This window comes from Paenibacillus spongiae (assembly GCF_024734895.1).
Lineage (GTDB): Bacteria > Bacillota > Bacilli > Paenibacillales > Paenibacillaceae > Paenibacillus_Z > Paenibacillus_Z spongiae.
Genome location: NZ_CP091430.1, coordinates 3,326,420 through 3,384,090, shown reverse-complemented (window position 1 = coordinate 3,384,090; position 57,671 = coordinate 3,326,420). Strand labels below are relative to the sequence as shown.

The following is a 57,671-nucleotide window of genomic DNA, read 5'->3' as shown; positions in this document are numbered from 1 at the left end:
ACGACATGATAATCGCCTGGATTAAACCCTGATGATGTAATCGAGGCTCTGAATGCCGAACCCGAAAGGCAGATTACATCCTCATAACTTATTGTTTCCCCAAGTTGATGAAGAGCGGATACGACACTCCAGCCATACTCGCTCTGCCTGGCGGGGTCAGACCAGTTGACTGGCTGCAGCCCAGGGATGACGGTGCGAATCGAGTTGTCTGCCATGAAGTAACCTCCTCGCTAATGTTCTTCTGATGAATGTGATAGAGCTCATATTTTACCATAATCGGTCAGGATTGCATCAATATAAAATAACGATCCCTCGATGGAGAAGGATCGTTATTCGTACCTCCAAGCATCTATTAGCATGTATGTGAGGGGGATGCGCCCCCTTTGCCACAATAAACCCTATCGAATGTCGGTTACAAGACCATTGTCTTACCGCATCGTTTCCACTATCTATGGTTCTATATCTCGAGTCAGTCGGAGCGATAAAACCAGATTTCTTGATGACAAATGTAATCGATTACGTGATCGGATAGGGTTATACTACTGCCATCTTTTAGTGATGTCAATAGCATCTTTTGTCGAATAAAGCTTACATTCACAGATATTAAATTGCTCTGTTATCGGGCACTCGAAGATAAGAATAAACACCGGAACGAGTGCTCCGGTGTCCGATGTTACAGCCGAACAAGTTCAAGAAGTTAAGCGATGGCTTCAATCACCAGCACCCAATCCTGGAATATCTTTAATCGTCCCGTCGACCAAGCCCCTTCTTCATTCGGAACAATTTGCCCCATGTCGTACTCATCTCCTGTTGCCGGATCATACGCATAAGCCCGGTATGGAATATCCTGTTCTAATTCTCTAACCGTCACACCGGAGAAGGCCAAATGCATAGGCGCGTAGATGACTCTGACTTCGCCTTCGATCCCCGCCGCGTATACTCTGGAATAGACGTCCGCACCCTCTGGAACAGGGTTCAGCCATTCCGGGCGCGGCTGAAATTCCCACCAGCGATATTTCTCCAGCAGCTTCTTCCCGAGTCCCACCTGTCTGGAACCCGCCAGCTGCGCCGCTTCCTTCCAGAACGTATGCCCCCATGCGATCCCGGTAGGCGAAGCCCCATACGGCTGCTTCTCGTCATTGACCTGCCATATTCCATTGGCCCCGTAGGTATGGCCGCATGCCCCATTCAGCATGCAGTTCCAGAACAGCATACGCTGTACCTCTTGGTAGCTCGTCCCTCCGATGCCTTCATAACAAACCTCGGAGTTGATGACCGGTATTCTCGGCTCCCGCGCAACCGATTCCCGGATTTTCTGTACCGTACTGCCGACGGTAATGATACCTGAATGTCCTGTCTGAAGCATATCCAGGTCGAGCACCGAAGCATCCTCTACCATGTCATGTCCATATTCGGTCGGATGAATCGTAAGCGCTCTCCGGAAAGGATCGATCTCACTAATGTAACCGGCGATATCCGTCCATTCCTTACGAAGACGTTCCACATAGGCTTTCTTGAGCTCAGCGTCGTTGAACGAATCCCATTGATAGAACGGCATCGTCGCTTCGCCGGCCATGCACCATACGACCGGATAGGCGCCATATCTCGCAATAAGATATTCCCAATGCTTCTTGATATTGTCCTTCCCGGCAAAATCCAAGTAATAGCCCCAACAGGCGACTATGCATGGCATAAGTCCTGACTCAACGAGCCAATCGATCTTCAGGTCAGCCGTATCGAAGAAGGCGGGATTGATTCGCGCGAAATCTGCTTCCCAAGCTTGTCCGCCTTCAGCCGCCCCCCGTTCGTCGAATGGCGCCATATCCGGATATAATCCGGCTACGAGTTGAATCGCGGTAAAGCCTTTTCCTGCACGGTCCCGGGTCAGCCACTGGAAATCCTCCGGCCATTGGAGCCGCTTGGTGAGCGACATCCACCATGTATCGGCAAGCCAGAAGAACGGCGTGCCGTCTTCATGCTTCAGATATGTGCGGCATTCCGACGCTCGCACGGCTCCATGTTTATAGAGGGGATTATCTCCTTCATAAGGTTCAATCTGTACTTTGCCGGTCTGCCCATGTAAGCCAGAATCATTGTTCTCCGAACATATTGTCCTGATTTGATGCATGCCGATCAGGGGGGATGAATAACGAAGCTTCCACTTCCCTCCACCCGCCCAGAAGCCGGGGAGCTTGCGCACCTGACCGTCAGGTCCCGTCACCAGCGCTTCGAATCTTACATCATGGAACGGATCATTGTAATCCTTCTCGGATTGAAACGTCCATTCAACAACGGCATTTTGTTTAACGTTATGAATCATTGGACTTTTTCCTCCTTCTCTTTCCTAATGCAAGTGATCTATCGGTTCTGAATGATCCGACCCTTATATGTTCGTCATCCGTACGCCTTAATCCCTCTTTTTGGAAAAAAAGGTTTTTTGAGAGAATTCATTATCGTGACCTGACTGACTTGCAGCTATGACAACCGTCGATTCAAATAATTAGATTTTACAGCTTTACGAATGATTGTTTTAGAACCACCATTTACGCTGTCTTAACAGCTTGATGTTTGACGTTACTTCTTTCTCCAACCATCGTTTCATTTGAGTCTTCATGACAAAAAACTCTGAAGCAGCATGCGATAACCCAATGAGCGACATCGGTGTCTCCTGAACATAGTCCATCATCACTCGATACCTTTGTCTGCCGTAATCATTATCGATGTGACAATGAATTTCTCCCGTAATATAGGCTTGAGCTCCCAGGCTCGCCGCATATTTCATATCGGACACGACGTCACCGCATCCGGCAATGATTGCAATTCTGCTGATCTCCTCATGCTCTTTACCCTCAAAATCCACATAAGGTATTTCAAACAACGCTAGCAGACGGGCAATAAGTTCCTTCGTACTTGTTGAACGAGTCTTACAGATTAACCCGGCATAGCCATTCCCATACTTGCAGAACTCATCTATGATCTGAGCTTCCAAGGCTTCTGCGATTGCATCGCTTGTGCCGACTTCGCGATTATAATCAAGCGGCGCGTGGCAGGTATAAACCGAGAGCTTCCTTTCGATTACTCTATCTATTAATTCGGTCGGTATGGGTACGAAGCCCCTGCCCCAATTCCCCCGCGGATCGCCGCATTCCATGGGGATGGGATGATGCATGAACAACAAGTCGCCTTCAGAGGCATCTTCAATAAACTGCCTAATGACTTCATCCGTCGGAAACACAGCCAAATATATGGTTTCGACTTCTTGACTGCCGCTTATCATCAGACCATTGAATCGATGATTAAAATCCGCTTCGAACTTGTCCTGCCATCGAAATTGAAGGGGGTCATACACCATGGGCAGAAATCGACTGAATGCCGGGTCTTTATCCAGTCTATTGATGCCAAAGAACGAATCCAGCTTTTCCTTCATGTGATCAAGCTGCATCGTATTCACCCCTCTCCGTCATATAAAATCATTCTCCCCCATCTGTTCAGCATCTGCGCGGCGGAATATGTGTATACGAATTAGAACAGCTCCGGCTGCGCGAGCCACTTATCTAACGATACCGATCCTTGAACGCCAAGCAGCCGGTAAAGATATCGGTATACCCTCCTGTGACTCGATAATTCCGGCAGGTCAAGAATCGTCGTGTAGCCGCTGACAAAAGATTTTGACGATTCGTGATCTAAAATGTACTCAAGTCCAACAAAATCCAATTCCCGAGGAGCCACTACATACGCTTCAATGTCCACGATAGCGGATAGCTTACCGTTATCGGCCAGAAATTGCGAAGGGTCCATATCCACTAAGATTGGGCTGAAGGATGGAGGAACAGGAAGTCCCCTTAATTCCTCCAGGATTGGCTCCAATCGATCTTTGATTGGGCTATCCTGCTGATAATCCCGCTGCACCAACAGCCTCATGGCTTGTGCTAATGCGTAATGAAACTCCCCCTTGCTCTCTGACCGGGTATTGGCAAGATTTCCATAGAAGCCGTATGTATTCGCGTGCACCTTAGCCAGCCATCTCCCGTAATGATACAGGAGCTCTGCAGGTTGGTTCGTGAAAGATTGAAGTACCGTTCCTTTCATCTTCTCTACGATGAGAAACTCCCTGTCCTCCAGGATATGATGGGCGATAATGTTAGGGACGGGGATGTCGGAGATCCTGTTCAGAAGCTTAGCATTCTCTTGAAAGTAGAGCTTTTGTCTCGGATCAATCCCAAATAAGAATTTACAGCCCCACCAAAATTCACGATTGGGCTCATCCCGCAGCCTTGACGAACGTACGATAACCTCTTGCGACGCCGTTTTCACCGACCATACGTCGCTGGCATGCCCGGAATAGCCAGGATCAAGTAATGTAATCTCTTCTATCATCTCATTGAACAAGGGTTGGAGAACGTTCAACGTCATACATCTACCACCTTCCACATACATAACTACCATTATTATACTGTTAAGAGCTAAGAGACGTAACAAAAAACATCTGCTCCTCCTATACTCTCGTAAGTTATCACAAACAACAACGAAAGGAAGAACAGATGCTCTCTTATTTAGCGGTTACATTCTGGTTTTTTTGAGAGAATATTGGATTATGGGAGGAAACCATGCCCCATCCATACGCAGTGGGTGTGATGTACAATAATCGGATTCAGTCTTATGTATCAAGGTTTTGTATTGGTCGTCGGAGGACTTAAAAAGGATCAGCCAAGGCGGATCCTTCTGTTCTTATTGAGCTATCGTTCCCATCAAATAGAATTAAGTTTCAATATTCTTAATTCTTTATTCTTTCTAAATATAATTCCATTGTTTTTTTACTGCCGCCACGTTGTGGTGATATAGGGGGGAATTCTTCGAGAGCAAAAATTTTCACTCGACCTTCCTCACTATCTCTTATACCTCCAGCGATTGCTTTTGCTTCAAAATAAAAATTAATCATTGGACCTGGGTAACTCATATTCTTCTTAAATTCCCATCCAAGGAAATGAGTAATCTCAACATTAAATCCTGTTTCCTCAAATGCTTCTCGAATAGCTGCCTCTTCTGGAGACTCGCCATATTCTCCATGGCCTCCTGGAAGAGCGGCAGGATATTCTTTTGGTGCATTTGGAGGTAAAATTGAAACAATACCATTTTCTGTAGTGATCAAGATTACTACTCCCATTGCGTTTGCAGGAAAGTGTACCCAGTTGCATGAGGGACAGCATACACGTTCAATATTATCATCGTTAATTACCTTTTTAATTAGTTCTGTACGGCACTTTGGACAATATTGATACCTGAGGCGAGGTAAGACGATTTCGGGATAGTTCATGTGAAATCCTCCTTTGTTCAGGGACAGTTTCAGTCCCTGTTGGTCATTATATGTCCCACATTTAGGTTCTAGTCTGCTTCGGCAAACGATATATGTTCTTGTCCTTGACCTTAGACACGTACAAATATCGTTAAGCGTTAAAGTAAAAAAAGCCGCCTTCATTGGCGGCTGCACTCAATTCGGGCCATAACTTCTGACCACTTCTCATTGTGATTGCTGCAAAGTGTTCCGGCAGCAGTTGTATCGATAGCCAGTAGTCAATTGCACTATCGTCTCCATCAAGCATAGTCCAGTGTTCAATAAATAAGATCTCTCTAGCTTGAATAACTGTCACTTAACTGTTCGAGGCTGGTTGGGACGTTGATCCCGTATTACAAGCGATGCTATGGAATACTAGATGGACTAAAGAGGCTCCAGCATATTTATTATATGCCACGTATAGCTCTTATTTCGAACTATACCGCGGGTATCGATCCTTATCCGCTTCCGTAATTTCACGAATGACCCGGCACGGATTCCCAGCTGCAATTACCCCTGATGGTATATCTTTAGTAACGACGCTACCGGCTCCGATAATCGTATTGTCTCCGATAGTAACCCCTGGTAATACAGACACTCCTCCCCCAATCCATACATTGTTTCCTACGGTAATGGGAAAAGCAATTTCTAATCCTTGATTGCGCTGTTCGACATCGAAGGCATGACCGGCGGTATAGAATCCGCAGTTTGGCGCGATAAACACATAATCTCCAAAGGTAATTTTGGCTGCATCCAGCATTACCGCATTATGATTACAATAAAAATTCTCGCCAATCTCAATGTTATATCCCTGATCGCATGCAAAAGGCTGTTCAATCAAAAAGTTTTCTCCCGTTTTTGCAAAAAGCTTCCTAATGACTTCTCCTCGCTCTGCTATCATACTTGGACGAAGGTGGTTATAGTCATAGCACAGCTCTTTAGCGTGAAGACGCTCCTCGACCAATTGTTTATCATTGTTATTGTCATATAAATAACCTTTTTTTGCTTTTTCTTTTTCAGTCATGTACATGTATAGTCCTGCTCCTTCAGTTTGGTCAAATTTTCAAAAAAACTTTGGATTGTCTTCGCCACCGGATGAGATTGGCGGACGATCAGATTAATCCGTTGACTGGTCTGGCCCAGCAGTGCAGTTTGCGCCGGCGGGATCCTTCGTCCAGTTGGGCGATCTGTCTTAATGGGCCACTCTTATTCCGACTTTCTGTTTATTACCTTGCTTAAGGCAGCCTCATAAAAATCGTAGTTATCTTGAATCCACGGTATCGTACGTGCCTGTTCCGGGTTGTGCAGCCCTCTGCTCCTGATCTCGTCATTACTCTCAATATCATCGAGCTGGCTAATTCTTGCCCAATAAAACACCATGCAGCTGTCCGGATAAGGATACTTATAGTTCAGAGGCCGTTCGCCAAGCAGTCTGATCCGTACATAACCTAGCAGCTCGACGGAATCTACAATGGCACCTGTCTCCTCATATAATTCCCTCCGGGCAGCTTCAGCCGGCGATTCCCCTTCTTCTACATGTCCGCCTGGAATGTCCCATCCTCGGCTATGCAGATCGGTTAATATCATTTCATCCCCTTGGAAGGCAAGAACAAAGGCACTCGTTATGGATTGTTGTTCCGGCATCCGATCCGACAGTACGAATTGCATCGTATTCGGCAGCGGCAGCCATGCAATATCCTGTTCTTCTCGAAGAATATTCAACACTTGATCTCCTCGGATAGTAAATTTGAGTAATCATGAACATCATGAGCATAAACCGGCTCAAATGATGGCTTGCACTTCGATTTCGACCAGTAATTCCGGGTCAATCAATGCCTTCACTTCTACCATCGTAGCGGCAGGCCGGATATCCTTAAACACTTCTCCATGCGCCTTTCCGATCTCTTCCCACTTGGAAATGTCCGTTACAAACATTCGGGTCCTGACGACATGTTCCATCTTTGCTCCGACCTGCTTAAGTGCATCCTCGATGGTTAAAAGGATCTGCTTGGTTTGCAGATAAGCGTCTCCATGACCGACTACTTGCCCATCCTTCATTGCGGTAGTCCCTGCAACTTCGACGATGTTACCGACCCTTACCGCTCTGCAATACCCCACGACGGGTTCCCATGGCGATCCGGTCGAGATTCTCATTCTTTCTGTCATAATAGCCTCCTGTTGTCAGGTTTCATGGATGAACTTCATATAAATCAGTTTCTCTGGGAAACATTCGAAACCGGCTTGTTCGTAAAAGCTCCTCGCCGCGGTGTTCATGACATTCGTATCCAGCTGGATGCGATTCGCACCCTGTAATTTTACCAAATGGATACAATGTTCTAATAATAGTGTACCGGCACCCTCTCTTCTACTCGACTGCAAAATAAAAAGATCCTGAATTCTTAGTATAGGCCAGCCTGTCGTTGTTGAAAATCCCCAATTAATCAATACAAATCCGATGCAGGCATCCGCATTCTTCACCAAATATAGTTCAGCCGAGTCGAATCCGATTAAGCGTTCCAAAGCCTGGTTGCATTTTTCGAACAAATCTTCGCTATAATGATCGCCCTCAATATGTAAGGCAAGGAGCATACTAGCTTCCGCTATCCAATCGCTTGTCATTCTTATGATTGCTAGCGGCTTTTGAACCGGATACTTGTATTCCATCAGCCCCCCCTACACTGTGATATGACCGAGCGATCATACAATTCCTTCATCAAAGTAGGTAATTTCCGTATTTTTCGTTACGAGTTCGCTTAATCCTTCTTGATAATAGGGCATTAACTTGTCAGCCTGTTCGATTTCGATCCACTGGATCTCGCCGATCTCCTCAGGTCTCGTGATCTCGGGGCTTCCGCCAACAATCTCACCGCGGAATGTAATGAATAGAGCATGCGCCTCGTATTTCCTCAGTTTTGCTTCGTTGAGAGCGACAATACCATAAACGCGTATATCATATCCCGTTTCTTCCTTGGCTTCTCTAATCGCCGCTTCCTCTAGCGTTTCCATCTCCTCAACGGCCCCTCCCGGAAGAGACCAACTATCGCGACCTACATTTTTAACCATAAGGACTTTCGATTTTGTCTCGTCGGTGATCAATGAATAAACAACATTTATTCGTCTCATGTCTGACCTTCTTTCGATCTATTATGATTTTTTCACTCCAGATTACCGAGCTGGGCTGCCTTACTTGATCAGATTTGTTGAATGGAAGAATATGGATCAGTCGTAATCATGTATATCATACTACAATGGACAGGCAATAACGCTGATGATACGGGTTTTGTTGTATTTTCTACAGTAATTATGCTTGCAGAGCGGCTAAACCATGATTCCAACTCCACATTAGGTAACATAAAATAAACCTGGGTAATGAAATGTGCCTACTTTTAATTTTTTTTAACTTGGTACATAATCAGGCTGTAAGATAAATAAAGCAACTAACAAAATTATAGGAGGTATCTTACAATGTCTCAATCTCATAAATTTTTTGACCGTGCTTCTATTGATAATGCAGCTATTTTGCTGATTGATCACCAAATTGGTCTTATTTCTACTCTCGGAGAATCCATGAATCGTGCTGCCGTGAAAAACAACACACTTGCGCTTGCCAAATTAGCTAAAGCCTACAATATTCCTGTTATTCTGACTACAAGCAATGCCGATGGACCCAATGGCCCTTTGATGCAGGATCTCGTTGATATGTTCCCTGATGTTCAAGTGATTGATCGTGTTCTGATCAATGCATGGGATGACGAAAACTTTGTTAATGCGGTAAAGAAAACTGGACGTACTACCCTGATTATGGCGGGGATCTCAACTGACGTCTGTCTTACTTTTCCAGCTATTGCCGCTACAGCTGACGGTTATGATGTTTACGGCGTTCTTGATGCTTCCGGTACTTGGAACGCTCTTATTGAACAGGCCGCTATGCTCAGAATGAGCCAAGCGGGTGTTAAACTCACGACTTGGGTTTCGCTTTCTGCCGAACTGCAGCGTGACTGGTCTTTACCTACTGGTCAAGCTCTTGCTCAAACCTATGCTGAACACTTCCATGAGTACAGTGTTCTCATGGACCTGCATAACTCCAAATAAGTTTTAATTTCAAGGACTTACCAACATAAACAAAAATCACCTTCAAGACAGGTTGACCATATCGTTGATATGGACATAATCTTGGAGGTGTTTTTGCAGTTATTACTGTATTGGGATGTATAAAGGTCAAAGCTCCATGACGATGAACCATCAAATGTTAAAGTGATAAAGATAACTCTTCGTAATGTGAAGTAAATAGTTGCCGATCACAACCCATCTGTCTTCTGCTGCGATGCTATTCAGGCAGCAACATCCGCCCTATCTTTTTGCAAAAATCAAGCTTGACCTGAGAACCAACCGTAACGATTACTTTCGCACTTGGATCCTATGGTTTCGATGCTTCTCCCCCCAATCGTGCATTTTTTCTAAAATTGGCTCCAATGTTCGTCCGTAATCAGTGATAAAGTATTCCACTTTCGGAGGTACGACTTCATACACCGTACGCCCGATAACACCCATTTCTTCAAGCTCGCGCAAATGAAGAGTAAGTATTCTCTTTGAAATATTTGGTATGAGCTTTTGTATTTCACCAAATCGTTTGGTTCCTAGCTTTAATAGATAGAATAAAATAACAGGTTTCCATTTTCCTACAATTGTTTCTACAGCCGTTAGAGCACTGCACCATTTTGTATAAGAATCAGGTAGATCGGAACTAACGTTATTCTGAATTAAGTATACTAAGTGGGACTCCCCCCAATTATGCATATCTTGAAGTATAGATTCTAATGTACGTCCATATTCGGTAATTGAATATTCCACCCTAGGTGGGACTTCCGCATAAATTGCCTTTTCTACAAGCTCTTGCTCTTCTAACTCATGAAGTTTTATAGACAGAGTGCGTTTATTAATATCAGGAATTAATTTTTGAAAGTTACTGAATCTTTGCGTTCCTTTTTGAATTAATTGATGTAAAATAATCGGTTTCCACTTACCAACTATTACGTCTAAGGCAATCATTGCTTCACAAAATTTTGTATCTACATCAGAAGTCATTATATACCTCTCAAGTTTACGGTAACATATCGTTTACCTGGATTATTAAATGTACCTACTTTTTATTTTGTCTTACTTGATTCATAATAAACGTCGTAAGATAAATAAAGCAACTAACAAAACTATAGGAGGTATCTTACAATGTCTCAATCTCATAAATTTTTTGACCGTGCTTATGGCGGGGATCTCAACTGACGTCTGTCTTACTTTTCCAGCTATTGCCGCTACGGCTGACGGTTATGATGTTTACGGCGTTCTTGATGCTTCCGGTACTTGGAACGCTCTTATTGAACAGGCCGCTATGCTCAGAATGAGCCAAGCGGGTGTAAAGCTCACGACTTGGGTTTCGCTTTCTGCCGAACTGCAGCGTGACTGGTCTTTGCCTACTGGTCAAGCTCTCGCTCAAACTTATGCTGAGCACTTCCCTGAGTACAGTGTTCTCATGGACCTGCACAACTATAAAATAAAGATATGAAATAAAGGTGCTCGTATATATAGATCATCAAAAAATCAATATATAGTATGGTATCAAATCAGAATGGGATGTGAACCTGTATGATACAAATTTTAAAATCTTCAAATACACCTATTATGGGCGGTGGTACGTTTAAGCTTCGTATGATTAGACCAGGTCAAATTCATCATAAGCCCCTCGATGATTCTGCTTTTGGATCCCTCAGCAGAATTGATCATGCCAATTTAGGGGTTGGGGCTTTGGTTTCTATGCACTTGCATCGTAATGATGAAATATTGAGCTATATGTGGAAAGGCGAAATGGTACACAGGGATTCAACGGGACAAGAAGTAGTAATTTCACCTAATCGTTTGATGATGATGAACGCGGGTAGCAGTTTTTATCACGAAGAAGCGGTTCCCGAAAAAAAAGTTGAAATGCTTCAGATATTCATTCGTCCTAGAGAAAAAGATCTTCCCCCACGCGTACAATTTTACGATCGACCTCTAGACTTTAGAAACAGTGAATGGAAATTGATTGGAGGGCCCGAAGAAAGTAACGCCCCTTTAACCATTTACCAACAAATTTATATATACGATGCTCATCCACAATCTGGTGACACTATTGAAGTGCCTTCATTGCAGGGCCTGACTCCTTGGGTTTATATTATGGAAGGAGCAGTTCAAGTAGGTGAGCATAGCCTTATCAAAGGTGATGCAATAACGGATTCGAATTCCCAGCTGCCTCCGTTTCAGGTGACTGAAACTGCAACTCTTGTTGCATTCTTAATCGACCAAAATGCCCCTTTCACGATGGCTGGACTTTTCAGTGGAGTTCGTTAATTTATCCGTACAAAAATCGGCTCAACCTTCAAAATCAGTGCTTGACGGGTTCAGGCTTGACCCCAACGGACCTAGAAGCCGCTATTTACAATGATTAAAGTCCAAACTGGATTCTAATGGACACAGAATCCGTTATAGAGGTGAAACGGACCCTACACCTGACAGTTGAAGCCAAATAAGGTCCTCCATGTCCGCAAGTACTGCAAAAAGCAGAGAATCGAAGCAAATAAGGTCTCTGGTGTCCGCATATTCTTCATGCGAGTATGCTTTCGCTTGTAGCTTCATTTTCCTTTTGTTTCGTCAAGCACTGATTTCGGTTTTGAGCCCAAAAACCAACTAAAAATTTAATCAAGAAGCGATCAATTCGACATTAAGTTGGTTGGTCGTTTCTTGATGATTTTGATGCCTGTGTAGCCGGGTTTTACTCTCCCTGCATAACAGAGCATTTCAATGTGGTGTTTATCCAAGACAATCATTTTTTGTATTCGACTGATACCCTCTTCAGACTCAGGCACGGGGAATATGGGCCAGACATGCATCATCTCTTCATATTCCCAGATTAAGGGGGCATGATCTTTGACATCCTCATTGCAGCTTCTTCCAATAAAACACTTCCTCGAAAGGAAGTGTAGTGTTCAATCAGCAAGTTGTTCTTCGACGTTTACATTTATGTTAGGCGATCATGTTGTGCGTATCATGACTTTCTACGAACGATGTCTTGCTTCTGATCGTTAACGACCAGTTGAAAGACGTCCGGACGGCTGTAATGGCCAACCGCATCAAAGTCAAATCGGCTCTGTACGACCTGGGCGAGATCGAGCGTCGCGATCAGAATGCCTTCTTCATTATAGAGCGGTTCAACGACATAGTCGCCAAGCGGACCTACAATGGCGCTACCGCCTCTGCTTAGAATATCGGCATCCTCCTTGATGTCGTCATAACAGGCCAAATCAGCAGGATAGGAGTCCTTGGTTGCATACTGATTGCAAGAAATCACATAGCAGCGCCCTTCGCAACCGATGTGACGGATCGTGGACTGCCACGTATCGCGGGCATCTGCAGTCGGAGCAATATAGATGTCAATGCCTTGCGCATACATGGCGGTTCGAGCCAGCGGCATATAATTCTCCCAACAGATCAAACCGCCGATCCTGCCCAGCGGCGTATCGATTACGGTAAGCGTGCTGCCGTCTCCTTGTCCCCATAAGAGGCGTTCCGAACCTGTAGGCACAAGCTTGCGGTGCTTGCCCAGCAGGTTCCCGTCCGGCCCGATGTACACCATCGAATTGAATAAAGTCCCCGTACTGAATTCCTGATCGCGCTCTACCACTCCGATAACGAGATAGATCCCGAGTTCTTTGGCCAGCTCGCCAAATATAACGGTTTCGTCGCCAGGTATGTTAATGGCGCTTTCCCAATAGCGTTCCCAATCCCTTCTACCGTCAGCCGTACGGCTTCCGACACGTGCGCCGAAGCTCAGCCCCCGCGGATATCCTGGCAGGAACACTTCAGGAAAAACAATCAACTCGGCCCCTTGTCCAGCCGCTTCCCGTGACATGCTGTCAATCTTGTCCATGGCGGATTGCTTATCGAACAGAATAGGTGCAGACTGTACGACAGCCACTTTCACTTCCCGCTTCTTCATTCCTCCACCCCCATAAACTTATTTGCTCGTTGACAATGATTACTCCGGCTATGCTCCGTACTTGTCATCGCGCTCACTTCCAAATATCAATTCCGACTTAATCACTATGATAAAAGAATGCATTCAAAAATAAACCATCCAAACCCGGTTGAATTCAACCATCCACTTACCATCCACTTGGCATTCGCTGCGTACCATCCATGTTCAATGAATGGATAAACATTTGTCACGGTTAGGATGAATAACGTGCGTCTATTTCTGAAAATCAGTGGTATGATAAAAATCACAGAATTGTTTTATTTGCATATCAAGGGAAGTGATAAGATGTGGATACCTGATCGTCAAAGCAAGAAGCCTCTCTATCAACAAATCGCCGACCACCTGGAGCAGCGAATATCGTACGGCGAATATCCGCCCGGCAGCCTGCTTCCATCCGAAAGGAAGTTAGCCGATCAATTGGGGGTAAACCGGAGCACCGTCATTTTGGCATTCGCAGAGCTACGTTCGATGGGCATTATTGAAAGCCGTACGGGCAGCGGAACCCGCGTAAGCAAAACCAAATGGGGAGCTACGCCCAAGCACACGCCGAACTGGAGCCGGTATGCCGAAGGCGGCAGCTTCCTGCCGAACCCGCCCTTTATGCGAAGAATTCGGGAAGCGCTGCATCAGCATCCTTCCTTAATTGATTTCGCAAGCGGAGAGCTGTCGGCCGACTTGGCTCCCAATGATGAGATCACCAAGCTAATGAGCGAGCATAAATATACGTCCTATTTGGGCTACGACAATCCGCAAGGCTACGTACCGCTTAGACAAGCGTTGGTCTCGTATCTTGAGCGGCATCGCGGCATCCATACGACCGAATCGTCGATTCTGATCACATCCGGTTCTCAGCAGTCATTATATTTGATCACCCAATGCTTATTGTCTCCGGGCGATGCCGTTGCGATTGAAGATCCTTCTTATTGCTATTCGCTGCCCATGTTTCAATCGGCCGGTCTCCGGTTGTTCCGGCTTCCGGTTGACAGCTCGGGGATCCGGCCGGAAGACATTCGCGCCTTATATAAGAAGCATCGCATTAAGATGGTGTTTATGAACCCGAATTTTCAGAATCCAACAGGTATGGTGTTCGATGCCGAGCGTCGCAAGCAGCTGCTCGACTTAGCCAGCGAATTGAGGCTGCCCATCGTGGAGGATGATCCATTCAGCCTGACCGCTTATGACGGGGTACCGCCCTCTCCGCTGAAATCGATGGACATGATCGGCTCCATCCTATATATCGGCTCTTTCTCCAAGATCGCCGCTTCCGGCATGCGGATCGGATGGATGGTCGCTCCGAATTCCATTGTGGAGAGACTTGCGGATGCCAGACAGCAGATGGACTTCGGACTTAGCGTTATTCCTCAGCAGGTGGCCGCGCAGTTCTTAAATTCGAATCACTTCGTTCCTCACCTGGAACGGCTGCGCATGCAGCTCCAATTCAAGCGGGACCTGCTGATCGAAGCGCTGCAGAAGGAGCTCCCGGATCTGGTCACGTTCTCCATCCCTCAAGGCGGATTGCATCTATGGTGCAAGCTAATCCCCGAGGTGCATGACGGCAAGCTGCTGGAGGAGGCCATTCGCAGAGGCGTTGTGTTCGTTCCCGGGAGCGTCTACGGCTCGGATTCCGGTTACATTCGATTTACCTATGCCCGGGCGAAAGCCGAGGAAATAGGTCCCGGAATCGCAAAATTTGCGGAAGCGCTGCGTGAGTTAATTGGTGAAAAGCCTGCTCTTTAGCAGCTTACCCACCGCCATCATGTAGCGCAGCATCGCGAACCGGGAGCTGCGCTCGGTACGAAGTTATATATATATGAGAACAACCGCGGAGTATCATACTCCGCGGTTGTTCTTTTTCCTATATACTTAGTGGGCCACCATGTTGTACATCATGATCCACATCGAACCGGCCACGATAACAAGCAGAATGATTAATCCAAAGATAAGAGATATCAGATTATATCGCGGCTTCTTCTCTTCGCGCAGATGCATGAAGAAGAGCAATTGCACGATAAACTGCAGGACGGCGGCGATCATCAGCGCAACTCCGCTTGCCGTTCCCTCCAGCCATTCGTTCTTGATGATCAGGATCGGAATAACGGTCAGCACGATTGAACACAAGAAGCCGATCGTATACGATTTGAGCGAGCCATGCGATTCTTCATGCGAATGCGTCGAATCCGTATGTGCCATCTAACTCACCCCCATTAAATAAACAATCGTGAAAACAAAGATCCAGACGACATCGAGGAAATGCCAGAACAAGCTTACAATGTTCACTTTACGTTTCGTGACCGGCGTAATTCCCCGCTTCGCTAATTGAATCATCAGCCCGATCATCCATACCAGTCCAATAAGCACGTGCAAGCCATGTGTACCGACCAGCGTAAAGAATGCCGACCAATATGCGCTTGTTCCAATATTGGCACCTTCGTGAATCAGATGAACAAACTCGTTGATTTCGAGTCCAATGAAGGTCGCTCCCAACAAGGCAGTCACTGCAAGCCAGCCGATGAGTGCCTTCAGTCTGCCTTTGTTCATCGCGAGCAGCGCCAAGCCGCATGTAAAGCTGCTGGTAAGCAATATGAAGGTTGAAACGATAATTCCATTGATATCAAACAGATCCGCAGGCAGCGGCCCGTCCGCCGTACTGCCCTGAAGAACAATAAACGTCGCAAAGAATGTGCCGAATATAATAACGTCGGTCATCAGGTAAATCCAAAAACCTAAGGTGCGCATTTCTTCCAGATCATGATGGTCATGCTGCTCCGAATGCAAATCGGCTTGATGTGCCGGTCCGGATGCTTTGGTATGTGCCATTAGCCCGTCACCCTGCCTTTCTTCGCTTCCGTACGTACGATTTCGTCAACCGGAATATAGTAATCAGTCTTATAGTTAAATGAATGCACCAGCATGCTAATTGCTACTCCTGCAAGTCCCGCGATAATAAACGGTGTCCAGTGGAACACGAATCCGAAGCCGGCGACAAACCAGCAGGCCGACATAATAATCGGGATGCCCGAATTTTTCGGCATATGAATCGGCTCCAGCTTCGCTGGCGCAGGCGTCGCATGCCCTTCTTGTTTCCGCAGCTTCCGCTCCCACCAATCGTCCTGGTCGGTTACTTGCGGCAGCACGGCAAAATTATAATGCGGCGCCGGCGAAGGTATCGACCATTCCAGCGTTCTTCCGTTCCATGGATCGCCTGTCGTATCCAAATTGGCGTTGCGATGCTTCACCCCATGGGCGATCTGCCATACTTGGAACAGGAACGCAATCCCCATCAGAACGGCGCCAATGGTGGAAACGAGATTCATTTCATACCATCCCTTATCCCATCCGTAAGAGACGACTCGGCGCGTCATACCCATCAGACCAAGTACGTATTGCGGCATGAAGCAGAGATAGAATCCAATGTTCCAGAACCAGAACGCCCATTTGCCGATACGCTCGTTCAGCTTGAAGCCGAATAGCTTCGGCCACCAGTAATATAGACCAGCGAAGTAACCGAATACGACGCCGCCAATAATAACTTGGTGGAAGTGGGCGACAAGGAAGTAGCTGTTATGAAATTGAAAGTCTGCCGGCGCTACGGACAGAAGTACGCCAGTCAAGCCGCCGACAATGAAGCAAGGAATGAATCCGATCGTCCACAACATCGGCGATTCGAACGTTATCTTGCCCCGGAACATCGTAAACAGCCAGTTGAACACCTTGACGCCGGTCGGAATCGCGATCAGCATCGTCGTCAAGGCGAAGAAGGCGTTAACGTCGGCCCCCGATCCCATCGTGAAGAAGTGATGCGCCCATACAAGGAAGGACAAGATACTGATAATCATCATGGCATATACCATCGATTTATACCCGAACAGCTTCTTCTTCGAGAAGGTCGCAACGATCTCGGAGAATATACCGAAGGCCGGCAGGACGATAATATACACCTCGGGGTGCCCCCACATCCAGATCAGGTTGATGTACATCATCGGATTGCCGCCGCCATCCAGCGTGAAGAAGTGCGCGCCGGCATAACGGTCCAGGAACAGCAGCGCAAGCGTTGCCGTCAGAATCGGGAATGAGAAGATGATCGCGATACAGCTCGACAGCACCGACCACGAGAACATCGGCATCTTCATCAGCTTCATGCCGGGTGCGCGCATTTTCAGAATTGTGACGATAAAATTGATCCCGGTCATCAAGCTGCCGATTCCGGATATTTGAATACCCCAGATGTAGAAATCTTGTCCCACGCCCGGATTATACATGAGCTCCGAGTAAGGCGGATAAGCAAGCCACCCCGCATCAGGCGAACCTCCGATAACGAAGGAGATGTTGAACAGCATCGCCCCGGAGAAGAACAGCCAGAAGCTAAGCGAGTTCAAGAACGGGAACGCGACATCCCTTGCTCCGAGCTGCAGCGGAACGATTACGTTAAACAAACCGAACATGAACGGCATCGCCATGAACAAGATCATGATCACGCCGTGCGTGGTAAAGATTTGGTTATAATGATCCGGCGTTAAGAAGCTCATCTCCGGCACGGCCAACTGAGTCCGCATTAACAGCGCATCTACGCCACCGCGGAACAGCATCAAGAAGGCGGATATGATATACATGATCCCGATCTTCTTATGATCGACGGTCGTTAGCCATTCACTCCAGAGCCACTTCCATTTCTTGAAATACGTTAATACGGTAATGACCGCTATGAGCGTCACTGCGATACTGACATCCGCTCCATAAATTAACGGATCGCCCGTAACAAAAAATTCGGAAGCAAAGTTCTGCACTTTCTCCCACATGAGCAATTCCCCCTTACCTCTTAATGACCCATATGATCCATCGATGGTTCTTCTTCTTCTTCTTGTTGTCCCTGAGGCTTATCTTGCTTTCCGGTAGACAAACCGTGGTTATGGGACGTCGCATATTTGGTGACCGTCATCTCGAATAGCTGATCCGGGAAAGATGAGAAGGCCAGTACTTGCGATGTCGATGGTTCTACCAGCTTCTTGTACCCGTCCAATGTCAGAGCAGGCGAGGTCGCTTTAATCTCATCGACCCATTGATCGAACTCTTCTTGCGACATCGATTCCACGTCGAAGTACATATCTGCGAAATGTCTGCCCGTGAAGTTGGCGCCGGAGCCCCAATATTCCCCTTCCTCATCCGCTTGCAAATAAAGTGTCATGGCCATGCCCGACATTGCATACATCTGTCCGCCAAGCTGCGGAATCCAGAAGGAATTCATCGGTGAATCCGCTGTAATTTCAAACCTGACAGGCACACCGTTTGGAATCTTCAGCTCATTAATTGTCGCGATCCCTTGTTCCGGATACTGGAACAGCCATTTCCAGTTCAGAGAAGTCACCTGCACGGTTATCTCCTTCTGCTCCGATTCCAATGGCTTGGATGGCTCCAGAGCGTAAGTACCCTTTACCGTAATGACCCCCAGAGCCAAAATAATGATAATTGGGATGCCCCACCAGATGATCTCCAGCTTCGTGCTGTGTTCCCATCGCGGCGTATAGGCCGCTTTCCTGCCTTCCCGGTCGCGATAACGCCATATGATCACCGCCGTCATGATCAGAACAGGTACAACGACGATGCTTCCCAGTATGGTTGAGATCACCATCAAATCTCTCTGCTGCTCGGCGATCGGCCCCTTGGGATCGAGCACGATGATATTATTCGTGCATCCGGTCATAAGCAGCAGGACGATTGGCATCGCAACGAGCGCCAACCGCTTGTAAGCTTTGGATAATTTCAAAGTTCTCAGCTCCTGTCGACTTCCATTCGTTCTTGAACCTTCCTCACTTTATAAGAGAACGATGAAGGTGTCACCAGCCGTTTACCTCAACATATAACCAGCCATGTTCAACATTTCGCAACAAAATTGGTATAACTCGAAATATAAAAACTCTTCAGATTGTACTGAAGAGTTCGATGAGTTCAATGAATATTGGATTACCGCACACCGTCTGTTAGATATCTTGGTATAGCGGCTGTGTATCTTCGTGAACGTTCTTGACGACCTTAATCCTTCTCAATGCAGCATCCTCAGGTCCTTTAACCGGAAGCCCTTCTTCAACATGACGCATAATATAGTCGATGCTTTCGGAAGATATAATCTGTCCGGGCATCAAGATCGGGATTCCAGGCGGGTATACATAAATGAACTCCGCGCATACGCGTCCGCAGGATTGCTGCAGCTCGATACGTTCAAAAGGCGCATAGAAGGCTTCTCTTGGCGGCAGCAGGAAGCTTGATGCTTCCGGCACCGGCGCTGCGGTAACGCGATCAGCGTGCTGTTCGCCAGGAAGGAACTCTTCCGACATATGCCGCAGCGCCTGAATCAGCCGGTTCACTTCATGCTCCGTGTCACCCAGCGTGATCAAGCATAATAAATTCGTCAAATCGCTAAGTTCCACTTCAATGTTGTAGATTTCCCGCAGCCACGCTTCAGCAGCAAAACCGGTCAGAGGCAGCTGCTCGAGATGTATGCAAAGCTTGGTCGGGTCGTAATGATAGACGCCTTCCTGCTTACAGATTTCATCGCCATAGCAGTAGAGGCCGGGTATTCCGTTAATTTGACGACGGGCATCCCGGGCCAGGCGTATCGTTTGTTCTGCCAAAGCTTGCCCGTGCAGCGCCAACTGCCTTCTGGCGGCATCCAGTGAAGCTAGGAGCAGATACGAGGTTGAGGTCGTTGTGAGCATGCTCATGATCGTACGTATTCGCTGGATGTCGACAAGACTGCTTTTCACATTCAATATCGAGCTTTGCGTCATCGATCCTCCAAGCTTATGGACACTGGTTGCCGCCATGTCCGCACCCGCCTGCATCGCCGACATCGGCAGTTGATCATGATAATGAAGCAGCGTCCCGTGCGCTTCATCAACCAGAACCGGAATCCCGCAGCCGTGAATAAACTCGACCATTTGACGCAAATTAATGCTAGTCCCGTAATAAGTGGGATTAATGAGAAGCACGGCCTTTACATCCGGGTTCATTCGAATCGCATTCTGCATGGATTCCAGCGTGACGCCATGCTCGATCCCGAGCCGTTCATCCTTCATCGGATACACCCAGACCGGAATCGCCCCTGCAAAGATAACGGCGGATAGAATGGATTTATGCGCGTTGCGGGGAAGGATGATTTTGTCTCCAGGCGAACACACGGACATAATCATCGTCATAATTGCGCCCGTCGTTCCTTGTACGGAGAATAACGTATAATCCGCTCCGAAGGCATCTGCCGCCAATTGCTCGGCCTCCTGTATAACGCCGCCCGGCTGATGGAGATCGTCTAGCGGAACGATATTGATCAAGTCAATCGACAACGCATTATCACCCACGAACGCCCGAAATTCCGGATCCGCCCCTCTCCCCTTTTTATGTCCCGGTATATGAAATTGCAGCGGGTCGCTTGCGGCGTGCTGCCGAAGAGCCGTAAACAACGGCGTTCTATGATGATCCATACTTCTCTGTCCTTTCTATGTTCGCGATCAAACGTATGCTTCTTAGAACAACACGTTTCATTTTCTCGCCTATAAATTATTCCGAATATAACGGTTATGCCTGACCGCGTAACCATCCATTCGTCGGCTTTTGCGCACCAGCCGGTTCTCTCAGCCGGAAGCGGCTTGGTCAAAAGCATGCAGGATTGGAGGGTTACTTTTCGGCCGAAACCCCTTATATTCATCCCAAACCATTATTATTCTTGATATAGAAGCGGGGATGAACCATGGAAATTAAGTTTAATGTCAAAGCGCGTGAAACGCTTCAGCATTTGACTCCGTATACACCAGGAAAGCCCATTTGGGAGCTTCAAGCCGAGCTAGGGTTGCCGAATATTATCAAGCTCGCTTCAAACGAGAATCCGCTTGGACCATCGCCCCGAGCACTTGATGCTATTGCAGGCTCGTTGCATGATCTTCATCGCTATCCGGATGCAAGCACTTCCCGCCTAAGGCAGTCTCTGGCAGCTAAGCTGGAGCTGAGTCCCGATCAATTCATCATCAGTAACGGCGGAGATGAACTGATTACCCTTCTATCCGAAACATTCCTTGAGACCGGCGACGAAGTGATTATATGCACGCCATCATTTAGCGAATATGAATTCGGAGCGCATTTGATGGGAGCAACGGTCGTACAGGTGCCTCTTGGCGAGAATTTTCAATTCGATATAGATGCCATTGTCGGAGCTGTGAATGAGCTCACCAAGCTGCTTTGTCTCTGTTCACCGAACAATCCGACCGGCACCTATTTGCCTAGAGGGATTCTGCACCATCTGCTGGACGTATTGCCCAAGCATATCGTCGTACTTATGGATGCCGCATATAGCCAATTTGCCACCGCATCAGACTATACAGACGGACTGGAGTTCGTCCGGGCCGGATATCCGGTCATCGTGCTGCAAACCTTCTCTAAACTATACGGTCTGGCCGGTATAAGGGTCGGATACGGCGCTGCTCCCGAGACGATTATCCGGCAAATTGCCAAGGTCAAAGAACCGTTCAACGTGAATGCACTAGCTCAAGCTGCGGCTGCAGCCGCACTTTACGATACGGAACACGTGCGCTTGACACTAGAGGCAAATAACCGCGGCAAGCTTCAACTTTATCAAGGTTTTCAAGAGTTGGGACTGTCCTGCGTGGAAAGCATGAGCAACTTTGTTCTGGTGGATATTGGACCGGATGCCAAACGGGTATACGAAACACTGCTAGCCAGAGGCATTATTGTACGCTTCGGGGGAATTTGGAACCTGCCGCACTATCTTCGTATTTCTGTGGGGACCAGGGAGGAAAATGCAGCTTTACTGAAGGAAATCGCCTCGATTATGAATCAAGCGGAGTAGAAGCATCTTAGAATAATCGCATCTTGAGAGATTGGAGTTGACAGCTGTGCTTACAGAACAGACTTTACACGGCGTTATCGTACCCGTGATTACGCCTTTTGACCGCCGCGGAAATTTGGATGTAAAATCATTTGAGGGTCTTGTTACGCATTTGGTGGACAATGGCGTTCATGGTCTCGTCGTAAACGGGATGACCGGTGAAGCCGCGATTTTGAAAGTCAACGAGCTGGAAACTCTGATCACCACCGCACGCAAAGCGGCAAGACGCATACCAGTGATCGTTGGGATCGGTTCAAGCAGCACCTCAACGGCCGTTCGCAGAACCGCGTGGGTGAAATCGCTTGGGGCGGATGCCGTGCTTGCTTATGGCCCCTACTATAGTCGTCCTTCACAGCAGCGTATCATTCAACATTTTCAAGCATTGGCCGAAGCCGAGCTTCCGGTAATTGCGGTTGATCATACGAGCCGTACGAGAACATCCATGGAGCTGGAGACGGTACAAGCCATTATGAAGATGGACCATGTTATTGGACTGAACGAATGCATCGACGATATTACGCGAACCTACAAGCTTGCCAGGTCGATGACCAAGCCCGTCTTGTGCGGTGAAGACGAGCTGTTCTTCGCTTCGCTATGCGGCGGCGGGAAAGGCGGGATCTTGACTAGCGCGAATCTGGACAGCGAGCTATTCGTGCAAGTCTACGAGCTGTACCGGGATACCAAAGTCGAAGAAGCCAATCAGCTGTTCAACCAACTGCTGCCTCTTATTCAATTCGCGTTCTCGGAACCGAATCATGCGTCCTTGAAGTGGCTTCTAACGGAGCGGGGGCATATCGTTTCGGACCGGCTGCGTATTCCGATGACATCGTTTAATCATCAGTCGTCCAATAAAGTCTTGCTTTGATCCATATCATTACAGTGAATTGCAAAGAACAAGCCAGCCAGCATGAGCTTAAGAAGCACATGCTGGCTGGCTTGTTCTTTGTGGCTACAAAAAAATATAGTCGAAGTATTTTCTTCCACTTTTTATTAGAGGCTAGGAATCTCTAGTGGCTCGCTTGTAATAAGTTCTATAAGCGGTTTAGTATAGGAATCAAATACATCTCATCACGGATAGATTTCCATGCGATCTCTATGATATCTTCATTCCCTGTAATGGCAGGGTCTGTCCCCTCAGTACCGCCGACGATCTTCGCAATGTACGTGTATTTCTTGCCATGGAATTGTAATTGCTTCACGACTTCAACATCGAGTAAAATTTCTACATACTAGATATTGCGAATATCGCATTCCACACTACTACTCCCCTTCACATACCAGGAATAGTGACATGCTCCCACCACTTATAGAAGTGGGGGCTTCCCAGGACATACCTAATAACTTAGATATCATTACTGGGCTATCTCCGCCTGCCCGGCGGTTCTCTATTCATCTATGTCATGCCTAGCATTCTAATCCCTTCGGCCCGTATGTTTCCGGCAGCATCTTCATCCCTCTGATGGGGGGTACCACAACCCTCACAGACCCAAACCCGATCCTTAAGTGTCAGTTCCGTGTTGATCGTACCACACGTTCTGCAAAGCTTGCTCGAAGGATACCATTTATCGATCCGAACAAGCGACTTACCACGTTCGGCCAGTTTATACCCAAGGAACGCTCTGAACATGCCATTCCCGTTATCCATCGTTGCCTACAGAGCTAGGCTACCGATCAATGTCGGTAGCCTAGTCTTAATTGGAGATTGAACTGTCGTTCCCGTTAGATCAATGACATGTGGTACGGTTCCCCGCGCTGTTTGGAACGAGAATTTACTTTCCTGAATAATTCTACTTTATCTTCCGGAGTCAATAATTTTTTGGGGGGTTCTGTTAGCGAGACGCAAGGGGGCAGCCGTCAGTCGATCGAGATCGGCTTGACCGCGCTTTCTTCGCGAGCGGGCGGCTGCTCCGCGGTATATGCCTTCGTCGCGGCATGAAGGCTGCGCAAAAACCTGCCGCCCGCTTCCTGCGCCAGCGAACGCAGAGGTTCGGGTAGTTCGGCGATCGACGTTTGCGCCATCCGAATTTTCCATTCCATGGCTTGCACGAGTGCTTTCTCGTCCATTACGATCCGCTCCCCAATCGTATTTTCAACGTGTCTTGCTCGAATTTGGCCCCTTTAACGGACAACCCCTGCAGCGTTCGCGGCAGGCCGATCGTTCGCTTGGCGCTGCCGACTTTCACGATCAGCTCGTCGAACTTCTGGTTCAGGGATAAATCGTTTTTGTCGGTGAAGGGCATGTAAATGCTGTACACGTATTCGTCTCCGACTTTTTGCACCTGCTGCGTGCGGACGTTGTACTTGATTTCGACCGGATCGTCAGGAAACAGGTCTTCTCCCATCCGCGACAGCATCTCGATGCCGACAAGCTCCTGTTCGTAAAGCGGCGCATGGTAGATCGGGATCGGTGCGAAGCTTTCCTCGATCATTTCTTGATAACGTTTCTGGACTTCCTTCCAAGCTTTGAAATAGTCGTCGGATACGCGATCGGGAATGACGCGGTTGACGATCACAGCGTCCACGTTGTAATCGTAAATATTCAGGTAGGTAAAGCTGCGCTGCGCTTCTTTGATGACCATTTTCTCCGGATTGACGACGATGCGAATGCTGGTCGTTTCCCGATCGGCAATAATTTGCCGGATTTCCTCCAACTGATGGTAAATGTTTTCGATTTCGTCGACGACCGCGTTTGAGGGCATGGGAATGCCGAGCAGTGGACTCGCCACGGGACGCAACACTTTCAGCGCGGCTTTTTTGATCGGAAACAGCTTCTCCATCCACCAGCGCATGACGTCCGGGTAACTGAGCAAAGCCAGCGTTTCGCCTGTCGGCGCACAATCGACGACGATGACGTCAAACGCATTCTCCTTATGGTAACGCGCTATTCTCATCAAGCTTAACAGATCTTCCATGCCGGGCAGCACCGTCAATTCTTCCGTCGTAATGTCCTTCACGGCTTTGGAGGTGAGGAGGGTAGTAATATACTGCTGCACTTTGCCCCAGCCTTGCTCGAGTTCGTGAATCGTGTCGATTTCCTGTGCCCATAAGTTCGGCCGGATTTCGATCGGCTCGGGGGACAGTTTCATGTCGAACGAATCACCCAAGCTATGTGCGGGATCGGTGCTGATCACCAGCGTTTTCAATCCCTGATCCGAGCTCTTGAGCGCCGTAGCCGCCGCTGCGCTCGTTTTGCCGACGCCGCCTTTCCCCGTATACAAAATGATTCTCATTGCGCTTCCTCCCATACTTCAGTTTATGAATATTTCGAATGTCGAAATATTGAGCGAATAGAAAGCCCACCAAGTGGGCCGAAGCGTTACTCGATTTCGATTTTGCGGACGGAGCCGTCGTCCTGCCCGCGCGATGCAGGATCGACCGGACTTGCGCCGAGCGCGCCGATGATCTTGGCAGCAATCGTCAACAGAACCGTCTTCTCCTCCTCGGTCAATGCGCGATCGATTTTCTCTAGGTAAAAGGTCAGCCGGTCTTTGAATGCTTCCACGAGCGCACTGCCATTCTCGGATAGGCGAATGACGACGATTCTGCGGTCCGACTCGCTGCGGTCCCGGCGGATTAGCCCGTTTTTGACGAGACGGTCGACGATGCCGGATGCCGTGCTCATAGGGACGCTGAGGTGCTCGGCGATCTGACTCATCATGATCTCGCCGTGCCGGTCAAGCGCCAGCAAAGCGAACAGTTCCGATTTCGAGAGCGCGAGATCGAAGTCGATCCATTCTTCCGGAAACATCAGTTTGCGCATATGCGCGAAGACCAAGTCCAGAAGACGGTTAAGCTCCAACATTGATTCCTCCTGCGAATATTTCGATATCCGAAATATAATTATACCTTCATAATATACTGCATTGTAAAATATGTCAAGCGCGGACAGCTAAGAGGCGCGGGATTTATTCAGAAGTTGGCGGTTCGAATAACGGATGAACGGTTCGACTTCACCTTCATTATTGTCTCGATGATCGCACTAACGGTCACGATCGTCCTTGCGTTAAACCACAATAGGAATAGTTTTGTCAGTCGATGCATCTACGAGCCTGTGTATATCCCGATGTAAAATCCGGAGGTTGTTGAATTTATCGCTACCTCCGTTTTTCATGCATACCCCTGTCCTCTTGCCGATGGCAGCAGATTGTAACATATTTCGGTTTCGTACAAATCATCATGCTCACCTGCCCCGACAGCGCCCAACACATGGCCATGAACCTTATCGAAAATCCCGAAACAAACGATACCATTAATAATATCCATTGCTTCGTAATTGGAGATCTGCCATTTCAGAAATCCGACGGCATTCTCCCTTTGCATCTGCCAACCTGGTACTTCCGGGATTTGAAGCAGCTTCTCGAATTCGGTTAAATCCGCTTCCACAAAGGGTCTGATCGTGAGTCGATCTGTTGTAATCTGCATGTTTGGCCTGCCTCATCCCTAAGTAGAATTATTCATAGTTGATATTTTACAAGATCGAAATAGCGGACACACGATTCATCCCCAAACAAAGCGCCGCGGAGATGAAACGTGCGATAATTCTCGTTTTATCGCAGACTACGGTTTCACTTCTACCTCTGGAGCAGGCGCGCCGGCCTTGATCAATACATTGTTACCTAACATAAAGAGGCTCTGAACCACCATCAGCAGTCCGGTTCCGATAAGCAGCCATTCGATTCGGATGATATCCGCTAAAGGTCCAAACACAAGCATCCCGAGCGGCATCATACTGCTGGCGATCATACTGAATACGCCAAAGACTCTGCCCAAATAGCTCTCCTCGACCTTCTGCTGCAGCATGACAGTCGATGGCGTGTTAAAGAACGGCATGGTCAAACCCGAGAACGCCATGACAAGCAAATAAATCCAGAATATCGGAATTAGTCCTAGCGCGAACGTACAAATTCCGATTGCAAAGCTGGATAATACCATGGTGTGCACCTTATTCTTGAAGCCGCCCCAGGAAGCCATGATGATTCCACCCGCCATCATGCCGATCGAGAACGTCATCTCGATGGCCGTCAAGCGCCATACGTCATTGCCGAAACTGCGCGTGACCTGTAACGGTGTTAGGAATGCAACCGGTGTGGCCAATATCATGAAGACGGCGGAAAATATAAAGAATGTCTTCACGTAAGCATGATCTTTAATATACACGAAGCCTTTCTTCATATCTTCGAAATAGCTGAGATCTTGCTTTTGTAATGCTTTGGCATGAGCCGGTACTTTTAAGTAGAAGAGCAGGATCAACACTGCAATCGCTGCTGTAATCACATCGATGAAGAAGATGGATTCGATGGAAGCCAGCGTTAGCAGGGCTCCGCTCAGCATCGGCGACACCAGCATGACGAGCGATTGTATGCTGCTGTAAGTCGCATTTACTTTCGTAAGCTTATCGCCCGGCACAAGCTGCGGAAGAAAGGAGCTGACTGCAGGCGTCTGGATACCTGTTCCGAGTGCTCGAATGGCAGACACAACAAACAGCAGCCAAATGGCATCGTAACCCATTAGAAACAATATCGCTAATAGTAGCGTTGACAGTGCGATCGAAGAGTCGGATATCATGATTAGCTTCTTCCGGTTATACCGGTCAGCCCATACACCGGCGAATGGAGAAAGAAAGAAGGTCGGCAGAAAACCGCAAATGATGGATATCGTCATCATAACACCGGACTGCGTATTTATCGTGATGTACCACATGATCGCATATTGAACGAGGGACGATCCGAAGAGCGATACGGTTTGGCTAACCAAGAAAAGCGTGACATTCCTTTTCCAATTCATATTCGTTTCCAACATGATCTCTCCAATCCGAACGGCTAGCTCATACTAAGATTACCATTCCTTCTGTAATCCGCCTAAAGGACTTAACACATAATCGCAAAGCGTCTGACATTCGATTCTCTATTTGAACCTAAACACTCTTGCAAATTGACAGCCAATACCGGGTCTCGTTCCCGCAAGGTTCGGATGAGATACTTCGGCTTCACAGCCCACCAATTTTGAATGATAAAATGCGCCTCTATGCAATCCTGAACAAGCGTGTTCCTGAGCCAGATCGAACTCCATTCGTCGTGCGCATCCTTATAATTATTCCATAGTTCGATTATTTTACGTTTCATTCGGATCAATTCTTCTGGAGCTGCTGGCGTCGGACCTGCTTCGTAATACCTCTTCGCTTCGTCCTGAAGCTCCTTCCACTTACTAGTGAGGGTTCGTTTACTCCAAAGGCATATACCGGCTGCCAGCATCGTTGTTATGGTCCCAATATTGCCCTTTCTCTCAAAGGACCTTATTACTTCCTCATACCACGTCCAAGGAGCAATCATGATTTGTACATCATAGTCTTTATAGGTGCTGTTCACCCGTTTGAATGAAGGAAATTGGCCGATATAACAGAGATCAATATCACTGTGAGCAGTCGCCATTCCTGTTGCCTGCGATCCGCATAGTATGATTGCTTCCAAGCTGGAATGTTGTTCTATTTCAATCTTGATATAGTCATCGAGAACTTCTTTTACTTTACGGTCGATTAGCATCTTGTTTTCCTCGGTTCTTCCATTATTATACACGAGAGGATACGAAGGGTAAGAACCTTGCAGCTTGATAACGGGGATACACATTCAAACCTGCGTTGGTGGTTTGCATTTACAGAAATTCTTTTCTGCCGTTCGTTCCTTTCCTTATCTTCAGGGCATCAAAAAGTCTGCCTTCTTCGTCGATGGCACGCAATTCCAGAAGATTCGAAGTCACAACTACCTGCACGAAATGAGGAACCGCCAAAGATTGCGAAGTATGCCATTCCCGCTTCGGAAGGAACCAATCCGGCATCGCCCCTGCTCCACCCGCCACGATATAGACGATACCGTCATTCTCATCGATCTGGCCTCCACGGATCGGATGACTTCGCTCATATACAATCGTATGGGAGTTAAATACGACATCCACTCCATACTGTTCCAAGACAGGGCTTAGTTTCCTAAGCTCTTCTACCTGATAACCGCCTGATATATAAGGAGGATAATGAAAAAAGACGATTTTCCACGCTGCAGAGGTCGCCTCCAGATCTTGAACCAAGAAATCATATTGCGCGTTCCCCGAGCTTATCTCCCCTGCGCTATTCGGATAATGTTCAGGTTTAATAAAATCAGTACTGTCGAGGCAAATGAAATGGACATCGCCGTAATCGAACGAATAATAGTTCTTTGGTGGATCGTAAGCAAAAAAATCATAATACCAAGAAGCATTGCGTTCGTGATTTCCTAGACAGCTATAGAACGGCGTATTTATTATGAAGTCCTTACCAGGACGGAAGAAGTACTTTTCCCAGTCATCATAATTTTGCCCATCATTGACGAGATCACCGACAAATAAGGTTAGGTCTGGTCTATAGCGCTGCATCTGATGAAAAATGTTTCTATTAATCCGGCCATTCGACTGGTCGAAGCCGCTGTACCCACCGGTTTCACTTGTCACCGTAAACGAAAATGGTTCGCCCTTCCGCACGGCCGTCTTAAGCGGATGTGGGCCGGATTCGATTTCACCTTTCTCGCATGCGGAGTATATGTTGTAAAAGTAGATCGTACTCGGCTCCAGATTTTTCACCGTAAGTTGGTGGATTGTACAATAGCCTTTATTAGAAACGGTTGACACGACATGCTCCGGTTTCTTGTAATTTCCCTGATAGCCACTATGTATTCGTTCCGCCATTAAGACATCCGCTCTCGATGAAGCCTGCTCTGATGTCTCCCACATAATCGTCATGGAATCCTCAGTTGGCCATTGCAAATAGGGTCCTTTCACAATCGTAAGCATATTCTAATCTCCTGCCTTTCATCTTAATCACTTATGCTCTTGTATGGTGCATAAGCCACCTTCCAAACAATTCCAAGCATTGTAGTATACCGACTGGTAAAGCTTGCAGGCGATTAAGATACATTAATCCTTCGTCTCTTCGGCCGATTCACTAATTTCCTTCTTGCTGGGTAAATCTTTCTCATCAAATTCACGCTTGGATAGCTCTAATTCATGCATTAATTGATTGAGTTCCTGGTCATTCTTAGGTTTATTACGAGCACGTTTTTCTGTAAATTTGCTTATCTTGTCATTTATTCGAAGGAGAAGTACTGCAAGGAGTGAGAAATTAAATATTAGTAATCCTGGAATTCCGGTGAAAATCGAGAGTAAGATGTTAATCAGGATGAATAAAAGGAAAATGAATAGATACGCTATAATAACAATCACCTCAACAAACAAAGTCTCATCTATTTCCGAACCCCATATCCACTACCTTCACCTGGAAGCATATACCATTTTTTGGGTTAATGGTATCACGATTTGTATAAAAAAACGCGCCGCGGCGTCGAAGAAGTGCTTCTTCGCGCTTATGCAGGCGCGTCTCCTTTAATAGAGTAAGCGATTGCGGCTGAGATGCCCTTGGAATAAAAGCCCAAACATCTAGCTTATTCCTTTTCTTTTCTCTTCTGATCCCTCTCCATCGCTTCCTTCACATTGTCTCGTTTCGGTAATTTACTACTAATATCGAATAGTTGGATAATTATGATAACAAGTAGTATTGCAATTAGAATCAACATCATCGATCCCCCCTAGTGGCCACGTTCCTTGGAATCATAATGTCCGATAAAATCGTTCAACGGCTTGCAGCAAATCGCCGCGCAGCTTAAATCTTCAAAAAATAATGAAAAAATTCCGTATCCTTCTCGTAGCCGTTCTTTTCATACAGTTTTTGTGCAATGTCATTCGTCATGGCTGTTTCTAATGCAATGCCTTTTGCTTGTGTTTGTACCCCATACATTCTGGCAGCCTCAAGAAGCAATTTAGCCGCACCGCGACTTCGATAGGCTTCTCGAACAAATAAATCATTTAGAATCCATGTTCGCTTCATGGATATCGACGAAAAAGAGGGATACAACTGACAGAAACCGATTGCATGATTTTCACTCCTATCCATAACAAGAAATAGGACCGACTCCCGGTTCTCCATACGATCCCCAATGAATTTCTTGGCTCCGTCTAGATCTGAATCTTGTCCATAGAAGACTCTATATTCGTCAAATAAGCTTGCTGCTTCATCAATATTCTCGTTCGTTGAGAGTGTAATATACAAGGATGTATTCATGCTGTTTTTCCTTTCTTCTTTTATCTATAATTGTTTAATTAAGCTTACTCGAATAACTTCATCCCAAATCGGTCCTCGTCTAACTTCCTTGTATCCCAGCTTCGAATTAAGCTCAATAACATGTAGATTTTGTTCTTCCGTATGCGTATAGATCAAATGGATATCGTGGCTACTTGCTATATCTTCAAGGGTTTGCTTTAATTCCGTCGCAATGCCCAATCTTCGATGATTAGGATCCACCCATAATTGAAAGATCTCTATAAAACGTCCATCTACCTGAAATAATCGACGATCTAATTCATGGAATATAGTCTTCCATGGATACACGGCATCCCTATTGACGATGGAATACATTAAGAGTCCAAGTCGCTTCTTACTGTTCTTGTCCTCATAAATGAATACCCCGCGATCTTTATCGGTGATAAATTTCATAATTTTCGTGCGATGGTCAAATAAATCTTCTTCAGACAGCTCAGCTGCTGTAGTTGAAGTAATGCCTTCATCCTTAAGGTCTACTTGAATCAGCAGATTAAGGTCCGAAAGATCCGCTTGTCGGATCATGAGCTCACCTCCGTTTGTTTCCAATTAGGCAAGTTTAATATCTAAAGTAATGCTTCATCCAAGTACTTATTCTTTTTGAGGATTGTTCTAACGGTTGAAATTGTGTTATTCCGTCTTGGAAGATTGGCAATTCTGTTAAGCAGAATCCATCGCAGACAAGCTATGGCCTCAAACTTTTCCAGCTCATCCGATGTGTACGTATTGTTCATTAAAAATACGGAGCGGTAATAGGAACTGTTCTTTTCACTTACATAAATCCACATTAGTATGATCGACCATGCCATATCGTATCTTGGATCGCCAAGCTGGACATTCGTCCAATCGATAATCGTATATCTCCCATCGCATTCAAGGATATTGCCCAAATTATAATCCCCATGAATTAGACATTTTTGTTCCATTCCCGAACTTCCGACGAGCCAGTTCAATATTTCTTGTATATCTCGCTGATTCTCAATTCCAGGGAAGAAATAGTTTATAAAATCATATCTGGGTATTGTCAGATCATCAGCACTATCCAACGGAAACTTATGAATCTCCAGTGACATGCTCCCACCACTTATAGAAGTGGGGGCTTCCCAGGACATACCTAATAACCTAGATATCATTACTGGGCTATCTCCGCCTGCCCGGCGGTTCTCTATTCATCTATGCCATGCCTAACAATCGAATCCCTTCAGCCCGTATGTTTCCGGCAGCATTTTCATCCCTCTGATGGAGCATACCACAACCCTCACAGACCCAGACTCGATCCTTAAGTGTCAGTTCCGTGTTGATCGTACCACACGTTCTGCAAAGCTTGCTCGAAGGATACCATTTATCAATCCGAACAAGCGACTTACCACGTTCGGCCAGTTTATACCCAAGGAACGCTCTGAACATGCCGTTTCCGTTATCCATCGTTGCTTTTCCGAGAGATAAGGTTCGGGACATTACTTTCATGTTCAGATCTTCCACAACGACTGCATCCCAAGCTTCAGCCAGCTGCCGACTCTCTTTGTGCAGGAAATCTTTCCGCTGGTTGGATACTTTCTCATGGAGACGGGCTACCCGAAGTTTTTGCTTCTTCCAGTTCGACCCACCCTTTTCCCTTCTGGAGAGGACTCTCTGTGCTCGCTTCAGCTGAACTTCCATCTGACGCAGATATCTCGGATAGTTTGCGGATGTGCCGGTGTGGTCGATATATAACGTCTTTGAACTATAATCCAGGCCTAGTACTTTTTCACGATGGGGGATCGTATGTTCGATGTCTGCCGCATACTCGGTCAGGATCGAAATGTGGTATTTCCCATTTGAATTGCGGCTGATCGTTGCCGATTTGATGACATGTCCATCCGGAATTTGCCGGTGGAGCTTGATTCGGATCATACCAAGTTTAGGGATACGGACATGCTTCCCGTCTGCTGCGATTCGAACCGTCCCCTTCTGATTATTGGTTGTGTAGCTCTGCACCGGGTTTTTCCGACTCTTGAACTTCGGATACCCCATGTGCTTGTCACGAAAGAAGTTCCGGAAGGCGGTCTTCAGGTTTAGCTCCGCATTGCACAAGGCAAGGCTGTCCACTTCTCGCAGCCAGTCGAACTCCATCTTGAACGATGCCGGTGTCCGATACCTCTGCTGCTTCAGTTGCTGTTTATCTGCTCTATAACATTCGTACTTGACTTGACGTTCAGCCAGCATCCGATTGTAGAGAAACCGAACACAGCCGAATGTTTTACGAATCATCGTCTCTTGCTCTGTTGTGGGATAGATTCTGAACCGATAAGCCTTATTCACGTAATCACCCCCTTAATCGATTATACCACAAAAAAAGGAATGTACGTTCGCATATTTGTCGGTAAACAGAATACTAAAAGCACCAATTCATCCCCCACCTACACGCTCACTACGTGAGTTAGGAAGTTTAGAGGTGGGGGACTTCTCGGATTTCAGGTTAAATATTGGCAACTTCGGTAAGCTTTAGTTTACTCACTTTGTTGATCGGCGTACCATCATAACTCGTTAATAATACTTGATTTCTGTGTTCGTCAATTCCCCAGCCATATTGCTTGGAAACGGCTATTCCTAGAGCATACAATTCCTCTAACAGCTTATACTGACGTGATATATCCGGCTTCGAATCCCGGTTCCATACTTTCAATAAGAACTTATCTTCCGGCGTACTGACTTGAAATACATCTGCCTCTAGTCCAGAATCGATTGGAGATACGCTCTTCAGGACATCTTCTACTAACAATGATAGGAGATCTTTACTTTTGTCCTTCCACAGGATAGTTGAAATCAAATCATTCATCTACCTCTCACGGGGAATGACCCTTCTAAGTCAGGTATGGGCCAAGGTCGTATGGAATTAAGTATTCTCCAAAATTTCAATTGCTTTTCTATATTTTTCAAGTCTCTCATAGTCATGCTGAGTTGGTTCTTTGATTCTTAATAGATCCATATTTACTTTTATATCTGCTATCTTGACTTTTCTTGCTATTTGATTGCTCAGTGTTTTTTCAATGAATTCTTCATAACGATCATCTTCTGATTTCGTTAATAAACTTATCGCTTCAATGATTTCTTCAGAGAATCCCTGTTCTCTTAAATGTTGAAGTGTTACATCACTATCTTCGATAACATCATGCAATACGGCAACAATCCTCTCTTCCATCGTACCCACTCTGTTCATGACGGCAATTGGATGCAAAATATATGGATTTCCACCTTTATCTCGTTGGCCTTTATGCGTGTGAAGAGCAATTGATATTGCTAACTCGATATCCAAGCCGCTCATCTCCGATCTAAGAATTATAGCTCGCAACAGACGCGCAGCAGTAAATGCTTATTATGCGTATTGAGACATCATCAGCATGTTTCCTTCACAGTCTTTAAAACAAAAGCTCTTATGATCTCCGAAGACTTCAATTGAATAAACTTCTGCCCCATTGTTCACTAATGTTTGATATGCATGATCAATATCGTCTGTTTGAAATGAGAACACAGCTCTCGATATAGGTGTCAGATCATAAACTTTAAATAGATGCATGACATACTGACCTTCTATGGCTAGCTCTGCAAAATCATCGAAATGATGCTCTGCAAGTTGAAGTCCAAGGTTATCGCAATACCATGTACTAGCTCTTCTCAAGTCTTGTGCATATAACATCACACCGTTTAGTTTGGCTCCAATTAATGGTTTCATTAGTATCCCTCACTCTTCGTTTCTCCTCTCGCCACTTACAACATGCCAGTGAAAATGCTTCGAATCCTGATATGTTCCCAAGTTTGTAATGATCTTGGCCGATCCAGTTTTCAACATCATATCCGAGGCGACTCTTTTAATCACTTTCATGAGTTCCAGCAGAAGATGATCGTTATTTTCTTCCTCTTCAGAAACTAGAGATTGTACATGAATCTTAGGAATGACTACAATATGATGTTCATAAGAAGGTCTCGTGTGGTGGTATGCCAGAACGATATCAGTCTCCATCACTTTCATCACTTCTGTTCTTCCATTCAGAACTTCATCGCAATAAAAATCTTGACTCATAATTTCCTCCTATTCACAATGGTTATTCAATGGTTTAAGTACCCTCGTTTCCGAGATATCCTTCAAGCCTGTTTCTTATCTCTTTCCATTCTCGATCTATGATTCCATAGATAAAATAATCCATCTTATAATACTTCTTTCTTAGCAGCCCTTCCTTCACCGCTCCTAATCTGGATATCCTTAAAAATCGCGTTGATCCGACATACTCATTGCGTTCTTTATCAAAAACAGCAAACGGATATTGCTCATTTCGTTCCCGGCTTTCTAAAGCCTTCGTAACAAAGCCGTGCATTTCTTGAGTTGTTGTTATTGAGAAAGGATAATTAATCCATATGTCAGGATTTCTTGAACATTCGAATAAAGGTTGGATATGCTCCGTTTCAAGTGGAACTAACTTTACTCGGTTTCCTTCTAAGGCTGAAAATGTGAACAAAATATCCCTCCCTTTGCTCTTCTAATAACCGATTTTTATATCTCACTTGGTAGTATATACCACTTCAGAATGAAAGACATTACACTTTGTTAAAACAAAAAACGCGCCGTGACTTCGTTCGTCTGACGCGCGTCTTATTTGAATCAATACAAATCAGGTTTGCTGGGTTTCCATCCGACCAATTGGCTCCACCTACTGGCTCTTCTCAGAATATCCCATATATAAGGATCTTTCCCTTCAACATAACGTTCTCGATTTTCCTTATATATCTCGCTTAATTCAACCTTCATCCTTGCATATTCTTTTGCTTCGTCATCATGTTCTCTCAAGTAATCTCTGAATAACAGAGACACCTGTTCAGAAAAGCTCCCATGCTCCCTGACATGAATATGGGTTCTTCCCATACCCGCTCCTTCCCTGAAATATCGTTTCGTTAGATCAGGATTATCCGCTCTATAAATGAAACCAGCATGAGAAAGTGAATTCTTAATAGCTTCAAAAGAATCGAAAGACTGAACGGAGACCTGAATATCAATGACAGGTTTTGCGTCCAGCCCGACAACCGATGTAGAACCAATATGATCGATCCGAATTGCAGCTCCTTCAAGAGCGGCAAGAATCCGGCCACCCATAACGAAAAATTCATCTCTCCACTCAGATCGATAGGGCATAATAACGATAGGCTCTGACATATTTTCATCCTTTCTCGAGCGCGCCGCGGAGTCGAATGTCATGCTTCTTGAACAACATCATTGTCCATTGAGCACTTCAAACGCTCATGATTTAATCCCCTCATTTACGGTAACATGTAATTAATTCGTCAAAACCGATTTCTTGTAAAGAGCTCAGGATCAGATCATGTCCTTCGAACGGCAATGCTTTCGTAACCTCATTTGGAGTGACGACGCAATAAATTCCGGCTGCTTTCGCCGCGATTAATCCATTCAACGAATCTTCTATGGCAATGGTTTCCGTTGGTTTGACATTTAATAATTCAATGGCTTTGACGTACAATTCCGGATTAGGCTTAATCTGAGAAACATCATCTTTGGTAACAATATAATCGAAATAATGGAGGATTTCGTGCTTCTCCAGGTAAGGAACGATCCAGCTTCTCGTAGAGCTTGAAGCGATCGCTATACTGAGGCCTTTCAATCTTGCTTCCGAAAGGACGTGTACGACACCATCTCTTAGCTTTACATTATTTATGTATTTTTTATAGTGTTCTTTGGATCGGATTTCAATCTCTTCACGGTTCATTGGTTGATTTAAGCATTGTTCCAAATGCTGGAATGGATTGAAGTGATCGAAGGATGTGCCAATACATTTACTCCATAACTCCAATGGGAGATCGACCCCATATTCTTGATAAATGTCTTTGAATGCGTAATACCACGGCGTCTCGGTATCAATTATGGTCCCATCAAAATCAAATATCAGTGATTTAATCATTTTGCACCTCTTCATCGATTGAATTATGTACGACTTACGCGGCTATACATCACTACGTTTCATAAACTTATTCGGTATTGCAATGCCTTTCCCCTGTTACCTCGGTTTCCAGATCGTCAGACCTTGGTCGTTATTCTTTGAATGCCAATCCATAAACGCTTTATATGTTCTTATGTTGTAGTCAATCACAGCCTCATATATCCGAATGGAAGCAATAGAATCTCCATTCAATCGGATCTGCTCTTTAATCGTAAGAATGGCTTCTCTCGTTGCATCCGTTAGCGCGCGACTCAATGGCTCTACTAAATCTTTTGCACAAGGCCCCGGATGGTCATGTGCCAATAGCCACATATCGATCTTCCATATCGAATCGTCCTCATGCTTATATCTCAATTGAAAATATATGCCCTGATTTTCATTATGAAGATGATTAGAGTATCTTGCTGCAATAACATGGGGATTTCGAACACATTGCTCAAGGACTTGAAATCCGGAAGCTGCATCCGGCCTGTCACAGTATATTTCCATATCAATATCCGGATTGACAATTAAATTATATGCTATTGCCCCAACCAACTTCGGTTCCCCCACAGCGCTCCATAAATGAAGTAAATTTAGATCATGCAATATCTGTTTTGCTATTATTAATTTTTTATCGGCCTGCTGCAAATGATACATTTTACATTCCCCTTTAGCTTCTCATAACTAGGTAAATATCTTTTTGATACAACCACTAACCAAGAGATTATCGTCTTTCTCCTCTAAACTTTTCTTATTTTTACTATAAAACAGATTATTACTGTCGCATGACCTTTCTTCTTTAAACTTATATAAGGCTGCAACATATAACTCTGAATTCCCGTTTCGAAACGGGTCTTTGTCTTGTTCGATACTATCAAGATCTGAGATTTTTAGCGAGTCATATTTATTAATAGCATTCGCGCTGAATTGTATTCGTTCCCAGACATTCGGGAGAGTATCCTGTGGGTGTAATGAGATTACAATGTAAGCAAGGGGCGAGTTGTGCCGACGAAAAACTCGGCGCTTCAGCATACCCTGACGGCTTACCGCTTCTCTTTGCTGGCAGCTCCCTTGCGGGATATTCGGCTGCCTTTGCTCTACGATCGAACGCATCGGTTTCCTCTCTCCTTTCAGATCGGCCCTTCCGCTTTCTGGCGTCCCGTACTTACGTAGCGCCCATGCTACGCGTACAACAAAGGCCCCTCCGCCGTAATGGCGAAGGGGCCTTAAAGCTTCCGTTCGATCAGGTAATCCGTCAGACATAAACCCGCGGCACTCGTTTCCCGATTAAACAAACGACCTCATAATTAATGGTGTCCATCCAGTCGGCCACTTCATCGATGGAAAGTAGCCTGCCACCCGATTGGCCGAACAACGTAACTTCATCGCCAACCTCTACATCGGAGAGTGAAGTTACGTCCAGCATCGTCTGATCCATACAGACCCGGCCGGCGATCGGCACGCGTTGTCCACGCAAGAACACGCTTCCTTTGTTCGAGAGCTTCCGCGACAAACCGTCGGCATAGCCAATCGGAATCGTTGCGATGACGCTGTCCCGTTCGGGCAAGAAGGTGCAACCGTAGCTCACGGGCTGATTGCGGGAAACACGCCTTATCGCAGATAGCCGAGTTTTCAGGCTCATGGCTTGCCGAACGGGGAAATCCTCACGTTGCAGCCTTTTTGCAGGGTGCAGCCCATATAAAGCGATTCCGACCCTCACCATATCCAGATGCATGTCGGGAAAACGCATAGCAGCAGCGCTATTGCAGCAATGCTTGATCGGAATATCGACATTTCTCTGCTTGAATGCTTCGACGAATGCCATGAAAGATTGAAACTGTTTCCGTGTATAACGTTCATCTTCGCCGTCGGCGTCAGCCAAATGCGTGAACAATCCTTCAATCGACGCGTAACGGGAGGAAAGCGCCAGCTCGGCAAGCGCCAACGCTTCCTGAGGCGTCTGTACACCGATTCGGGACATGCCTGTATCGACTTTGATATGAATTCGCGCCGGACGGTTCAGCCGTTCTGAACATAAGATGATTTCTTCCAACACTTCGCGGGAAAATACCGTCATCGTAATATCACGGGCAACCGCCGCTTCAACGGAACGCGGCGGCGTGTAACCGAAAACAAGAATCGGCGTTTGTATGCCAGCTTCCCGTAACCGAAGGGCTTCATCCAGTAAAGCAACGCCCAAATATTCCGCGCCCGCCCCGATAGCGGCATTGGCCGTCTCGACCGCGCCGTGCCCGTAGCCATCGGCTTTCACGACGGCCATAAGGAGACAACCCTGTCGGATATGAGCTTTAAACCATGCGGCATTGTGAGCGATCGCATCCAGTGAAATTTCCGCCCAAGTATCCCTATAGCTTGGCACATGCATAAGAGTAACCGGTTATTCCGCGGAAAGCGCGTTGTCGAGCGCTTGCAAGGCCGGAACAAAGGCGTATCCCAAATCCTTGGCTACCGCTTCATAAGTGACGAATCCTGCTGCGGTATTAACTCCCAGCATCAGGGAATGATTATCCCGAATCGCTTTCAATACGCCTTTGTTGGCCAGTTGCAATGCATAGGGCACGGTAGCGTTAGTAAGCGCGATAGTGGATGTTCTTGGGACGGCGCCGGGCATATTCGCGACGGCATAATGAACGACTCCGTGCTTGACGTAGGTTGGATCATCATGGGTTGTAATACGGTCGACGGTTTCCAAAATACCTCCCTGGTCAACGGCCACATCAATGACGACGGCTCCCGGCTTCATCGCTTTGATCATCTCTTCGGAGACAAGCTTCGGCGCTTTAGCGCCCGGAATCAGCACGGCGCCGATGACGAGATCCGAATCGGCTACCGCTTCGGCGATATTTAGCGGGTTCGACATCAGCGTACTGATCTGCGAACCGAAAATATCGTCCAACTGACGAAGCCGATCCGCGCTCAAATCGATCATCGTCACTTCCGCGCCAAGCCCGATGGCGATCTTGGCTGCGTTGGTGCCTACGACTCCGCCGCCGATAATCGTCACTTTACCGCGCTTCACGCCCGGCACGCCGCCGAGCAGAATGCCGATGCCGCCATGAATTTTTTCCAGAAACTGCGCCCCGATTTGGGTAGACATTCGCCCCGCCACTTCGCTCATCGGCGTGAGCAACGGCAACGTACGGTTCACCTCGACGGTTTCGTAAGCGATGCCGGTCACTCCCGCTTCGGTAAGAGTTAGGGCAAGCGCAGGCTCTGCCGCCAAGTGCAAATAAGTGAACAAGATGAGATCTTTACGGAAAAAGCCATATTCCGACGGCAACGGCTCCTTCACCTTCATGACCATATCCGATTTCGCCCACACCTCGCCGGCTTTCTCCAGCAGAATCGCTCCCGCGGACGCATAATCTTCGTTTGTGAATCCGCTGCCGATGCCGGCATCCCGTTCAATATACACGGTGTGGCCGGCTTTAACGAAAGAGATGATGCCTGCGGGCGTGATCGCCACCCTGTTTTCATTATTTTTAATTTCCTTCGGTACGCCGATAATCATCTGCTGTTCCCCCTTTACTGGACTTCACAGCCAAGTATAAGGGTGAAAACGCTTTTTTACTTTGTGCGGGAATAACAAATTGACCGGAAACGGTTGTGCGGATTCACAAAAGCGGCGCCCCGTTCAGCTTGTTTATTTTGAAATCAAGGAAAACGGTCACCTTCTGGTCCATGCTATCCAGATCGATGCCGCCGATTTCTCCGATTCGCTTCAACCGGTAACTCAGCGTATTGATATGAACGTGCAGCGCTTCCGCTGCGGCTTTCACGTTGCTGTCGGAGGACAAAAACACTTCCAACGTATGTAGTAAGTTGCCGTTGTGCTCCGAATCGTACTCCCGCAACTTCTTCAGACACTGATTCTCGATGGGGTGAGTACGGTTTTCGGCGAGTAAAGCCGGAAGAAAGCGGTAATAGCCGAGCGTCGGATAATCGTAAACATTCCGGGTTTCATGAGGAAATTGCATCTTGATCCGCAGCACCGTCAGCGCTTCCCGATAACTTCGCTCCACCAGGATGAAATCGTCGTAAACGGAGCCGCTTCCCCCGTCGGAGGGCGAGAAGCCGAACCGCTGCTGCATTTGTTCGAACAAGTATTCGAAATGACCGAAATCAGATTCCTTGTCGTACTGGCGTTGATTTAGCCCAGTCAGCAAAATGAGCTGATTATGCTTTATCGTATGAAATAAAATGGAAACCCGCTGCGTCGTCGTAAGCATATATTCGATCTGCTGCTGCTTGTCTTGAATTTCCGATCCGAATTCCAAGACGATGATTCGATATAGTCGCGGTAATTCGATTTCGAGCGCAGCAGCTTTCTCCCTAATCTCGGCGCTTGTCGACAAATGTCCGGTCAGCAGCTGCCAGAAGAAATCCTCGTGTCCTTTCTCTTCCTTGCGTTTCTTGACTTGAAGCTGAAGCAGCTTCGTCGTGGCTGCATGCGCCGCTTTCTTCAGCTTGTCGAAGGCTTCCTTGCCCAGCCTTTTGTCCGATTCCAGCACCCAAATATAGCCGAGAATTTTATGCTGCTTGCGAATGGCCATGACCAACCGATCGCCTAAACCGACTGACTCGATTGCAGAAATGGCGACCGGTTCTTCACTTTCCATAATCCGCTGCATGATTCCATCCTGCCATAGAGCTCGAATGACCTTCTCGGGAACTCGGCGGCCTATGATGGTTGCTACACGCGCGGTATCGGTTTGGGATTCGTGAGAACTATAGGCGATGAGACGGTGATTGTCGTCTTCGATCGTAACGGGATTATGCAGGACTTCGCTGATCGTATCGGCTAGCGCCTCCAGGCTTTCGAAGCTTCTGTTAAAGGGATCGTGATTCTCATTCAAGATGAACAACACCTTTTGAAGGCCTCTCCTGAGCCTTTTATTGTCGATTATAACAAAGAAAACGAATTTATTTCTGCAAATAGAACAAAAACAGGAAAAGACGATTGTGATAAGATGACTCCATAAGTTTCGCGGTTGTTTAAGTTTGGCTCCAGACCGCAAATTTATGCGTCATCCGGTTGCCTCGTTATTTAGAGGAATGATTTCACAGGTATTTTGATAGCGCTTCCAGAAAAGATTATTTTCATTAGGGGGAGACATTCTTTATGAAAAATCAAAATGAAACAGAGCTGCACCGGGGGCTTGAACAAAGGCACATTACTTTAATGTCGTTGGGGGCCGCGATTGGCGTCGGATTGTTCCTCGGTTCCGCTTCGGCCATCAAACTTGCAGGTCCGGCCATTTTGTTAGCTTATGCGCTAGGCGGTTTAGCCATATTTTTTATTATGAGGGCGTTAGGCGAGATGGCGATCCAAAATCCGGTAGCGGGCTCCTTTAGCCGCTATGCAAGAGAATATATTGGACCTATCTTCGGGTATTTAACGGGCTGGAACTATTGGTTTCTCTGGATTGTGACGTGCATGGCGGAAATTACGGCGGTCGGCATTTATATGGAATTCTGGTATCCCGACGTTCCCCGCTGGATTTGGGCTTTGGCCGCTCTGATCATCATGACGTTGGTGAATCTAATTGCCGTTAAAGCCTACGGAGAGCTGGAATTCTGGTTTGCGCTCGTCAAGATTGTCACGATCGTTCTGATGATCGGTTTCGGACTTGCGATGATTCTATTCGGGTTCGGCAACGAGGGCGTGGCGGTTGGCATCAGCAATTTATGGAGCCATGGCGGCTTTTTTGCAAACGGTTTCACCGGAATGTTGATGTCCTTGCAGATGGTTATGTTTGCTTATCTTGGCATTGAAATGATAGGCGTCACCGCAGGCGAAGTGAAAAATCCGAAGAAGTCGCTTTCCCGAGCAATCGACTCCGTCTTCTGGCGCATTCTCATTTTCTATGTCGGGGCGCTGTTCGTGATCATGTCGATTTATCCATGGAACGAAATCGGAGCAACGGGAAGCCCCTTTGTTATGACATTTGAAAAAATAGGCATTCCATTCGCCGCCGGCATTATCAATTTCGTCGTCATTACGGCAGCGCTCTCTTCCTGCAACAGCGGGATATTCAGTACGGCGCGCATGCTGTTTAATCTGGGCCAGCAGGGAGAAGCACCCGCCCGCTTTAGCCGGGTTACGAGAAGAGGCGTTCCGGGTATGGCCACATTAGCATCAGGTGCTGCATTGCTGATCGGGGTTGCGCTCAATTATTTGGTGCCCGAGAAAGTCTTTACATGGCTAACCAGTATCGCGACGTTCGGCGCCATCTGGACTTGGGCAATCATTCTCGTTTCCCAACTGAGATACCGCAAAAGCCTGAACAAAGATGAGATAAACAAATTGTCGTACAAAATGCCGTGGGCTCCTTACAGCTCATACCTCACGCTTGCTTTCCTGATTGGCGTAATCGGGCTGATGGCCTACTTCCCGGAAACGCGCGTTTCATTAATTATCGGTCCGATCTGGTACGCCATTCTCGTCGCGTTCTATTATGGGAAAGGATTGCACAAGCATCGATAATTCTAGCACTTTCATAAAAGAGCTCCCTCGCCTGAGGGAGCTCTGTTCGTTTTGCGGGCAGTCTAACGTTCAAGATCCGCTATGCTATTAATTTCGGACTTCCCATCATCTATTAGTCTTAAACCGATCTGACTTTAAGGTTTTTTATCCCATGGTGTTAAAGTTCCCACAAGATATTTCTTAGCATTTGTACGAATACAGTTTATTACGCCATTAGAAATCTCATCATGTGTCAACCACCTTGATTTATTATTCTCAATAACAAAACCTAGTTGAACCTGATGATAATCGCAATTCTCGCTGTAATTGATCTCATTCAATATATTCTCAAGGTTCGAGCTGCTTCCTAGCACATGAAACAGACTCCACTCTTTGACTGTAGTGATTTCACTGCTAATCATATCGATTACTTCTCTTTCTTTACTATGAATCCATGCAACAACTAGATCATACGAGCCGTTTGTAGTAATTGCGTTGCGAATGTTGGATCTAAACAGCCTTTCATTGTAGTAATCAACTGAAATCGGGATGATGTTGTCGCTCATTTCGCTTAACTTATTCAGCTTGTAACGATCCCTACCAATGACAGATACCTTATAGCCATTATCAGCTAACCATATTGAAGTTTTAGCAAGCATCCCCGAACCACCTACAACTAAAGCATGCTTCATATAACTCCTCCATTCAGTCAGCGAAATCTTAATTCACATTGTTCTCTTCATTATAATGTCATTGAAGAAAAAGTCATTTTACGGGTTTGTTAAATAATGTTCCAATAATGATTTCGGCACATTCATCTGGTGTATTCAAACTGGTATCGACTGAGCAGCTATATTGAATATTTTCAGCCATCATTTTGTTTTGCCAATCTGACTGGTTTTCTGCTCTATCACCACGTTCTATATTACGCTTGCGACATATTTCCAAGGGACAAAACACCTCAACTATATCTAAGGGATATCCCTTGAAAATCTCTTTGACCTTTTCATAATGTGGTCTTATCTCAGGTTTTTCAACTAGTACTCCATCAATTAGAATATTCTTACCACAATCTGAAAATAATCTTGCCGTATGATACATCATAACAATAACTTCGCTTAAATATTTCCAGTAATCTTCTTGCAGATATTTATCGCCTATCATTTGTTCAAAAAGGTCATTGGCCACAACATAAAAAAAATCTTCAGATTTAGATTGAATGGCATCGACTATCGATGTTTTCCCAGAACTTGTCACACCATTCAAAAAGACAATTCTTCCTTTCTCCACTGATGTACTCCCCTTTCTGACTTACTATTTATTCACTGTTAAATTAATACTGAATTAATACTATCCACGAATTACTTATAAACGTTATTCACGATATCTGGTCGTTCCTGGATTAATCTTGCAAGAAACTTCATCTGACCTAGAGGTTGTAATATATAATATACTTCACTATTACATAGCTTAATCAATTCTGTCTCACTTAATAAAATGATACCTTCGGTTTCAGAGGATAGTCTTGGCTCACTAGTAGATCGAGCAAAATACATCACATTTTATCCGATTGTTAATATTACAAAACAAGTTTGGCGCGCACTTCGCCGCAAGACAAAATTTCACCTGTTTCCACAAAACCAAGTGCGTCGTAAATTCTTTTTGCTACTACGTTTTCCGATTTGTATGTAAGTTCTACTATTTTCGCTTTTCCAAGCGGAAACGCCCTAACATACTCAATTGCTTTTAGCATGGCTTCTTTTCCATACCCTAATCTCACTTGCTTAAAGGAGCGAATGCGACCGGGTCCGACGGACCCGGCCAATGCAGGGGTTGTTTGCTAAAACTCTATTCCTTATTAGTTACTCCAAATGGCACATGAACAGATGGTAGTATTCTGGCTACTCCTTCAATATGACCAACCTGATCGTCAAAGAAGATGTGTGGCTTAAATATACTCAATACCCTCTTCTTCTCAATTCCCCCCAGAAAAAAAGCTTCATCCACTCTAATATCTAATTTTCTAAGAGTTGTAATTACTCTCTCATGCGCAGGGGCATTTCTTGCTGTTGCAATTGCAATTCTAATTTTTGGTTTATAGTTCGGATTGCTTTGGTTTTTTGTAATTTCTTTCTTTTGTAAGTTTGATATCTCTGTGAAAAAACGTAAGAGTGGACCAGCAGGTAAAGGTTCACCAGCAAGTTCCCTTTCATGTGAATGAAAGTTTTCCAAGGCGCCTCCTTGGAAAATTGATTCAGCCGAATCATCAGCAATGATTCCGTCAAAATCAAACGCTAATCGAAGCTCTTTATCATCTTCGTCATCAACATAGTCGGTTGGATAAATACAACCTGCAGGATAACCGCGTTCTACAGCCTCTTTAACATCTTCGGGATTACCTGACAAAAACAAACTAGCGTTAAAAGCATCCATATATTGAAATGGATTACTACCGGCAACAAATATTGCTCTACTAATTGTTAATCCGTAATACTCTATAGATTTAAAAACTCTTAAACCAGTATCAGGGTCATTTCGAGATAATAACACAACCTCCACAAGTTGCTCTTGTGAAGTATTTACATTCAATAGTCTTTTAATAAGTGGATAAGCAACCCCCGTTGCAAACACTTCATCATCATGCTCTCTTTGATATTTCCTATATGCCTCTTCTCCACTTTCTCTGAAGACTCTATCGGATTCTGAAAGATCAAATAAAGCACTTGAGGCTACAGCAATTACGAATTTACTTTCAATTTCGAATGGCACTAATACTCATCCTTTCTTTAGAACAATTGCATATAACGTTCTTGTATTCAAGAACCCGAGAGCCTTAAGTGAACGGGTCTGCTATCAGTCCGGCTGACTCCGATTCCTCGAAATCACTTCTGACAGTTGCGCCGCGCAGCGAGAATTAGCTGTTATATGACGTTCGTGGCATCAATGAATAATCTTCATTATTCCCTAATTGCTTTAGAACAGATTTAAGAGTAAAATAATAAGAACGCATGTTCTTACTTCGTGATAGGAGTGTGTTTGATATTAAAAAAAATGAACTATCAGAATTTAGAAGTAATTTGATGGGAAAAATAAAAGGTAAGAACACAAAACTAGAAAAATCCGTCTCGAAGGCTCTGTGGAATAATGGGTTTAGATTTCGGAAAAATGTTCTTTCATTATATGGTAAGCCTGATATAGCAATTAAAAATTCAAAGTAGTGATCTTCATTGATTCATGCTTCTGGCATGGTTGTAAGAGCCACTTTAAATTACCTTCTAAGAATCCTGATTATTGGATAAAGAAAATAAATCGTAACATTGAAAGAGATCTGGAAGTAACTCAATATTATATTAATAAAAAATGGGCTATAGTAAGAATCTGGGAGCATGATCTTAAAAGTAACTTTGATTTAAGTATCTATCAAATTTGTACGACAATAATAATGGCGAGGCATCAACTCGATATTAAAAAAGGATTTATATTGGTTTAATATTTCTCTCTCGAATGTCACATAACGTTTCTGCATTCACGAACCCTCACGGGCTTAAGCTGCATAACGATCAATCGTAACCATCGGTCTCGCCGAGTCGTAGACCATAATAGCATCATCTATTTCATCATCCCTAGCAGAAATATCTTGTACAATGTCTATTAGTTTTTATTTTTCCCACTTCTTCACTGAAATCACCTTCAATTCTTACTTTGCTGTAATGTCATTAACGTTTCCTGTTTTACCACAGGATTAATTTCGTAAGCACCAACCCACTTTCCAAATTATATCTCAAATAACCAATAATTGAACCTAATAAAAAGAGGTCGGGAAGTCTGATCAGACTTCCCGACCTTCAACCTGCTGCATGCCAATTACAACGTTATAACCCTCGAATTGTACGATTCACCCTTTATTTATAATCGTTTTCCTATATTGCAGGAGCGTGAAGTACACGCACAGAAGAAGGAACATGATGAATAATCCCGCGCTGATGATGCCATACCACCCCAGCTTACTGCCGAAATAAGCACCGAAAGCGATGGAAGCCCCACAGCCGATAAGCATCGCTCTCGCAGGCCCGCTGTAAAGTCGGGTTTTCGCATCCGGGATCGTGCTCGTTCTTCCTGTCCATTTGCTTATCGCGATTCCAACGCCCAAGCAGCCGAAGAAAACGATATGGATCATAAGCGTTAGCGGAATCATCCCGTAGTTGTTGAACAATATCACTTCATCCGTGTCATCAAAAGCTACGGTAGAAAACATCATGACCAGCAAGCCCACCATCAGATTGCCAAAAATGCGCCGTTTCTTCGTATAAGATGCAAGCCCCGTTAGAATGGCGAAGAATAGTACGGAGTGTTTAATCAAAATAAGCGGCATGAATAGAGAAAACACCAACAAATCGACACGATCCAGGAAGTCGGTGACATGAATCTGCTGTACCAGAATCCAGCCGGTGAAGATTAGCCTGGAAACAAATACAGGACTGACAACGCTAACTAAACAGAAGTTCCAGAGCGTCAGCAGAAAGGAAGAGACCACAACGCCTAATTTCATCGCCATGTAAATTTCGCGAGGCCCTTTAACATGATGGAGAAAAGCTCCGATTGCCAAGATATCTCCGAATGAAGCCACTGAAATAATGCTGCTTTTCAGCGGAGGAACGATACCGCTGCTCAGAACCGGCATCAGCTTACGCAGATCGATTTCATTCATGAGGATGACGGGCAGGAACATCAGAACGATCGTATAGCACATAATAAACACGACGTTCGTTCTGACCAAATGCTCCATCGTCCCGGTCGAATAATAGATAATCAGCAATGTAATGATCATGATGATAAGCTCAGGCGGCGTCCGCAGAAGGATCGACGAGCTGAAGAAATCGGTAAATAATCGCGTCTGCGCAGACAGATCGACGATAAAGTATAGGATGAAGAGAGCATTCAGCACCCCTCCCACAAACTTACCGCACAGCGCATTCGCGATTTCATACATATTTTGTCCCGGATATTTCTGCACTAACTTATAGAAGAACATGCCGACTCCGCATCCATATACGATGGGAACAAAATAGGACAACCACGCATCCTGTTTTGCGGCGCCGGTTAGCGCCATCGGCAAGCTTGCTTGACTGGAGATGGCTAGAAACGAGCAGATCAGCAGCGTAAGCTGAAAGCTGCCGATCGTCATCCGGTCCTTCATGCGCTCATCACCCTTTCATGAAATTCATCGTTGCTTTCACGAAATGATACAGAAACGTCTGCTCGATCAAAGAGAATTTGAAAGGCATAATATAGAGCACGATCAGAGCGATCGTCAGGCATGCGGTACATACAAAGATGACTTTGCATGAAGCTCCGTCTTGTTTGTTCCAATTGACAATAACGGATACGATAAACAACGCGAAGACTATAATCAAGAACGGGTTATGCATGCTATTGTTCCTTCTTGGCCAAGTTTTCTTTGTTCATCCCAATCCGATGCAGCTTGTTCCTGACATGAATTTCAAAGGTGCAGCGGGGAAACAAAACTTCCCAATTTTGCTTCCATGTTCGTTGCCATAAGCCCGGGTAAGTACGGTTCAAGATCTGTCCGAAGCCTAACACGTCACTGTTCGTTTCCTGCATAAGCGTCAGCGCCTGCTCGATGTCCTTTCTCATGCTCTTTTCCACCTGCCGCTCGATTCCTGTGCGCTGCTCGATATCGTCGTAATTCCTTTGTAAATGCATATCCTCCTCGATGCTGGCCTTTGAAACGACTTCGATCCGAAAGCTCGGTTCGCCGTTTTTGTTTTTGGGTGTAATAAGAACGCCCGCCGACGTGATCCCAAGCGTCGTATTCACATCGTTCTTTCCTTTCAATGTCAGAATATACGGTTTGAATTTTCCGCTTAACAGCCGAAGGCCGATGGCGGACCGCTCCTGGGCGACAGCCGTCATCTTTCCATTGTGGGTTAAAGCGTAGCCGGACACCGTTATATCCTCTGCCTGCTGCCGAGCCAAACTGGTCTCTTTCAACTGTAAGTATGGTAAATATGCATCACTGCCGGTCACGATGACCTGTCCGGCAACATCCTTCAACGACACCCGGAGGCTGGAATCGGACTGCAGAGTCTCTCGAATCGCTTCGGCTGAGAATCGTTCCAGCCGGGTATCCGCATTAAGGACGTCGACAGCTTTGCCTTTCGTCACCGCAACGAATACGGTCAGCCGATTTTCCGGCAATCTCGTGACGGCATCGATCATCTGGTCCACGCCCTCACGGGCATATTCCTCGCCGATCAATAATACGCGGCGGTGTCCGAGAAACAGCTTCCTCGGCAGTCCTCTTTGCAGCTTTGCTGCGGCTTCTCTTATGCTGCTGCCGGTTTCTTCCTTTATGACGAAAGGTTTCTTCCCTCCCGAACCCCCGCCGCCGCCTGTCGCTCCGCCCATATTACCGGGCAGCGGGATCAGGACGCTGATCTTGACGTCTTCCCCTTCTTTATCGATTGCGCTAGCCAGTACGAAGGCGACGTCATTGATCTCCCTCCGGTCCCAGCAACCCGTCAGCGGAATGACTAAGCCGATCGTTACAGATGATAGCAGCACACGCCGAATATAGCCATGCAGCGTCTTCATGCTTGGTCCCCCTTGTCGACAGCGCTCGAGCCTGTAATCGGTTGACGTTGTTGATCCAATGCATTCATATAGGCAGGCCTCCGGTTCATCTTATGCCACGGGGCGCGAATAAAAATATCCTTCCAGTCGCTGAAGGAAACAGGGGCAACCGGCGCCAGATACGGAACGCCGAACGACCGGAGCTTCGCCATATGGCCTATGATCGCCATAATGCCGACTACGATACCGAGCAGCCCGAACAGCGAAGCGAGCAGCATGAGCGGGAATCGGAGCATCCTGACCGAGATGGCCGCATTGTAACGAGGCAGCGTGAATGAAGCGATACCTGTCAGCGAGACGACGATGACCATCGCCGCCGATACGATTCCCGCCTGAACGGCGGCATTGCCGACGACCAGCGCTCCCAATATGCTAACCGCTTGACCGACGGTCCGGGGCAGTCTGACGCCCGCTTCCCGAAGGGCTTCGAATGCGACCTCCATAATGAGCGCCTCCACGACCGCAGGAAACGGTATCGCTTCTCTGGAAGCAGCAATGCTAAGCAGCAGACTGGTCGGAATCATCTCGGGATGATAGGTGGACGCGGCGATGTAAAGTGCGGGTGTGAGCAGCGCGATAAACAGGAATTGAAATCGGAGCACGCGCAGCAATGTGCCCACCAGAAACCGCTCGTAATAATCCTCGCTCGCCTGCAGCCATTGCCAGAAGCCGAAAGGCGCCAACAGCACGAATGGCGTCCCGTTCACGAGGATGGCCACTCTGCCTTCCAGCAAAGCCGCCGCAACTGTATCCGGTCGTTCCGTATTTTGAATTTGCGGAAACGGCGAGTAGTTGCTGTCTTGAATCAGCTCTTCGATATAGCCGCTTTCCAGCACGCCATCGATGCATATGCGTTTTATGCGGTCTTCGACCTCCTGAACCACTTTCGGGTTGGCGATCCCGTCCATATACGAAACGACCACATCTGTCATCGTCTCCGTTCCGACGACGAACGATTTCATTTTCAATCGCGGCGATTTAATTTTGGTTCGGATCAGTGACGTATTTGTCCGCAGATGCTCGTTAAAGCCTTCGCGGGGTCCGCGAACGACGGTCTCGGTTTCGGGCTCCGAAACGGTACGCCCCTCTGTCCCTCGGAGTCCAAGGACGAGAGCGATTGTACTGCCTTCTACAAACAAGACCGTATCGCCGGATAAGACGGCGGTAAGAAGGTCGCCATAGTGCTCAGCCGACGACGTCTGTACGACCGGAAGCGTCTTCTTCGCAATCTCGGCAATATCGAATTCATTGCCCTGCAGTACCATCAATGATTTCAACACTTCGTCGACGGCAGTGCTGAGCACGATCCCGTCCACATAGCAGATCAGCGCTTCCGGACCGTTCTCCATCGTAAATTCACGGATGACGGCATCCGAGCTGTCGCGGAAGATGTCTTCCAGCATTCGTTTATTTTCATTAATCGAAGGATCGATAAGAACCTCTTTATAGTGCTCAATCGACTGAACGTCTGTCTTCTCTTCTCGCTTTCCTTTACCCGGCAATCCAACTCACCACCGATTCCTGTATGAGGATATATTTACCTCAATATCCGAAAATATTCTTCTTTTAACCAAGCAGGACCGGATAGACTTCATTTTTGGACCAAAAAAAAGACCAAACCATGATAAACAAAAAATCATGGTTTGATCTGTATTTTCTTCCGCCTGCAGAATATCCGAATCTAATCTTCAGCATGTGCGCTGCCATCCCCCCAACATTCAGGGAGGTATGGCAGCATCGTCAATCACCTATTTCAATATGAGTTCATTACTCTTCCTGTTCAAGCATTCGGATCAACAAGGCTACAGCCTCGGCACGAGTGGTTTGACCCTGCGGAGCGAACAAGTTGCCTGGACGGCCCGTTATCAGGCCGGCTTTATAAGCAGCGTTAATATATTGCAGTGCCCATGATTGCACCTGATCGGCATCTTCGAATGGCAGGTCGTTCGTTTTCTCCAGCAGCAGTTCCAGAGCGCGTACCGTTATGACGGTCAGCTCAGTCCGGGTAATCTCCTGTCTCGGCCGGAAGGTTCCATCCGCATAGCCTGTTATGATGCCGGCTTTCAATGCCCGGGCGATTGCTTCCCTGGCCCATTCTTGAATGCTGTCCGCATCCGTAAACCGGATACTGCTGCTTCCCCCTTGAGTTGGCGGCTTCATTGTACGCATCAGCATGGTAATGAACTCATCTCTGGTTACCGGACGATTGCCCTTGAAAGTGCCATCCGCATAGCCTGTCACAATCCCCAGCTGAACAGCGCGCTCAATGGAAGCCTGTGCCCAGTGACCGGCGATATCCGTGAGATGAACATTTGGTTCATTGCCGCCATTCTCTGTTGGAGTCGTCCCTTCTCCTCCACTATTATCATCTGGTTGTTCCGGTTCTGCAGGTTTTACTGGATTCGTAGGGGGTGTAGGATAGGAATAGATCGGGCCTCCTGACCAAGACTCGGCTTTGATCGTTACCGTGAATGCTCGTTCCGTACTCTTATCCCCTTTGGTAACCGTAGCGGTCAGCGTAATGGATTGATCCTGCTGTCCCGCAGCAGGTCGCTTCAAGAGCTTCCCGCTATCGCTCATGAAAGCACGATTCGAGCTCTTCCATGATATCGTTGTACCATGCAGCCCGCTTGTCGGAAGCTGAATGTCACTTACAACGGAGGACAGAGCTCCAAGCGTTATTGCAGCTGCAGCCGCATCTGCCGCTTCTTGATTCAATGGATTCCATTGCAGCTGTTGAACAGCCGCTCTGTTTTGCCTGCCCGCTACTTTCGAGAACGAGGCTAACCCGGCCTGCCACTCGGATTGACCGGATAGCTGAACCGTGGACGCAGCCTCATTGAGATGAATTGGATACCAGCCGCTTCCCTTGCTGTAATAACCGGTGAAGCGGTCACCCTGCTGAACGAGCTTCAGGGATACCGGAAGGCTGGTATAGCTACCTTCAACGACGGTTTCAACAGCACCTTGACCATTGCGTGTGCTAAGCTCCATGCGCCCCTCGGGACTGATGGAGAGATAGGCTAGCAGAGTGCCCTCCTCCGTTCCATTGCGGAACATGAGTCCCGTTCTTCCCTCCAAACCGCCGGCTCCGGCCGGAACTGCGAAGGAGTTAAATGCAGCAGAAAGTTCATTATAGGTTGAATCCATCGCTTGATGGAGAAACGCATACGAGTCCTCCTGCTCCCCGATCCCGCTGCCGCTTGAGAATAGAAGAAGCGCTTCGGAATCCGGAATAACGGTGGCATGCACATCCCCGAAGGCCGTTAAGCTCCAAGGGTCAGGCAGCTTACGGACGATAAACGCGATCTCCTTCCGCTCGGTTCTGCCATCCTTTCCTTCCGCTTCGACTATAATCGTTACTTCACCCTCAGCCAGCGCGGTTAAGCTACCATTCGCATCAATCTTGGCAACTTCTACATCGCTGCTAGTGAATGTCGCTTCCTGTACCGGATGAAGGGCCATGTCATCGTCACGCCAAATCCCGACTTTCAAGTTAGTTGTTTGGCCTGCAATCAAATCCGTGCTTTCGACTTGTACATCAAGACGTTTTTCGGTTGCATCCTGATACACTTCAAGCTCAGCCAATTGGAAGGCAAAAGCATTGTTCGGATCCGGACGCATCTGATTCGTCTCGACCCTTACGTAACGCGCCGGCACAGCTGTTTCCAATATCAATTCAGCTGGTTTGCCATCCGAAGGCAGAGCGATTTCACTGCGTGAGAGAACCGTATTCCACTCCTTTCCATCCATTGAAACCTTCACGGACAGCGCTTTCGGGAAGCCTACGCCTATGTTCTTACCATTATCGTTGCGCGGCCAAAGCGTAACGGTCTTAACGGGATACGCCTGGCCGAGATCCACCTGAATCCAAGCCGGCGTATCAGGATTAGGATGAGGTTTGATCGGTGCGCTGCTCCATCCCATGCTCTCGTCGGACCCTATCCGCTTGCCGTCGACCGCATTTGCCTTTGACCAGCCCCAATTGCCTACATCACTGGATGCATCGACCGTTTGACCAAGAGCCAAGTTGGATAACGGATGGCGACTCTTCGCAGGCTCCGGCAGCAGTTCAGGCTTCTGCGGACCTCCATAGCCCGGGAAGGTGCCTTCCAATGCATACAAACGGCCTTCCCCAGGGAGCAGCTCTGTCATTAAGCTGCCGGCAGCCGGATCAAAACCAGCTGAAGCGGGTTCTCCGGTAAGCTTGGATATTTCCATTACATCCGTAACACGAGGATCGGCTTGCAAAGTGACGGCTCGCGAATCGGTTAACGATTTATTAACCGCCATCACATACGATTTTCCCGTGTCCTTATGAACCATGTACGAGATGATGAGCTCATCATTGACATCGGCAGGCCGAAGCAGAAAATCATCCGGTACCCGCTTCGGCTTCACTGTCGGCATCTCCGTGCCGGAATGATACACATGCAGAGCGTCCAAATGAATAAGCGTCTTGCCGAGCTGCTTGACTTCCCCGTTCAACCGTTGAAACGGCTCATACAAGTCCGTCTTCCGGCCGGACGGATCGATGATCGCATTCGTGAACTCTTCGCCGCGATTGGTAGGCGTCCAATAGGTGAACCACGTCAAGTACTTAAAGCCATAGGCTAAATAAGAATAAGCGCTGAATGAAAGATCCTGCGCACTCGGTCTGCGGTGGTGCATATTCTCAGGTGAACTGCCGAAACCGATGGACTGCAGGTACGACGCCGTCTTGATGCCGTTCTCCAGGCCAACTCTACGAATAATATCCGCCATGTCATAGTAATTGTTGTCGAATGTATCTTTCAGGAAAGGGTAATTATCATAGGACAAATATTTCAAATTAGGCTCGCCGGCCCCGTCTTTCCCTACCGCATTTACCCATGCCCGAACATAATCGGACTCGTACAGATCGCCATAGATGTTGGGAAATAGATTCACGTAAGGATTCTTGCTAGCATCATGCTTAAGTACTTCCTTATAGATACGCGCTTCATTGGCGATCTCGAATATACCGGGCTCATCCCGTATGTAATAACCGCCTGTCGCCCAGTAATCCTTGTACGTCTCGACAACTTCCTTGATCTGGTCTTCGTTTCCGCGAATTCTAGGATCCGCAACGTTTACCTTCAGACCGACCTGTTCGGCGTAATCGAGCATCGTCATGTTGCGCTCCTCTGTATCCAGACCGGAGCCGAGCACGTTCTGCACCACATCCACATGGGCATCCTTTATCCACTGATACTGCTCCAAATTGGTATATTCCCAAGTCGGCGGCCAGAAGATGCCGATCAACAATTCCTCTTCCGTTTCTTCGCGCGGCTTGTGGGGCTTTACGGTGACCGTAAATTCCTTAATCAACTCCGCAGTCCCCCGCTTAATCGTTGCGGTGAGTGTGACGGAAGCCATATCTTGACCGGCCGGAGGACGCTTCACCTTACCGCTGGCGTCTATCACTTCCGGTTCGGAGCTGACCCAGCTAATCGTTGAACCCAGCTTGCCGACTTTACGCAAGGACAGACTCGCAGCGATATTGTCGGTCTTGCCGCTTAACTCCTCCTCCAACGATTGAGCGTCCTGTTCAACGATGTCTTCCTCGCTGAGTCCGTGACTGGATGAGATCACCTCAAACTCCCGGAACTGCATGACCACTTCCTTGGCTTCCTGAAGCTTCGTCGCCTCCAAGCGAACATAGCGGGCATCGGCCGTATCGATATCGAAGATCTGTTCAGCCGCATCTGCGGGAACGGGATAATTCATTTGCTCGACGACTGTCGTCCAATTCGCGTTGTCCGTGGAGATCTTGATTATGAAGTCAACGGGAAATCCGCCGCCCTTAGCTATCTCTCCATTATCATTGCGCGGCCATAGGACAAGTTGATCGACTTTGTACACATTGCCAAGATCGATCATCACCCAGGCAGGCGACCCGTCTGTGGGAGCCCCCGCAAAAGGATGGGTCGAGAAGCCATTTTCCGCAGAACCCGGCGGTCGCGGTCCCGTCTTCGAACCGTCCACCAGGTTGACTCTTGCCCATCCTTCATTGGACATCTCATAGCTTGAGGAAGACGTGACCTCCTTCCCTAAAGCCAAATTAATTGCTGCTCCGCCTGCATCGGCTTGAACCAAGCCTGACGGTATCAATGTCAGCAGCATGCTGATAATAAGCAGCCGCACATTGAAAGCTTTGCTACTCCTGTTCATCTTCAACTCTCTCCTCACATCATAATTTGATCCGGTCGATGACGCTCACTGTTTCTGTCGACTGCTTCCATCCTTCTGTCATGTCAAGGTCTGGTTGTCTTGAGAACAAGCTTGAACTGTCCGACGCATTCTTGATGTGCGGTTATACGCCTCGGCGATCACCCCCTCTCTTGATCTCATCGCATCAGCATCAGCAGATATGTGCACGGTCCATCGTCCCTTGATTTGCATGAGCCGTCCAATGGCTAGATCATTTAACAAACATTTTGTATATATCACCATTATCATATTAATTCTTCCAGCATTATATATATCCTTCTAACTGAGCCGTATATCTTTCGTGCATCGCCGAAAAATTCATTGCACGAACTTGAACTAAAAAATGGTATTATCATGCATTCTTATGCTCCTAGCTTGCTCTCGCAATGGCGGATGCTATTAATTAGAAAAGCCTAGTAAATGCAAAAGGATCCGCCGAAGCGGATCCTCCCTCCTATTACGGAGGTACGTACCTACTAATCTCTCATCCATAGCGATAAACGGATCTGTTCTTCGTAAAATCCGGGAATGAAACCGGCTTGCCCTGCGATTCGACCGATTGGACGGACAGCGGGAATACGCAGCTCATTGCGACTGAATCATAGACGTCGATCTCGGGACGGCGTCCTTCGAGAATAGCGGAGGCGAATTCTTCCATACAGAAATAATCCCCGCCGAACCCCGCTTCTTCCGCCTTCCTTCGGTCCCTCTTCCATGACGGATGCTCGAATTCTTCCGCATAGTCCCAAATCGATGACCATTCCACCTTGCCCGTATACGATTTATTGGGCGACCGGTCATCCAGCCATACGAGCGGATCCTCCGAAAATCGGCGGGCAGATAGGAATGCACCCTTCGTGCCTTGAAGCGC

59 protein-coding genes (2 of these 59 running past the window's edge) are annotated in these 57,671 nt (G+C 46.8%); 8 read left to right on the top strand and 51 right to left on the bottom strand.

Annotated elements, in window-relative coordinates:
• The 10 genes from L1F29_RS15520 to L1F29_RS15475 form a co-directional block, all read right to left on the bottom strand.
• Window positions 1–215: the 5' end (the start) of a hypothetical protein gene (locus tag L1F29_RS15520; protein ID WP_258389201.1), read on the bottom strand. 799 nt of this gene lie to the left of the window's left edge; 215 of the gene's 1,014 nt are visible here — the first part of the coding sequence; the start codon lies at window positions 213–215; the stop codon falls past the left edge of the window.
• Between the two features lie 482 nt (window positions 216–697).
• The gene (locus tag L1F29_RS15515; protein WP_258389200.1) at window positions 698–2,320 is read right to left on the bottom strand and encodes a glycoside hydrolase family 140 protein; all 1,623 of its coding nucleotides are present in this window, start codon (window positions 2,318–2,320) and stop codon (window positions 698–700) included.
• A 210-nt stretch (window positions 2,321–2,530) separates the two neighbouring features.
• Window positions 2,531–3,442 carry a Nif3-like dinuclear metal center hexameric protein gene (locus tag L1F29_RS15510; RefSeq protein WP_373876511.1) on the bottom strand — a complete coding sequence of 304 codons (912 nt, stop codon included), beginning with the start codon at window positions 3,440–3,442 and terminating at the stop codon, window positions 2,531–2,533.
• Window positions 3,443–3,522: 80 nt separating this feature from the next.
• A complete protein-coding gene (locus L1F29_RS15505) occupies window positions 3,523–4,413 on the bottom strand; it encodes a phosphotransferase (RefSeq protein ID WP_258389198.1) in 891 nt (296 codons plus the stop codon).
• 361 nt (window positions 4,414–4,774) lie between these two features.
• On the bottom strand, window positions 4,775–5,314 hold the full coding sequence (locus tag L1F29_RS15500; protein WP_258389197.1) for an NUDIX hydrolase: 540 nt from the start codon (window positions 5,312–5,314) through the stop codon (window positions 4,775–4,777).
• A gap of 445 nt (window positions 5,315–5,759) precedes the next feature.
• Window positions 5,760–6,356, bottom strand: a complete 597-nt coding sequence (locus L1F29_RS15495; protein ID WP_258389697.1) for a sugar O-acetyltransferase — start codon at window positions 6,354–6,356, stop codon at window positions 5,760–5,762.
• Between the two features lie 182 nt (window positions 6,357–6,538).
• Complete coding sequence (locus L1F29_RS15490) at window positions 6,539–7,054, bottom strand: NUDIX hydrolase (protein WP_258389196.1); 516 nt, start codon at window positions 7,052–7,054, stop codon at window positions 6,539–6,541.
• Between the two features lie 60 nt (window positions 7,055–7,114).
• Window positions 7,115–7,498, bottom strand: coding sequence for a RidA family protein (locus L1F29_RS15485; RefSeq protein WP_258389195.1), 384 nt, complete (start codon window positions 7,496–7,498; stop codon window positions 7,115–7,117).
• Between the two features lie 15 nt (window positions 7,499–7,513).
• Window positions 7,514–7,996 (bottom strand): GNAT family N-acetyltransferase, encoded by a 483-nt coding sequence (locus L1F29_RS15480; protein ID WP_258389194.1) that lies wholly within the window; start codon window positions 7,994–7,996, stop codon window positions 7,514–7,516.
• 33 nt (window positions 7,997–8,029) lie between these two features.
• Window positions 8,030–8,455 carry an NUDIX hydrolase gene (locus L1F29_RS15475; protein WP_258389193.1) on the bottom strand — a complete coding sequence of 142 codons (426 nt, stop codon included), beginning with the start codon at window positions 8,453–8,455 and terminating at the stop codon, window positions 8,030–8,032.
• Between the two features lie 342 nt (window positions 8,456–8,797).
• Here L1F29_RS15475 and L1F29_RS15470 point away from each other — a divergent pair, with 342 nt between their 5' ends.
• Complete coding sequence (locus L1F29_RS15470) at window positions 8,798–9,424, top strand: isochorismatase family protein (protein WP_258389192.1); 627 nt, start codon at window positions 8,798–8,800, stop codon at window positions 9,422–9,424.
• Window positions 9,425–9,730: 306 nt separating this feature from the next.
• Here L1F29_RS15470 and L1F29_RS34205 read toward each other — a convergent pair whose 3' ends face one another.
• Window positions 9,731–10,417: a winged helix-turn-helix transcriptional regulator gene (locus L1F29_RS34205; protein ID WP_309252400.1), complete on the bottom strand. Its 687-nt coding sequence runs from the start codon at window positions 10,415–10,417 to the stop codon at window positions 9,731–9,733.
• Between the two features lie 49 nt (window positions 10,418–10,466).
• Between L1F29_RS34205 and L1F29_RS15455 the strand changes: the two genes are divergently transcribed.
• The gene (locus L1F29_RS15455) at window positions 10,467–10,892 is read left to right on the top strand and encodes an isochorismatase family protein (RefSeq protein ID WP_258389191.1); all 426 of its coding nucleotides are present in this window, start codon (window positions 10,467–10,469) and stop codon (window positions 10,890–10,892) included.
• 80 nt (window positions 10,893–10,972) lie between these two features.
• Window positions 10,973–11,713, top strand: coding sequence for a pirin family protein (locus L1F29_RS15450; protein ID WP_258389190.1), 741 nt, complete (start codon window positions 10,973–10,975; stop codon window positions 11,711–11,713).
• A 694-nt stretch (window positions 11,714–12,407) separates the two neighbouring features.
• On the opposite strand, the gene L1F29_RS15445 is transcribed toward L1F29_RS15450, so the two are convergent.
• The gene (locus L1F29_RS15445; protein WP_258389189.1) at window positions 12,408–13,358 is read right to left on the bottom strand and encodes a carbon-nitrogen hydrolase family protein; all 951 of its coding nucleotides are present in this window, start codon (window positions 13,356–13,358) and stop codon (window positions 12,408–12,410) included.
• Between the two features lie 324 nt (window positions 13,359–13,682).
• Here L1F29_RS15445 and pdxR point away from each other — a divergent pair, with 324 nt between their 5' ends.
• The gene (pdxR, locus tag L1F29_RS15440) at window positions 13,683–15,134 is read left to right on the top strand and encodes a MocR-like pyridoxine biosynthesis transcription factor PdxR (RefSeq protein WP_258389188.1); all 1,452 of its coding nucleotides are present in this window, start codon (window positions 13,683–13,685) and stop codon (window positions 15,132–15,134) included.
• A gap of 126 nt (window positions 15,135–15,260) precedes the next feature.
• Here pdxR and cyoD read toward each other — a convergent pair whose 3' ends face one another.
• The 5 genes from cyoD to L1F29_RS15415 all read right to left on the bottom strand — a co-directional run bounded on the left by cyoD (window position 15,261) and on the right by L1F29_RS15415 (window position 20,869).
• Window positions 15,261–15,587, bottom strand: coding sequence for a cytochrome o ubiquinol oxidase subunit IV (gene cyoD, locus L1F29_RS15435; protein WP_258389187.1), 327 nt, complete (start codon window positions 15,585–15,587; stop codon window positions 15,261–15,263).
• Window positions 15,588–16,214, bottom strand: a complete 627-nt coding sequence (gene cyoC / locus L1F29_RS15430; protein ID WP_258389186.1) for a cytochrome o ubiquinol oxidase subunit III — start codon at window positions 16,212–16,214, stop codon at window positions 15,588–15,590. It lies immediately after the preceding gene.
• Complete coding sequence (locus L1F29_RS15425) at window positions 16,214–18,193, bottom strand: cbb3-type cytochrome c oxidase subunit I (protein ID WP_258389185.1); 1,980 nt, start codon at window positions 18,191–18,193, stop codon at window positions 16,214–16,216. The genes cyoC and L1F29_RS15425 overlap by 1 nt, the downstream gene beginning before the upstream one ends.
• Before the next feature lie 20 nt (window positions 18,194–18,213).
• The gene (gene cyoA / locus L1F29_RS15420; RefSeq protein WP_258389184.1) at window positions 18,214–19,158 is read right to left on the bottom strand and encodes a ubiquinol oxidase subunit II; all 945 of its coding nucleotides are present in this window, start codon (window positions 19,156–19,158) and stop codon (window positions 18,214–18,216) included.
• A gap of 214 nt (window positions 19,159–19,372) precedes the next feature.
• Entirely contained in the window at window positions 19,373–20,869 is a 1,497-nt protein-coding gene (locus tag L1F29_RS15415; RefSeq protein ID WP_258389183.1) for an aminotransferase class I/II-fold pyridoxal phosphate-dependent enzyme, read from the bottom strand.
• Window positions 20,870–21,135: 266 nt separating this feature from the next.
• Here L1F29_RS15415 and hisC point away from each other — a divergent pair, with 266 nt between their 5' ends.
• On the top strand, window positions 21,136–22,248 hold the full coding sequence (gene hisC, locus L1F29_RS15410) for a histidinol-phosphate transaminase (RefSeq protein WP_258389182.1): 1,113 nt from the start codon (window positions 21,136–21,138) through the stop codon (window positions 22,246–22,248).
• Between the two features lie 46 nt (window positions 22,249–22,294).
• Window positions 22,295–23,152, top strand: coding sequence for a dihydrodipicolinate synthase family protein (locus L1F29_RS15405; RefSeq protein WP_258389181.1), 858 nt, complete (start codon window positions 22,295–22,297; stop codon window positions 23,150–23,152).
• Window positions 23,153–23,680: 528 nt separating this feature from the next.
• Here L1F29_RS15405 and L1F29_RS34415 read toward each other — a convergent pair.
• The 24 genes from L1F29_RS34415 to L1F29_RS15290 all read right to left on the bottom strand — a co-directional run bounded on the left by L1F29_RS34415 (window position 23,681) and on the right by L1F29_RS15290 (window position 42,305).
• The gene (locus tag L1F29_RS34415) at window positions 23,681–23,914 is read right to left on the bottom strand and encodes a zinc ribbon domain-containing protein (protein WP_373876545.1); all 234 of its coding nucleotides are present in this window, start codon (window positions 23,912–23,914) and stop codon (window positions 23,681–23,683) included.
• Between the two features lie 227 nt (window positions 23,915–24,141).
• Window positions 24,142–24,351 (bottom strand): hypothetical protein, encoded by a 210-nt coding sequence (locus L1F29_RS15400; RefSeq protein WP_258389180.1) that lies wholly within the window; start codon window positions 24,349–24,351, stop codon window positions 24,142–24,144.
• Complete coding sequence (locus tag L1F29_RS15395; protein ID WP_258389179.1) at window positions 24,351–25,517, bottom strand: ArsA family ATPase; 1,167 nt, start codon at window positions 25,515–25,517, stop codon at window positions 24,351–24,353. The genes L1F29_RS15400 and L1F29_RS15395 overlap by 1 nt, the downstream gene beginning before the upstream one ends.
• An 86-nt stretch (window positions 25,518–25,603) precedes the next feature.
• The gene (locus L1F29_RS15390; RefSeq protein ID WP_258389178.1) at window positions 25,604–26,089 is read right to left on the bottom strand and encodes a MarR family winged helix-turn-helix transcriptional regulator; all 486 of its coding nucleotides are present in this window, start codon (window positions 26,087–26,089) and stop codon (window positions 25,604–25,606) included.
• Between the two features lie 305 nt (window positions 26,090–26,394).
• Complete coding sequence (locus L1F29_RS15385) at window positions 26,395–26,709, bottom strand: GNAT family N-acetyltransferase (protein ID WP_258389177.1); 315 nt, start codon at window positions 26,707–26,709, stop codon at window positions 26,395–26,397.
• A 135-nt stretch (window positions 26,710–26,844) separates the two neighbouring features.
• Window positions 26,845–28,086, bottom strand: coding sequence for an MFS transporter (locus L1F29_RS15380; RefSeq protein WP_258389176.1), 1,242 nt, complete (start codon window positions 28,084–28,086; stop codon window positions 26,845–26,847).
• Window positions 28,087–28,154: 68 nt separating this feature from the next.
• Entirely contained in the window at window positions 28,155–28,826 is a 672-nt protein-coding gene (locus L1F29_RS15375) for a nucleotidyltransferase domain-containing protein (protein ID WP_258389175.1), read from the bottom strand.
• A 109-nt stretch (window positions 28,827–28,935) separates the two neighbouring features.
• Window positions 28,936–30,102, bottom strand: coding sequence for a purple acid phosphatase family protein (locus L1F29_RS15370; protein WP_258389174.1), 1,167 nt, complete (start codon window positions 30,100–30,102; stop codon window positions 28,936–28,938).
• A gap of 865 nt (window positions 30,103–30,967) precedes the next feature.
• The gene (locus tag L1F29_RS15365; RefSeq protein ID WP_258389695.1) at window positions 30,968–31,414 is read right to left on the bottom strand and encodes a GNAT family N-acetyltransferase; all 447 of its coding nucleotides are present in this window, start codon (window positions 31,412–31,414) and stop codon (window positions 30,968–30,970) included.
• Between the two features lie 36 nt (window positions 31,415–31,450).
• Entirely contained in the window at window positions 31,451–31,987 is a 537-nt protein-coding gene (locus L1F29_RS15360; protein WP_258389173.1) for a GNAT family N-acetyltransferase, read from the bottom strand.
• 41 nt (window positions 31,988–32,028) lie between these two features.
• Window positions 32,029–32,595, bottom strand: coding sequence for a phosphotransferase family protein (locus tag L1F29_RS15355; RefSeq protein ID WP_258389172.1), 567 nt, complete (start codon window positions 32,593–32,595; stop codon window positions 32,029–32,031).
• A gap of 40 nt (window positions 32,596–32,635) precedes the next feature.
• Window positions 32,636–33,712 (bottom strand): RNA-guided endonuclease TnpB family protein, encoded by a 1,077-nt coding sequence (locus L1F29_RS15350; RefSeq protein ID WP_258389694.1) that lies wholly within the window; start codon window positions 33,710–33,712, stop codon window positions 32,636–32,638.
• A gap of 208 nt (window positions 33,713–33,920) precedes the next feature.
• Window positions 33,921–34,280 carry a phosphotransferase gene (locus L1F29_RS15345; protein WP_258389171.1) on the bottom strand — a complete coding sequence of 120 codons (360 nt, stop codon included), beginning with the start codon at window positions 34,278–34,280 and terminating at the stop codon, window positions 33,921–33,923.
• A gap of 57 nt (window positions 34,281–34,337) precedes the next feature.
• On the bottom strand, window positions 34,338–34,757 hold the full coding sequence (locus L1F29_RS15340; RefSeq protein ID WP_373876510.1) for a GTP pyrophosphokinase: 420 nt from the start codon (window positions 34,755–34,757) through the stop codon (window positions 34,338–34,340).
• A gap of 60 nt (window positions 34,758–34,817) precedes the next feature.
• Complete coding sequence (locus tag L1F29_RS15335) at window positions 34,818–35,174, bottom strand: VOC family protein (protein ID WP_258389169.1); 357 nt, start codon at window positions 35,172–35,174, stop codon at window positions 34,818–34,820.
• A 9-nt stretch (window positions 35,175–35,183) separates the two neighbouring features.
• A complete protein-coding gene (locus L1F29_RS15330) occupies window positions 35,184–35,522 on the bottom strand; it encodes an HIT domain-containing protein (protein ID WP_258389168.1) in 339 nt (112 codons plus the stop codon).
• A 34-nt stretch (window positions 35,523–35,556) separates the two neighbouring features.
• Window positions 35,557–35,955 (bottom strand): GNAT family N-acetyltransferase, encoded by a 399-nt coding sequence (locus L1F29_RS15325; RefSeq protein WP_258389167.1) that lies wholly within the window; start codon window positions 35,953–35,955, stop codon window positions 35,557–35,559.
• Window positions 35,956–36,098: 143 nt separating this feature from the next.
• On the bottom strand, window positions 36,099–36,647 hold the full coding sequence (locus L1F29_RS15320; protein WP_258389166.1) for a GrpB family protein: 549 nt from the start codon (window positions 36,645–36,647) through the stop codon (window positions 36,099–36,101).
• A 100-nt stretch (window positions 36,648–36,747) separates the two neighbouring features.
• Window positions 36,748–37,407 (bottom strand): HAD family hydrolase, encoded by a 660-nt coding sequence (locus tag L1F29_RS15315; protein ID WP_258389165.1) that lies wholly within the window; start codon window positions 37,405–37,407, stop codon window positions 36,748–36,750.
• A gap of 96 nt (window positions 37,408–37,503) precedes the next feature.
• Window positions 37,504–38,085 (bottom strand): hypothetical protein, encoded by a 582-nt coding sequence (locus tag L1F29_RS15310; protein ID WP_258389164.1) that lies wholly within the window; start codon window positions 38,083–38,085, stop codon window positions 37,504–37,506.
• A gap of 27 nt (window positions 38,086–38,112) precedes the next feature.
• On the bottom strand, window positions 38,113–38,541 hold the full coding sequence (locus tag L1F29_RS15305) for a hypothetical protein (protein WP_258389163.1): 429 nt from the start codon (window positions 38,539–38,541) through the stop codon (window positions 38,113–38,115).
• Window positions 38,542–38,683: 142 nt separating this feature from the next.
• Window positions 38,684–39,814 carry an alanine racemase gene (gene alr, locus L1F29_RS15300; protein ID WP_258389162.1) on the bottom strand — a complete coding sequence of 377 codons (1,131 nt, stop codon included), beginning with the start codon at window positions 39,812–39,814 and terminating at the stop codon, window positions 38,684–38,686.
• A 12-nt stretch (window positions 39,815–39,826) separates the two neighbouring features.
• Window positions 39,827–40,960, bottom strand: coding sequence for an alanine dehydrogenase (ald, locus tag L1F29_RS15295; protein WP_258389161.1), 1,134 nt, complete (start codon window positions 40,958–40,960; stop codon window positions 39,827–39,829).
• Window positions 40,961–41,063: 103 nt separating this feature from the next.
• A complete protein-coding gene (locus L1F29_RS15290; RefSeq protein WP_258389160.1) occupies window positions 41,064–42,305 on the bottom strand; it encodes a PucR family transcriptional regulator in 1,242 nt (413 codons plus the stop codon).
• A gap of 266 nt (window positions 42,306–42,571) precedes the next feature.
• Here L1F29_RS15290 and L1F29_RS15285 point away from each other — a divergent pair, with 266 nt between their 5' ends.
• Window positions 42,572–43,936, top strand: a complete 1,365-nt coding sequence (locus L1F29_RS15285) for an amino acid permease (protein ID WP_258389159.1) — start codon at window positions 42,572–42,574, stop codon at window positions 43,934–43,936.
• Window positions 43,937–44,070: 134 nt separating this feature from the next.
• Here L1F29_RS15285 and L1F29_RS15280 read toward each other — a convergent pair whose 3' ends face one another.
• From L1F29_RS15280 to L1F29_RS15265, 4 genes are all read right to left on the bottom strand, one after another.
• Window positions 44,071–44,607: a short-chain dehydrogenase gene (locus tag L1F29_RS15280; protein WP_258389158.1), complete on the bottom strand. Its 537-nt coding sequence runs from the start codon at window positions 44,605–44,607 to the stop codon at window positions 44,071–44,073.
• A 73-nt stretch (window positions 44,608–44,680) separates the two neighbouring features.
• Complete coding sequence (locus tag L1F29_RS15275; protein ID WP_258389157.1) at window positions 44,681–45,205, bottom strand: phosphotransferase-like protein; 525 nt, start codon at window positions 45,203–45,205, stop codon at window positions 44,681–44,683.
• A 289-nt stretch (window positions 45,206–45,494) separates the two neighbouring features.
• Complete coding sequence (locus L1F29_RS15270; protein WP_258389156.1) at window positions 45,495–45,668, bottom strand: hypothetical protein; 174 nt, start codon at window positions 45,666–45,668, stop codon at window positions 45,495–45,497.
• A gap of 95 nt (window positions 45,669–45,763) precedes the next feature.
• Window positions 45,764–46,684, bottom strand: a complete 921-nt coding sequence (locus L1F29_RS15265; protein ID WP_258389155.1) for a 5'-nucleotidase — start codon at window positions 46,682–46,684, stop codon at window positions 45,764–45,766.
• A gap of 239 nt (window positions 46,685–46,923) precedes the next feature.
• Between L1F29_RS15265 and L1F29_RS34200 the strand changes: the two genes are divergently transcribed.
• On the top strand, window positions 46,924–47,133 hold the full coding sequence (locus L1F29_RS34200) for a hypothetical protein (RefSeq protein ID WP_309252399.1): 210 nt from the start codon (window positions 46,924–46,926) through the stop codon (window positions 47,131–47,133).
• A 677-nt stretch (window positions 47,134–47,810) separates the two neighbouring features.
• Here the strand turns inward: L1F29_RS34200 and L1F29_RS15255 are convergent.
• From L1F29_RS15255 to L1F29_RS15230, 6 genes are all read right to left on the bottom strand, one after another.
• Window positions 47,811–49,112 (bottom strand): GerAB/ArcD/ProY family transporter, encoded by a 1,302-nt coding sequence (locus L1F29_RS15255; RefSeq protein ID WP_258389154.1) that lies wholly within the window; start codon window positions 49,110–49,112, stop codon window positions 47,811–47,813.
• A gap of 7 nt (window positions 49,113–49,119) precedes the next feature.
• The gene (locus tag L1F29_RS15250; RefSeq protein WP_258389153.1) at window positions 49,120–49,344 is read right to left on the bottom strand and encodes a hypothetical protein; all 225 of its coding nucleotides are present in this window, start codon (window positions 49,342–49,344) and stop codon (window positions 49,120–49,122) included.
• A gap of 1 nt (window position 49,345) precedes the next feature.
• Window positions 49,346–50,530 carry a Ger(x)C family spore germination protein gene (locus L1F29_RS15245; RefSeq protein ID WP_258389152.1) on the bottom strand — a complete coding sequence of 395 codons (1,185 nt, stop codon included), beginning with the start codon at window positions 50,528–50,530 and terminating at the stop codon, window positions 49,346–49,348.
• The gene (locus L1F29_RS15240; protein ID WP_258389151.1) at window positions 50,527–52,071 is read right to left on the bottom strand and encodes a spore germination protein; all 1,545 of its coding nucleotides are present in this window, start codon (window positions 52,069–52,071) and stop codon (window positions 50,527–50,529) included. Before L1F29_RS15240 ends, L1F29_RS15245 begins: the two co-directional genes overlap by 4 nt.
• 265 nt (window positions 52,072–52,336) lie before the next feature.
• Complete coding sequence (locus L1F29_RS15235) at window positions 52,337–56,761, bottom strand: immunoglobulin-like domain-containing protein (RefSeq protein WP_258389150.1); 4,425 nt, start codon at window positions 56,759–56,761, stop codon at window positions 52,337–52,339.
• A 523-nt stretch (window positions 56,762–57,284) separates the two neighbouring features.
• A protein-coding gene (locus L1F29_RS15230; protein WP_258389149.1) for a Gfo/Idh/MocA family protein crosses the window boundary here: on the bottom strand, window positions 57,285–57,671 show its 3' end. The gene runs 822 nt beyond the window's last position; 387 of the gene's 1,209 nt are visible here — the last part of the coding sequence; its start codon lies beyond the right edge, outside the window; the stop codon is at window positions 57,285–57,287.

Coding starts and splice junctions, on each gene's coding strand:
- L1F29_RS15515 (WP_258389200.1), bottom strand. CDS start 2,320: ATGATTCATAACGTTAAACAAAATGCCGTTGTTGAATGGACGTTTCAA.
- L1F29_RS15510 (WP_373876511.1), bottom strand. CDS start 3,442: ATGCAGCTTGATCACATGAAGGAAAAGCTGGATTCGTTCTTTGGCATC.
- L1F29_RS15505 (WP_258389198.1), bottom strand. CDS start 4,413: ATGACGTTGAACGTTCTCCAACCCTTGTTCAATGAGATGATAGAAGAG.
- L1F29_RS15500 (WP_258389197.1), bottom strand. CDS start 5,314: ATGAACTATCCCGAAATCGTCTTACCTCGCCTCAGGTATCAATATTGT.
- L1F29_RS15495 (WP_258389697.1), bottom strand. CDS start 6,356: ATGACTGAAAAAGAAAAAGCAAAAAAAGGTTATTTATATGACAATAAC.
- L1F29_RS15485 (WP_258389195.1), bottom strand. CDS start 7,498: ATGACAGAAAGAATGAGAATCTCGACCGGATCGCCATGGGAACCCGTC.
- L1F29_RS15480 (WP_258389194.1), bottom strand. CDS start 7,996: ATGGAATACAAGTATCCGGTTCAAAAGCCGCTAGCAATCATAAGAATG.
- L1F29_RS15475 (WP_258389193.1), bottom strand. CDS start 8,455: ATGAGACGAATAAATGTTGTTTATTCATTGATCACCGACGAGACAAAA.
- L1F29_RS15470 (WP_258389192.1), top strand. CDS start 8,798: ATGTCTCAATCTCATAAATTTTTTGACCGTGCTTCTATTGATAATGCA.
- L1F29_RS34205 (WP_309252400.1), bottom strand. CDS start 10,417: ATGACTTCTGATGTAGATACAAAATTTTGTGAAGCAATGATTGCCTTA.
- L1F29_RS15455 (WP_258389191.1), top strand. CDS start 10,467: ATGTACCTACTTTTTATTTTGTCTTACTTGATTCATAATAAACGTCGT.
- L1F29_RS15450 (WP_258389190.1), top strand. CDS start 10,973: ATGATACAAATTTTAAAATCTTCAAATACACCTATTATGGGCGGTGGT.
- L1F29_RS15445 (WP_258389189.1), bottom strand. CDS start 13,358: ATGAAGAAGCGGGAAGTGAAAGTGGCTGTCGTACAGTCTGCACCTATT.
- pdxR (WP_258389188.1), top strand. CDS start 13,683: ATGTGGATACCTGATCGTCAAAGCAAGAAGCCTCTCTATCAACAAATC.
- cyoD (WP_258389187.1), bottom strand. CDS start 15,587: ATGGCACATACGGATTCGACGCATTCGCATGAAGAATCGCATGGCTCG.
- cyoC (WP_258389186.1), bottom strand. CDS start 16,214: ATGGCACATACCAAAGCATCCGGACCGGCACATCAAGCCGATTTGCAT.
- L1F29_RS15425 (WP_258389185.1), bottom strand. CDS start 18,193: ATGTGGGAGAAAGTGCAGAACTTTGCTTCCGAATTTTTTGTTACGGGC.
- L1F29_RS15415 (WP_258389183.1), bottom strand. CDS start 20,869: ATGGATCATCATAGAACGCCGTTGTTTACGGCTCTTCGGCAGCACGCC.
- hisC (WP_258389182.1), top strand. CDS start 21,136: ATGGAAATTAAGTTTAATGTCAAAGCGCGTGAAACGCTTCAGCATTTG.
- L1F29_RS34415 (WP_373876545.1), bottom strand. CDS start 23,914: ATGTTCAGAGCGTTCCTTGGGTATAAACTGGCCGAACGTGGTAAGTCG.
- L1F29_RS15400 (WP_258389180.1), bottom strand. CDS start 24,351: ATGGACGAGAAAGCACTCGTGCAAGCCATGGAATGGAAAATTCGGATG.
- L1F29_RS15395 (WP_258389179.1), bottom strand. CDS start 25,517: ATGAGAATCATTTTGTATACGGGGAAAGGCGGCGTCGGCAAAACGAGC.
- L1F29_RS15390 (WP_258389178.1), bottom strand. CDS start 26,089: ATGTTGGAGCTTAACCGTCTTCTGGACTTGGTCTTCGCGCATATGCGC.
- L1F29_RS15385 (WP_258389177.1), bottom strand. CDS start 26,709: ATGCAGATTACAACAGATCGACTCACGATCAGACCCTTTGTGGAAGCG.
- L1F29_RS15380 (WP_258389176.1), bottom strand. CDS start 28,086: ATGTTGGAAACGAATATGAATTGGAAAAGGAATGTCACGCTTTTCTTG.
- L1F29_RS15375 (WP_258389175.1), bottom strand. CDS start 28,826: ATGCTAATCGACCGTAAAGTAAAAGAAGTTCTCGATGACTATATCAAG.
- L1F29_RS15370 (WP_258389174.1), bottom strand. CDS start 30,102: ATGCTTACGATTGTGAAAGGACCCTATTTGCAATGGCCAACTGAGGAT.
- L1F29_RS15360 (WP_258389173.1), bottom strand. CDS start 31,987: ATGATCCGACAAGCGGATCTTTCGGACCTTAATCTGCTGATTCAAGTA.
- L1F29_RS15355 (WP_258389172.1), bottom strand. CDS start 32,595: ATGATATCTAGGTTATTAGGTATGTCCTGGGAAGCCCCCACTTCTATA.
- L1F29_RS15350 (WP_258389694.1), bottom strand. CDS start 33,712: ATGATTCGTAAAACATTCGGCTGTGTTCGGTTTCTCTACAATCGGATG.
- L1F29_RS15345 (WP_258389171.1), bottom strand. CDS start 34,280: ATGAATGATTTGATTTCAACTATCCTGTGGAAGGACAAAAGTAAAGAT.
- L1F29_RS15335 (WP_258389169.1), bottom strand. CDS start 35,174: ATGAAACCATTAATTGGAGCCAAACTAAACGGTGTGATGTTATATGCA.
- L1F29_RS15330 (WP_258389168.1), bottom strand. CDS start 35,522: ATGAGTCAAGATTTTTATTGCGATGAAGTTCTGAATGGAAGAACAGAA.
- L1F29_RS15320 (WP_258389166.1), bottom strand. CDS start 36,647: ATGTCAGAGCCTATCGTTATTATGCCCTATCGATCTGAGTGGAGAGAT.
- L1F29_RS15315 (WP_258389165.1), bottom strand. CDS start 37,407: ATGATTAAATCACTGATATTTGATTTTGATGGGACCATAATTGATACC.
- L1F29_RS15310 (WP_258389164.1), bottom strand. CDS start 38,085: ATGTATCATTTGCAGCAGGCCGATAAAAAATTAATAATAGCAAAACAG.
- L1F29_RS15305 (WP_258389163.1), bottom strand. CDS start 38,541: ATGCGTTCGATCGTAGAGCAAAGGCAGCCGAATATCCCGCAAGGGAGC.
- alr (WP_258389162.1), bottom strand. CDS start 39,814: ATGCATGTGCCAAGCTATAGGGATACTTGGGCGGAAATTTCACTGGAT.
- ald (WP_258389161.1), bottom strand. CDS start 40,960: ATGATTATCGGCGTACCGAAGGAAATTAAAAATAATGAAAACAGGGTG.
- L1F29_RS15285 (WP_258389159.1), top strand. CDS start 42,572: ATGAAAAATCAAAATGAAACAGAGCTGCACCGGGGGCTTGAACAAAGG.
- L1F29_RS15280 (WP_258389158.1), bottom strand. CDS start 44,607: ATGAAGCATGCTTTAGTTGTAGGTGGTTCGGGGATGCTTGCTAAAACT.
- L1F29_RS15270 (WP_258389156.1), bottom strand. CDS start 45,668: ATGCTAAAAGCAATTGAGTATGTTAGGGCGTTTCCGCTTGGAAAAGCG.
- L1F29_RS34200 (WP_309252399.1), top strand. CDS start 46,924: ATGTTCTTACTTCGTGATAGGAGTGTGTTTGATATTAAAAAAAATGAA.
- L1F29_RS15255 (WP_258389154.1), bottom strand. CDS start 49,112: ATGAAGGACCGGATGACGATCGGCAGCTTTCAGCTTACGCTGCTGATC.
- L1F29_RS15250 (WP_258389153.1), bottom strand. CDS start 49,344: ATGCATAACCCGTTCTTGATTATAGTCTTCGCGTTGTTTATCGTATCC.
- L1F29_RS15245 (WP_258389152.1), bottom strand. CDS start 50,530: ATGAAGACGCTGCATGGCTATATTCGGCGTGTGCTGCTATCATCTGTA.
- L1F29_RS15235 (WP_258389150.1), bottom strand. CDS start 56,761: ATGAACAGGAGTAGCAAAGCTTTCAATGTGCGGCTGCTTATTATCAGC.